At 50.3% G+C, this 57,671-nt stretch carries 51 protein-coding genes (1 of these 51 running past the window's edge); 23 read left to right on the top strand and 28 right to left on the bottom strand.

From position 1 onward, the window contains the following. A protein-coding gene (locus tag IQ268_RS10310; RefSeq protein ID WP_193878164.1) for a TetR/AcrR family transcriptional regulator crosses the window boundary here: on the top strand, positions 1-500 show its 3' portion. It extends 124 nt beyond the left edge of the window; the window shows 500 of its 624 coding nt (coding positions 125-624); its start codon lies off the left edge, out of view; the stop codon is at positions 498-500. Here IQ268_RS10310 and IQ268_RS10305 read toward each other — a convergent pair. Both IQ268_RS10305 and IQ268_RS10300 read right to left on the bottom strand, forming a co-directional pair. Then, positions 460-1,401 carry an RluA family pseudouridine synthase gene (locus IQ268_RS10305; protein WP_193878162.1) on the bottom strand — a complete coding sequence of 314 codons (942 nt, stop codon included), beginning with the start codon at positions 1,399-1,401 and terminating at the stop codon, positions 460-462. The two genes, IQ268_RS10310 and IQ268_RS10305, sit on opposite strands and share 41 nt — an antisense overlap. 327 nt (positions 1,402-1,728) lie before the next feature. Then, positions 1,729-2,553, bottom strand: coding sequence for an alpha/beta fold hydrolase (locus tag IQ268_RS10300; RefSeq protein WP_193878160.1), 825 nt, complete (start codon positions 2,551-2,553; stop codon positions 1,729-1,731). A 468-nt stretch (positions 2,554-3,021) separates the two neighbouring features. Here IQ268_RS10300 and IQ268_RS10295 point away from each other — a divergent pair, with 468 nt between their 5' ends. After that, positions 3,022-4,374: a C1 family peptidase gene (locus tag IQ268_RS10295; RefSeq protein WP_193878158.1), complete on the top strand. Its 1,353-nt coding sequence runs from the start codon at positions 3,022-3,024 to the stop codon at positions 4,372-4,374. Between the two features lie 849 nt (positions 4,375-5,223). Continuing rightward, positions 5,224-6,063 carry an acyltransferase gene (locus tag IQ268_RS32830; protein ID WP_305082371.1) on the top strand — a complete coding sequence of 280 codons (840 nt, stop codon included), beginning with the start codon at positions 5,224-5,226 and terminating at the stop codon, positions 6,061-6,063. Between the two features lie 112 nt (positions 6,064-6,175). Here the strand turns inward: IQ268_RS32830 and IQ268_RS10285 are convergent, their stop codons facing one another. The 6 genes from IQ268_RS10285 to IQ268_RS10260 form a co-directional block, all read right to left on the bottom strand. Continuing rightward, on the bottom strand, positions 6,176-6,862 hold the full coding sequence (locus tag IQ268_RS10285) for an urea amidolyase associated protein UAAP1 (protein WP_193878156.1): 687 nt from the start codon (positions 6,860-6,862) through the stop codon (positions 6,176-6,178). 27 nt (positions 6,863-6,889) lie between these two features. After that, entirely contained in the window at positions 6,890-7,678 is a 789-nt protein-coding gene (locus tag IQ268_RS10280) for an amino acid ABC transporter ATP-binding protein (protein WP_193878154.1), read from the bottom strand. After that, positions 7,665-8,327, bottom strand: coding sequence for an amino acid ABC transporter permease (locus IQ268_RS10275; protein WP_193878152.1), 663 nt, complete (start codon positions 8,325-8,327; stop codon positions 7,665-7,667). The genes IQ268_RS10280 and IQ268_RS10275 overlap by 14 nt, the downstream gene beginning before the upstream one ends. A gap of 6 nt (positions 8,328-8,333) precedes the next feature. After that, the gene (locus IQ268_RS10270) at positions 8,334-8,975 is read right to left on the bottom strand and encodes an amino acid ABC transporter permease (protein ID WP_228035245.1); all 642 of its coding nucleotides are present in this window, start codon (positions 8,973-8,975) and stop codon (positions 8,334-8,336) included. A 36-nt stretch (positions 8,976-9,011) separates the two neighbouring features. Continuing rightward, complete coding sequence (locus IQ268_RS10265) at positions 9,012-9,893, bottom strand: transporter substrate-binding domain-containing protein (RefSeq protein WP_193878148.1); 882 nt, start codon at positions 9,891-9,893, stop codon at positions 9,012-9,014. A gap of 100 nt (positions 9,894-9,993) precedes the next feature. Next, entirely contained in the window at positions 9,994-11,136 is a 1,143-nt protein-coding gene (locus IQ268_RS10260; RefSeq protein ID WP_193878146.1) for an aromatic ring-hydroxylating dioxygenase subunit alpha, read from the bottom strand. 457 nt (positions 11,137-11,593) lie between these two features. Here IQ268_RS10260 and IQ268_RS10255 point away from each other — a divergent pair, with 457 nt between their 5' ends. From IQ268_RS10255 to IQ268_RS10235, 5 genes are all read left to right on the top strand, one after another. Beyond that, positions 11,594-12,262, top strand: a complete 669-nt coding sequence (locus tag IQ268_RS10255) for a GntR family transcriptional regulator (RefSeq protein WP_193878144.1) — start codon at positions 11,594-11,596, stop codon at positions 12,260-12,262. Positions 12,263-12,584: 322 nt separating this feature from the next. Next, on the top strand, positions 12,585-13,364 hold the full coding sequence (locus tag IQ268_RS10250) for a class II aldolase/adducin family protein (RefSeq protein WP_193878142.1): 780 nt from the start codon (positions 12,585-12,587) through the stop codon (positions 13,362-13,364). Positions 13,365-13,395: 31 nt separating this feature from the next. After that, on the top strand, positions 13,396-13,992 hold the full coding sequence (locus IQ268_RS10245; RefSeq protein WP_193878140.1) for an HD domain-containing protein: 597 nt from the start codon (positions 13,396-13,398) through the stop codon (positions 13,990-13,992). Positions 13,993-14,284: 292 nt separating this feature from the next. Then, entirely contained in the window at positions 14,285-15,154 is an 870-nt protein-coding gene (locus IQ268_RS10240; RefSeq protein WP_193878138.1) for a DMT family transporter, read from the top strand. A gap of 54 nt (positions 15,155-15,208) precedes the next feature. Then, positions 15,209-15,733, top strand: coding sequence for a peptidoglycan-binding protein (locus tag IQ268_RS10235; protein WP_228035244.1), 525 nt, complete (start codon positions 15,209-15,211; stop codon positions 15,731-15,733). Positions 15,734-15,790: 57 nt separating this feature from the next. On the opposite strand, the gene IQ268_RS10230 is transcribed toward IQ268_RS10235, so the two are convergent. Further along, the gene (locus IQ268_RS10230) at positions 15,791-16,522 is read right to left on the bottom strand and encodes a histidine phosphatase family protein (RefSeq protein WP_228035243.1); all 732 of its coding nucleotides are present in this window, start codon (positions 16,520-16,522) and stop codon (positions 15,791-15,793) included. Positions 16,523-16,569: 47 nt separating this feature from the next. After that, entirely contained in the window at positions 16,570-17,520 is a 951-nt protein-coding gene (locus IQ268_RS10225) for an EamA family transporter (protein WP_339383246.1), read from the bottom strand. A gap of 263 nt (positions 17,521-17,783) precedes the next feature. Between IQ268_RS10225 and IQ268_RS10220 the strand changes: the two genes are divergently transcribed. Further along, entirely contained in the window at positions 17,784-18,857 is a 1,074-nt protein-coding gene (locus IQ268_RS10220; RefSeq protein WP_193878136.1) for a sulfate ABC transporter substrate-binding protein, read from the top strand. On the opposite strand, the gene IQ268_RS10215 is transcribed toward IQ268_RS10220, so the two are convergent. Then, positions 18,858-19,034: a hypothetical protein gene (locus IQ268_RS10215; RefSeq protein WP_228035261.1), complete on the bottom strand. Its 177-nt coding sequence runs from the start codon at positions 19,032-19,034 to the stop codon at positions 18,858-18,860. Between the two features lie 44 nt (positions 19,035-19,078). Here IQ268_RS10215 and cysT point away from each other — a divergent pair, with 44 nt between their 5' ends. The 3 genes from cysT (at position 19,079) to IQ268_RS10200 (ending at position 21,061) form a co-directional block, all read left to right on the top strand. Next, positions 19,079-19,828 (top strand): sulfate ABC transporter permease subunit CysT, encoded by a 750-nt coding sequence (gene cysT, locus IQ268_RS10210; protein ID WP_255527168.1) that lies wholly within the window; start codon positions 19,079-19,081, stop codon positions 19,826-19,828. Next, a complete protein-coding gene (gene cysW / locus IQ268_RS10205; RefSeq protein ID WP_193878132.1) occupies positions 19,818-20,702 on the top strand; it encodes a sulfate ABC transporter permease subunit CysW in 885 nt (294 codons plus the stop codon). The genes cysT and cysW overlap by 11 nt, the downstream gene beginning before the upstream one ends. A 77-nt stretch (positions 20,703-20,779) precedes the next feature. Next, positions 20,780-21,061, top strand: coding sequence for an NIL domain-containing protein (locus IQ268_RS10200; protein WP_193878130.1), 282 nt, complete (start codon positions 20,780-20,782; stop codon positions 21,059-21,061). On the opposite strand, the gene IQ268_RS10195 is transcribed toward IQ268_RS10200, so the two are convergent. Then, positions 21,043-21,195, bottom strand: coding sequence for a hypothetical protein (locus IQ268_RS10195; protein WP_193878128.1), 153 nt, complete (start codon positions 21,193-21,195; stop codon positions 21,043-21,045). The two genes, IQ268_RS10200 and IQ268_RS10195, sit on opposite strands and share 19 nt — an antisense overlap. Positions 21,196-21,214: 19 nt before the next feature. Between IQ268_RS10195 and IQ268_RS10190 the strand changes: the two genes are divergently transcribed. Beyond that, positions 21,215-21,808, top strand: coding sequence for a Crp/Fnr family transcriptional regulator (locus IQ268_RS10190; protein ID WP_193878126.1), 594 nt, complete (start codon positions 21,215-21,217; stop codon positions 21,806-21,808). A gap of 183 nt (positions 21,809-21,991) precedes the next feature. Here the strand turns inward: IQ268_RS10190 and leuA are convergent, their stop codons facing one another. Further along, entirely contained in the window at positions 21,992-23,725 is a 1,734-nt protein-coding gene (leuA, locus tag IQ268_RS10185; protein WP_193878124.1) for a 2-isopropylmalate synthase, read from the bottom strand. A 1,022-nt stretch (positions 23,726-24,747) separates the two neighbouring features. Between leuA and IQ268_RS10180 the strand changes: the two genes are divergently transcribed. Together IQ268_RS10180 and IQ268_RS10175 are read left to right on the top strand one after the other, a co-directional pair. Then, positions 24,748-25,350 carry a superoxide dismutase gene (locus IQ268_RS10180; RefSeq protein WP_193878122.1) on the top strand — a complete coding sequence of 201 codons (603 nt, stop codon included), beginning with the start codon at positions 24,748-24,750 and terminating at the stop codon, positions 25,348-25,350. A 583-nt stretch (positions 25,351-25,933) separates the two neighbouring features. Then, positions 25,934-27,847: a transketolase C-terminal domain-containing protein gene (locus tag IQ268_RS10175; RefSeq protein ID WP_193878120.1), complete on the top strand. Its 1,914-nt coding sequence runs from the start codon at positions 25,934-25,936 to the stop codon at positions 27,845-27,847. Between the two features lie 162 nt (positions 27,848-28,009). Here the strand turns inward: IQ268_RS10175 and IQ268_RS10170 are convergent, their stop codons facing one another. Next, complete coding sequence (locus tag IQ268_RS10170) at positions 28,010-28,786, bottom strand: anti-sigma factor domain-containing protein (RefSeq protein WP_193878118.1); 777 nt, start codon at positions 28,784-28,786, stop codon at positions 28,010-28,012. Between the two features lie 1,318 nt (positions 28,787-30,104). On the opposite strand from IQ268_RS10170, the gene IQ268_RS32210 reads away from it, so the two are divergent. The 3 genes from IQ268_RS32210 (at position 30,105) to IQ268_RS10155 (ending at position 32,710) form a co-directional block, all read left to right on the top strand. Next, the gene (locus IQ268_RS32210) at positions 30,105-30,389 is read left to right on the top strand and encodes a hypothetical protein (RefSeq protein WP_228035242.1); all 285 of its coding nucleotides are present in this window, start codon (positions 30,105-30,107) and stop codon (positions 30,387-30,389) included. A gap of 413 nt (positions 30,390-30,802) precedes the next feature. Continuing rightward, positions 30,803-31,930: a polysaccharide pyruvyl transferase family protein gene (locus IQ268_RS10160; RefSeq protein WP_228035241.1), complete on the top strand. Its 1,128-nt coding sequence runs from the start codon at positions 30,803-30,805 to the stop codon at positions 31,928-31,930. Between the two features lie 267 nt (positions 31,931-32,197). Continuing rightward, positions 32,198-32,710, top strand: coding sequence for a hypothetical protein (locus IQ268_RS10155; protein WP_193878112.1), 513 nt, complete (start codon positions 32,198-32,200; stop codon positions 32,708-32,710). Positions 32,711-32,982: 272 nt separating this feature from the next. Here the strand turns inward: IQ268_RS10155 and IQ268_RS10150 are convergent, their stop codons facing one another. Next, positions 32,983-34,557, bottom strand: a complete 1,575-nt coding sequence (locus IQ268_RS10150) for a metallophosphoesterase (RefSeq protein ID WP_193878110.1) — start codon at positions 34,555-34,557, stop codon at positions 32,983-32,985. 804 nt (positions 34,558-35,361) lie between these two features. Next, complete coding sequence (locus tag IQ268_RS10145) at positions 35,362-35,694, bottom strand: hypothetical protein (RefSeq protein WP_193878107.1); 333 nt, start codon at positions 35,692-35,694, stop codon at positions 35,362-35,364. Positions 35,695-36,175: 481 nt separating this feature from the next. Here IQ268_RS10145 and IQ268_RS10140 point away from each other — a divergent pair, with 481 nt between their 5' ends. Continuing rightward, positions 36,176-37,567, top strand: a complete 1,392-nt coding sequence (locus IQ268_RS10140; RefSeq protein ID WP_228035240.1) for a hypothetical protein — start codon at positions 36,176-36,178, stop codon at positions 37,565-37,567. 113 nt (positions 37,568-37,680) lie between these two features. Here the strand turns inward: IQ268_RS10140 and IQ268_RS10135 are convergent, their stop codons facing one another. Next, positions 37,681-38,715 (bottom strand): aromatic ring-hydroxylating dioxygenase subunit alpha, encoded by a 1,035-nt coding sequence (locus IQ268_RS10135; protein ID WP_193878105.1) that lies wholly within the window; start codon positions 38,713-38,715, stop codon positions 37,681-37,683. 253 nt (positions 38,716-38,968) lie between these two features. On the opposite strand from IQ268_RS10135, the gene IQ268_RS10130 reads away from it, so the two are divergent. Next, the gene (locus IQ268_RS10130; protein ID WP_193878103.1) at positions 38,969-39,973 is read left to right on the top strand and encodes an ABC transporter substrate-binding protein; all 1,005 of its coding nucleotides are present in this window, start codon (positions 38,969-38,971) and stop codon (positions 39,971-39,973) included. Here the strand turns inward: IQ268_RS10130 and IQ268_RS10125 are convergent. The 3 genes from IQ268_RS10125 to IQ268_RS10115 all read right to left on the bottom strand — a co-directional run bounded on the left by IQ268_RS10125 (position 39,960) and on the right by IQ268_RS10115 (position 42,218). After that, positions 39,960-40,928 (bottom strand): HEAT repeat domain-containing protein, encoded by a 969-nt coding sequence (locus IQ268_RS10125; RefSeq protein WP_193878101.1) that lies wholly within the window; start codon positions 40,926-40,928, stop codon positions 39,960-39,962. The genes IQ268_RS10130 and IQ268_RS10125 overlap by 14 nt on opposite strands. Before the next feature lie 209 nt (positions 40,929-41,137). After that, the gene (locus IQ268_RS10120) at positions 41,138-41,335 is read right to left on the bottom strand and encodes a hypothetical protein (RefSeq protein WP_193878099.1); all 198 of its coding nucleotides are present in this window, start codon (positions 41,333-41,335) and stop codon (positions 41,138-41,140) included. Positions 41,336-41,612: 277 nt separating this feature from the next. Beyond that, entirely contained in the window at positions 41,613-42,218 is a 606-nt protein-coding gene (locus IQ268_RS10115) for a molybdenum cofactor guanylyltransferase (RefSeq protein WP_193878321.1), read from the bottom strand. A gap of 186 nt (positions 42,219-42,404) precedes the next feature. On the opposite strand from IQ268_RS10115, the gene IQ268_RS10110 reads away from it, so the two are divergent. Both IQ268_RS10110 and IQ268_RS10105 read left to right on the top strand, forming a co-directional pair. Continuing rightward, on the top strand, positions 42,405-42,638 hold the full coding sequence (locus IQ268_RS10110; protein ID WP_193878097.1) for a hypothetical protein: 234 nt from the start codon (positions 42,405-42,407) through the stop codon (positions 42,636-42,638). Positions 42,639-42,863: 225 nt separating this feature from the next. Further along, the gene (locus IQ268_RS10105; RefSeq protein WP_193878095.1) at positions 42,864-43,871 is read left to right on the top strand and encodes a TauD/TfdA family dioxygenase; all 1,008 of its coding nucleotides are present in this window, start codon (positions 42,864-42,866) and stop codon (positions 43,869-43,871) included. On the opposite strand, the gene IQ268_RS10100 is transcribed toward IQ268_RS10105, so the two are convergent. From IQ268_RS10100 to IQ268_RS33240, 8 genes are all read right to left on the bottom strand, one after another. Continuing rightward, positions 43,812-46,124 carry a hypothetical protein gene (locus tag IQ268_RS10100; protein WP_193878085.1) on the bottom strand — a complete coding sequence of 771 codons (2,313 nt, stop codon included), beginning with the start codon at positions 46,122-46,124 and terminating at the stop codon, positions 43,812-43,814. The two genes, IQ268_RS10105 and IQ268_RS10100, sit on opposite strands and share 60 nt — an antisense overlap. A gap of 55 nt (positions 46,125-46,179) precedes the next feature. After that, positions 46,180-47,211 carry a glycosyltransferase family 2 protein gene (locus IQ268_RS10095; RefSeq protein ID WP_193878083.1) on the bottom strand — a complete coding sequence of 344 codons (1,032 nt, stop codon included), beginning with the start codon at positions 47,209-47,211 and terminating at the stop codon, positions 46,180-46,182. Between the two features lie 44 nt (positions 47,212-47,255). Continuing rightward, positions 47,256-48,281 (bottom strand): glycosyltransferase family 2 protein, encoded by a 1,026-nt coding sequence (locus IQ268_RS10090; protein ID WP_193878081.1) that lies wholly within the window; start codon positions 48,279-48,281, stop codon positions 47,256-47,258. Positions 48,282-49,327: 1,046 nt separating this feature from the next. Then, on the bottom strand, positions 49,328-50,326 hold the full coding sequence (locus IQ268_RS10085; RefSeq protein ID WP_193878079.1) for a glycosyltransferase family A protein: 999 nt from the start codon (positions 50,324-50,326) through the stop codon (positions 49,328-49,330). Between the two features lie 190 nt (positions 50,327-50,516). Next, a complete protein-coding gene (locus tag IQ268_RS10080) occupies positions 50,517-51,536 on the bottom strand; it encodes a glycosyltransferase family 2 protein (protein WP_193878077.1) in 1,020 nt (339 codons plus the stop codon). A gap of 210 nt (positions 51,537-51,746) precedes the next feature. Then, a complete protein-coding gene (locus tag IQ268_RS10075; protein ID WP_193878075.1) occupies positions 51,747-53,876 on the bottom strand; it encodes an oligosaccharide flippase family protein in 2,130 nt (709 codons plus the stop codon). A gap of 75 nt (positions 53,877-53,951) precedes the next feature. Continuing rightward, positions 53,952-55,223: an O-antigen ligase gene (locus tag IQ268_RS10070; protein ID WP_193878073.1), complete on the bottom strand. Its 1,272-nt coding sequence runs from the start codon at positions 55,221-55,223 to the stop codon at positions 53,952-53,954. A 40-nt stretch (positions 55,224-55,263) separates the two neighbouring features. Then, positions 55,264-55,947 carry an acyltransferase gene (locus IQ268_RS33240; protein WP_193878071.1) on the bottom strand — a complete coding sequence of 228 codons (684 nt, stop codon included), beginning with the start codon at positions 55,945-55,947 and terminating at the stop codon, positions 55,264-55,266. Positions 55,948-57,124: 1,177 nt separating this feature from the next. Between IQ268_RS33240 and IQ268_RS10060 the strand changes: the two genes are divergently transcribed. Continuing rightward, positions 57,125-57,671: glycosyltransferase family 39 protein (locus IQ268_RS10060; RefSeq protein ID WP_193878069.1), on the top strand; the 547-nt coding region annotated here is incomplete at its 3' end.

Raw genomic sequence — 57,671 nt, 5'->3', positions numbered from 1 at the left:
CACAGGCTGGCGTGTCTAAGCACACGATCTATAACCACTTTCAAGGGAAAGAAGGTTTGTTTGTTGCTCTAATTGAACGGCTGGTGATGCGTCACTTTCAGGTTGAGTTTGGCTGTGCGTTGCCCGAAGCCGAAATGCCTGAACGGGTGTTGCGTCGGTTGGCCGAAATCTTGCTGGCTCGGATGGATGATGCGGAATACATTGCCTTTGTGCGGCTGATGATTGCTGAGTCCGATCGCTTCCCCGAATTGGCTCAGCTTTATGTGCGTCAAGTGATTCAGTGTGGTACAGCAGTCCTCAGTGCGTATTTCAAAGCCTGTCCGGTTCTAACCGTGCCCGACCCAGAGATAACCTGCCATGTTTTTTTTGGCTCTTTAATTTCCTTCATCTTGAGCCAGGAGGTTTTACATGGCAAACACATCATGCCGCTTGAGAAAGAAAGGTTGATTCACTATCTGGTTAATCTGGTTCTGGTTCATCACCATCGGAACGACACCTGAGTAGAGGTGGTGGCGGACAGGTCAGGCTCATCCGTTGTCCCGTACTGGGATGGCGAAAGGATAACTGATAGGCATGAAGATGATAACCACAGTCTCCGGGCACCGGTAACGGTTCGGTTGGGCGAGCCGGATGGAGTCGAGGAATGCCGCCAATTTGATACAGCGGATCGCCCACCAAGGGATATCCAGCCGTCGCGAGATGGATGCGGATTTGGTGAGGTCGTCCGGTCAGGATGGTGACTTCCAGAAGCGTGGTTTCTGCATCGCGTTGCAGCACACGACAGTCGCTATGGGCAGCCAGTCCGTCGGGCGTTGCACCGTACACATAGCCCAAGTCGGGATGGGGAATTTTGCCAATGGGATGAGTGATGGTGAAGCGATCGCTCATCTCCCCACGATGCACCAGGGCGCGATAGGTTTTGTGGATTTGGCGATCGCGCATTTGCTGGCTGAGTCGAGATCGAGCCAGGGGCGATCGCGCCATCAGCATGAGACCGGAGGTACCCCGACCTAACCGATGGATGGGTAAAGGAGTATCGTGCGGATACTGCCGTTGCAGTTGCCGCAATAGCGTATGGTCTAAAAAACCGCCTCCCGGCAACACGGGCAAGCCAGCGGGCTTGGCAATGACAAATAAATCTGGGTCTTCATAACGCACCTGAAACGATAATGGTACGTCTGGTTCATTCCAGGGCGGACGGTGGTAAGTGAGCCATTGCCCTACTTGCAGGAACGTTTCAGCCGTTGTTTGCTCTCCATTAAGCCAGACCTGTCCTGCTACAATTCGCTGGTTCCATGCATCACGGCCGGAGTGACGATATCGTTGGGTGTAATATTCCAGGACACTCAGCCCTGCACCTGCCCGATCGACTTGTTCTCGATACTGCCAGCCTTGATTCATTGAGACGGTTAGAGAGTATTAACGTCTGCATCGCCCCTGGGTTTGATGTCCCCAGAGCCGACAGTCCGATCATACTTGAGACGATGCTTCAAAGGATGGCTGATATAACTGTACCAACAAGAATGAACTCGTTCAGAGCTTTAAGGCGTTGCTAAATCACGGTATGAATTGGCTCCGAATCCTCAACTTTAGGTAAACGTCCTAACCGGCAAAGTCCTCCAAGGCAGGGAAATTTAGGGAGCGATTAGAGCGATGATTGCCCAACGATTCATGCGTCCATTCAGCAACGCCAGCTTTAACAGGGATGTCTCACCTCAAGGCACCCGGTCAGGATTTGACGAAGTCCAGCAAATCTGCGTTGAGCTGCTCTTTGCTGGTGTCGCCGAGGCTATGCGACCCGCCGGGATAGATCTTCAAGGTTGAATCCTTGACCAGCTTCGCAGACAGGAGAGCAGAAGCAGCAATTGGCACAATTTGATCGTCATCACCATGAATAATCAGCGTTGGCACATCGAACTTTTTCAAATCCTCGGTGAAATCTGTTTCCGAGAACGCTTTAATGCAGTCGTAGGCATTTTTATGTCCAGCCATCATGCCCTGCATCCACCAGGAATAGATTAACCCCTGGGAGACTTTGGCACCCGGTCGGTTAAAGCCAAAGAATGGGCCGCTAGCGACATCCAGGAAGAACTGCGATCGGTCAGCCAAAAACGACTCACGAAAGCCATCAAAGACCTCAATGGGTAGCCCACCTGGATTTGCCTCTGTTTTGAGCATGATCGGCGGCACCGCACCCATTAACACTGCCTTGGACACGCGTTCAGTGCCGTGTCGTCCGATGAAGCGTGCCACTTCGCCCCCTCCGGTAGAGTGTCCAATCACAACTGCATCCTTGAGATCTAGCGCCTCGAAAAGTTCTGCTAGATCGTCAGCATAGGTGTCCATATCATTGCCGTGCCACGGTTGGCTCGATCGCCCATGACCGCGACGATCGTGAGCAATGCAGCGATAGCCGTGGGAGGCGAGAAAAAACATCTGCGACTCCCAGGCATCTGCGCTTAACGGCCAGCCGTGGCTGAAGACAATGGGCTTTCCTGTACCCCAGTCTTTGTAGTAGATTTGCGTACCATCCTTAGTCGTGATTGTGCTCATAGGACTCCTATATAAATTGGGCTGAGAGTGTCCTGATCTGTATCGAGTTCGGATCGGTAAAGACGACTGTAGCCGCGATCGATCGCTGACGATCAATGCTTGCTGGAGCAATGATACATCACTAAATTTCAGCAATCCTGGCTCAAGCGTGTGAATGACCTGATTGCTCGCGAAGGGGGTTGAGCGGTCTTTCCGTCCGGTGTCTTCATTCTGCGATTTCAATTCAGTTTAGACCACTCAAGTTCTTTGAGTTAAGCTGCCAGTTAATGTAGAGATTGTTTTAAGACATTTTTATGTCGCTCTCCATTGGTGCAATGGTTGTGATGGTCAAAACGATTGAAGACAAGTTCGCAACCCCAATTCTGTCGGGGGCGATCGCCCCTCTGCTCCTACCTTTGACCTGAGATAACCATTTCCAACCTGGGAACGCTAATCCCATACGCATAGGTTGCAAACAAGGGAAGACACGTGCAGAACCGCAAGCATCGGATTGGTGGCTATCAGGCAGGTCGGCGACCGGAACATACAAAAAAACATCACGTTGGGCGTTTCCATAAAGCGGAATTACCCCCCAGAGTGGATTTACGACACTACATGACCGATGTTGAGGAACAGGTTGGAAATAGCTGTGTTGCCAATGCGTTTGTTGGGGCGTATGAGTACCTGGCAAAGCGAGATTTGGGCTACTCTGGCGATGTCAGCCGTTTGTTTGTTTACTACAACGCTCGGGCACTGGCAGAGTGCCAAAACGAAGACAACGGAACGCAGATGTATTGTGCGATCGAGAGCCTCATTGAACACGGCGCATGTTCTGAGGAACTCTGGCCCAATGATGAAGAGTTGCTCTGTGCAGAACCCGATGCCAATTCCTACGAACACGCTGCAAACTTCAAAATCACGGAATCTGAGTTCATTGAAACAGACTTAGATTTGTGGCGGCATACCCTGGCAGAGGGCTACCCGATCGCCTTTGCCCTCAACACCTTTGAGTCATTTGATAGTGCCACCAGCAATCGGGGTCGGGTGCCGTTACCCAAAAGGTCAGATAACGTGCGCGAAACCCACGGATGGCATGCCATGCTTTGCGTTGGCTACTCAGATAAAGACCGTATGTTCATTGTCCGCAATTCATGGGGGGCGGCTTGGGGCGATCGAGGCTATTGTTATGTTCCCTATGATTATGTGATGCACCAGGACTACAACGGGCACGACTCCTGGATCATCAAAGCTGTGAATGATTTAGACTTTAGCACTGAGGTGTGGGAAGACGAAGAGTCTTTCTTTGCAGATGATGAATCGTTATTACTCTACGACTTTTACATCTGTACTGAGGACTCAGAAGGCTTCGTTGAAGCGTTAGAAGCGTTGTGTTTGGAGTATGTTGAGAGTGAGGAAGAGTATTACTTCGACTATGAAGAAGAGGAAGAAGAGGGCAGCTTCACAGTCACTATCCAAAACTTTGATTTGACCATTGAAGACCCTGATGATTTTCTGGAAGCGCTAGATGCGCTCTGTCAGGAGTACGCAATGGATGAAGATTATTCCTTTAGCCTCGATAGTGCTGAAGAGGAAGAGGAGGAAGAAGAGGAAGAGGAGGAAGAGGAGGAAGAAGAGGAAGAAGAGGAAGAAGAGGAAGAAGAGGAAGAAGAGGAAGAGGAAGAGGAGGAAGAGGAAGAGGAGGAAGAGGAGGAGGAGGAAGAAGAGGAAGAAGAGGAAGAAGAGGAAGAAGAGGAAGAAGAGGAAGAAGAGGAAGAAGAGGAAGAAGAGGAGGAAGAGGAGGAAGAGGAGGAAGAGGAGGAAGAGGAGGAAGAGGAAGAATAAATTGACTGAAGATTATTTGAAAGGTGCCAAAGGGCAGATCTAATGGTTGGGGAAGTCTCTAAATGTGATGGAGAGAGTAGAAGAGCCGGAGAGTGAGCAAGGGTAATCGTCTTAGCCCACCTCCCCTCCCCTTACCATCCCCCTCGCCACTGCATCGTCTCTTACAGCAGTTCTCAATTGAGTAAGCCACAGTCTCGCCAAGATGGGGTGGGGTGTAGGGTTTGGTGTGTGGTGTGTGGTGAATGCAAATAAAAATGGCTGTAAGATGCTTTGAACGTCTATGTGTAGCCTAATATCTGTAAAGGCATACCCTGCGACCATCTACCAGTCTCTTACATTACTTAAGTTTGGGAAAGTCTATCTCCCCTCTCAAATTTGGGGGTGAGGCAAATTTAAACTGTGGTTCAGGAACGTGTGGCCTGCAAGATAGTACGGCGAGTAGTACAAAGACCTGTCTGCTCGTCTTGTTGAATTAAGCCACAAATGCTATTAATGAAGAAAGTTCTAAATGCCTAAGTATCTGTACACATAGAAACTGCATTATTGTGGATTTTACCTGCAACATAAAGGCGCGTTATCTTCCGTTGATGCTCAACCATCATTGTCCGCCATAACGCTTGCTCTCTGTTCGTGTCAGCAGCTTTACCTGGCAAGCCATGCTACGCTCCGTGTGGTTCGTCTGCCTGAGTAAAATAAACCCTTCAACCATTGCTGCTGTGAAATCGTAGAGCAACCTAAGGATTTACTATGTTTGCTGCGTGGCTAATTGATTTAGAGCGTACCTGGGTGCGATCGAATGATTGCTCAGCACCGAGTACCGCGATCGCCGTGACAACTGCATTGCTGTAGTTGCATGGTTTGTCTTGGGCGATCGCCCATGCTGTGCTGACAGTGTGGTTGCACCAATGGAGACGAACACCATTAGCAGGCCAGGTTCAGATGATTAAACGTTCCGATCGCAACTCGCCTCCCGTTCCTGCCGATCGACTCAACGCCTCCCGCTCGAATTGGAAAGAAGCGCTTCTACTGGCATTGTGCAAAAATTTGCCCCTCTCAATTGGGAGAAAAATTCGAGCAATCACGTATCGTGCCATTCTGGCTGAGATGGGTCAATCCGTTCAAATTGAGAATGATGTTGACTTGATCCATGCGAGTGGAATCAGGTTTGGTAGCCAAATTAAAATAGGGCAGAATGCTCGTATTCAGTGCTGTGGTGACAACAGTACCATTCACATTCAGAACAATGCCAGCCTCGATCGCAGTGTTGAAATCACAACTCATGGCAGCGGCAAAATTACCATTGGTGAACAGACGTATATTGGCCCTTACACCTGTTTGTCGGGTGACTTTATCCAAATTGGTCATTCCTGTTTAATTGCGTCCCATTCCAGCCTGTATACCGAGCATTACACCGCTGGCGATCGCTCCTATTCCAGCCAAGACCAGGCAAGCCGCTACAAAGGAATCGTGATTGAAGACGATTGCTGGTTGGGCAGTGGCGTTAGAGTAGTGGATGGTGTCACGATTGGCAAAGGTAGTGTAATTGGAGCAGGAGCCATTGTCACAACAGATATTCCACCCTACTCGATTGCCGTTGGCGTTCCAGCGAAGGTGGTGTCGCAACGAACGGCTAAAGCAGCCAAACCATCAACGGATGAGCCAGGACAGGAGCCAACTTCTAATCGGTAAGTAATTATCAAGGAACCACCCCCCCGATGAAAAGTTCGGGGATCTGACATTTCGGAAACCAGTGCCATTCAACTTACAGCCATTTTCATTTGCGTTCACCACACCTCAAACCCTACACCCCACACCCATCTTGGCGAGACTGTGGCTTACCCGATTGAGAACTGCTGTAAGGCTGTATCACCAGGACGCGAATGGGGGTTGGGTTATAGGCATTGGCCGGATTGTAGATTTGAGGGCAGTTCGAAATCGTTGCCAACACGTCCATCTCCGCCTGCAAATCAACATAGTCGCCCGGTTTAGAAACGCCATCCGATACCGCCATTGCCCCATCTGGATGAACGGGTACACTCATGAAAAAATTGACGTTAGAAACAATGTCTTTTTTGCCAAGACCAAACTCGCCCAAGATCTGCAAGAAGTTGTCACGACAATTGGGCGTATTCGTTTTTCCATAGCGGACGACATTGCTCTCGGCACTACAGCATCCGGCGATCGTGTCATGGTTGCCACAGGTATCTTCAATGACCGTAAACAGAACCCGCCCCAGACCCGAATAAAGCTTTGTTCCTTTTGCTAAAAAGATGTTGCCCTGAATCTTCATCGTGTCGGCTGCATTATACCGTTCAGATGGATCGGCGGCGTTGTAGCACAGAAAATCAACCGCCTGACACCCCTCCAAGTCAATGATCCTGAGAATACTTCCCCTGGGAATCACCCGACCCCACGGTGCTCCGGGCGGCACAATTTCGTCAGATAGGATCTGACCATCGGTCTGCTGAGGAGACGCGTTTTGGCTCACTGGTTAATCCTCTAGCCTATTCAACTGTTATCGGACATATCGTTCTAAAAACTGGCGTGCCCGTTCCGTGGTGGGTCTGCGGAAAAAGGCTTTAGGTTCTCCGCTTTCCAGTACTCGTCCACCATCGAGGAAAACGACACGGCTGGCCACCTCACGAGCAAAATCCATTTCGTGGGTGGCAATGATCATGGTCATGCCGTCTTCAGCCAATTGCTTGATGACGGATAGCACCTCACCCACCAGTTCTGGATCAAGGGAACTGGTGGGTTCATCAAACAAAATCACGTCCGATTTCATAGCCAGCGCTCGGGCGATCGCCACCCGCTGTTTCTGCCCACCCGACAGCCGCGACGGATACACATCTCGCTTGTCGAGCAGCCCCACCTTTAAGAGCAGTGCTTCTGCTTCGGCAATAACCTGGGCACGGGGACGTTTCTGCACATGAATTGGCGCTTCAACGATGTTGCCTAGCACCGTCATGTGCGGCCAAAGGTTAAAGTGCTGAAACACCATACTAACGCGAGTTCGCAGCTTTGCCAGTTCTGCTTCGGTGAGTCCTTTTTTCCCAGCCGAGCGACCGTAAGCCACGCGAGTGCCGTGCAGGAAAATTTCGCCAAAGTCGGATGTTTCTAGAAAGTTAATGCAGCGCAGCAGCGTCGATTTGCCAGAGCCGCTAGGCCCCAACAAACAAACCGTTTCACCCGGCACCACTTTCAAATTAATATCGGTCAGCACCTCGTGCCTGCCAAATTTTTTACATAAGTACAGCAAGTGAACAGCCGGAATAGTATCTGTGTCGATCTCAGTATTTAGCATAGACGGCTCTCACTTGTTCAACCTGTTTAATTCCAGCTTCAATCAGTAGACACAACCCCCAATACATCAATGCAGCAAAGATAAATGATTCAAACGGAACAAAATGGTTAGCCTGAACCGTTCTGGCAGCATGGGTGAGTTCGGGCACGGTAATGATTGCCAAAAAGGCAGAGTCTTTAATGATTTGAATCAATTGGTTGCCTAATACAGGTGCCGCTGCAATCATAATTTGCGGCAGTGTAATTCGCCGCAGCAAACCCATTCCCGTAAAGCCAAAAGCTCGACCTGCTTCCAGTTGACCCCGAGGAATGTTAGCCCACGCCGACCGGAGAATCTCAGCAATGTAGGCAGTGTTGTAAAGCACTAGGCAAACGATCGCCGTTGTCCATCGATCTAAAACCAGCCCAAACGACGGTAGCCCATAAAAAACCAGATAGACCAGCATCAAAAAGGGTATAGCGCGACCAACATCAACAAATAGTTCAGCCGGTAATTGCAGCGATCGCCGCCTGGAAATCAACGGCAGTACCAGAATGATTCCAGCCATTAGCGATAGCAACATCCCCACAACACAGATCCAAACGGTATTCCACAGACCGTTTGCAAACATGGGTAACTGATTCCAGATCACCTCAAAGCGAAGATTCATAGCACTTTACACCAGTTCATACTGACGTTGACTGCGCCGATCGACCATACGACCAATTTGCGTGATCGCCAAAATGATAATTACATAGAAAAGGGTGGCAATGGTGAGCATTCGCACTGGTTCGTAGTTGCTGGCAGCAAGGGTACTGGCTCGACGGGTTAAATCGTCAATGCCAATGATGCCGATCGCCGGACTCGCTTTTACCAGCAGCGTAATTTCGCTGGTAATAGGAGGAATACTGGCTCGCCATATTTGCGGCAGTGTAATGCGCCAGAAGGTTTGCTGCTCGGTCATGCCGTAGGCTTTTGCCGCTTCAATTTGATCGAGTGCAAAATTGGCGATCGCCCCTCGCCAAATTTCGCTAGCAAAAGCGGCATTATTCAAAGCCAGCGCCAGAATACCAGCAACATAGGGATTGAGATCAATGCCTAAGGTCGGTAAACCGAAGTAGAACAGCATGATGAACAACAACAATGGCAAACTGCGAATGAAGCTGACATACACAGCTAACACAGAAGTAATAACAGGAAGCCGCTTGAGTCGGGTAACTGCGACTAGCAATCCCAGGGGAATCCCTAACGAAAACCCTGCCAGAGAAACGAAACAGGTAATCAACGCGCTCTCAAGTAAAAGCCGGAGTTCAATCAACTTAACCGTCTCCTATACAAATCAACGAAACTAACGTCATGATTCGGACAAAGACGTGCCATCGGGTAATAGTGGTTCATCGGGCAAATTGTCAAACGAGACATTAAGCCACTTGGACTGCAATGCCTGAATTTCGCCACTGGCCTTGTATTTGGCAAGTTGGGTGTTAAAGAAATCCAGCAGTGGCTTATTGTTCTTGTTCACCCCCAGAGCCGCGTAGAGCGTTGGCCCAACCTGCTCTCCCAACTCATAGAGGTCGGGCTTGGCCTGCACCACCTGCGACAGTGCCACAATATTGTTGATTACAATATCGACTCGCTTGTTCGTTAAATCAGTGTAGGCATCGGCAAACGACCCATACTCTGCCACGTTTCCCAGGGTTGCGCCACTTTTCTCTAACTCTGGCTTAACCACATCCTCCAGAAGTTGAGCCGTTGCACCACCTTGCTGCACTGCAATGTTCTTATTGGCAAAGTCTTGAACAGTATTGATTGCACTATCTCCTTTGCGCTTGAGAAAGAAGTTAGTCAATTCAGTGGTGGGCATGGTGAAGTCAACGGCACTGGCTCGTTCTTCCAAAATGGTGACCGATGCACTGGTGGCATCGTATTTACCAGATGCCACCCCAGCCAGAATACCCTGCCAGGGCAACACTTCTTGCTTCACCTGGAAGGGCGCATCTCTGGTGAGCAATTCCAACAAGTCCTGGTTATATCCCACATGCTTGCCCTCTTGCTGAAAGTCAAAGGGCGGATAGTCATCTTCGGTGGCGACCGTGATTTCGCTGGGTAGGTCTCCCGCACCTGTGCTGCCTGTATTGCTGCTACACGCGATCGCCACCGAACAGGTGAGAACCATCAAAATCAATAAACGAATGACCCTATTCAATCCCCAACCGTTGCGGAAGCGACGTTCCATTGTTCATGACTCCTTAATCAGAATTAACAGCGTTGGGGGCGAGGATATAATCCAATCTGCCATCCCCATCCATGCGTAACGTTGTAATTAAACGTTTCAGTTAGCGAAGATATTCCATGATGATCTCCTGAAACCGATGGGTTCCCACTTCTAACAGGGGAGAGAGCCGCCCCGGTAAATAGCTGAGCGATCGCATTCCCTGTTGAACTGTGGCAAGCATCTGCAAATCTTCATTAACCACCTTGTCGTACAGCCCAACCACCGAGGTTAAGTTGGCTGGAGATCTAGCAGCATCGGTATCGGGAACCAGCCAGTCAAACCGAATATGCGTCTTGCTTAGCCCCTGAGGATCAATCATGCGAGCCAGCACGAAATTAGGACAAACCACCAGCACGAAATTTGGATAAACCAGAGCGACAGACGATCCATTCAGTTCGCGATCGTTCAACCCCGTAATGAACAGCCCCGGTGTGAGGTAATGAGACTCGTTGTTGGGCAAAAACGGAAAATACTCAAGATAAGAATGGTGCTGAGTCTCTAGCTCAATGTGATGAATGTTGCGGAACAGATCCAGAGACGGATGAACCATTGCAACGTGGTAGCTTTCCGAACTGTTTTCAACATATAGCTTCCAATTCACATCGACATAATAATCTTCACTGTGAACTTTCGCCAGTTTAGAGAAGTTGTAGCGTTGAAACAGGTCAGGTAGCTTGCCCAACTGAGCCGCTAACGGTTCACCGTTGGGATCAAGATTGACAAAGATAAACGGCCCCCATGTGTCTACCTGGATGGGCTTCAGCGCATAATGTGACCAATTAAAGTTCTGAGCAGATTCCATATGCGGAACCGCTTTCAATTCGCCGTGAAGGTCAAACGTCCAGGCATGATATTGACAGGTTAAGCGAGTACAGGTGCCCTGTGCGATCGCCACTGGCCCGGCTCGATGCGGGCAAACATTGAAAAACCCTCGCAACTGCCCTTCTGCATCCATCACAATGACTAGAGGCTGCTCTGCAAGGGTAAGGGTGAAATAGGAGCCAGGTTGCTCTAGCTGACTGATGTGCCCCGCATAGAGCCACGCTTTATTGAAGATGCGTTCCTGCTCCAGCCGATACACGGTTTCAGAGGTGTACATCTGTGCCGGAAACGATTGCGCCTGTTCGATTGGTTGTGGTTTCCAGGTGGCGAGATAGGTTTCAATATCGGTGACAGAAGACGGGGGTGGCGATGGGCTAATCATTGCTTGGTATCCTCTGGCATAATCCACAATGTGAGCGGCCTCTTGTCAGCAAGGGCTGCCCGGGAGCATTGAGAGATTCAATTCGTTGACTTCTACAGGCCGCAGAACGTCCTACACGTCTGTTTGAAGCAGATCTTTAACTTCAAGAAGGCCGCAAACGGCATTGATAGCAACCGCTCTGGATGGCTGGAGTTCGATATACGAGTGCTTGATGTCCCCTAACGGAAACATCGCTCACCAGCTCTAACTCAGTGCCATTCTGGTGAACTCTCATTGTTGAAGATAAATTTCATCAATGGACAAACCGTAGTAATTCAGATTTAAAGGAAAGTGATAGTGGCGACTGTGTTTAGAAGCACAAAACCATAAACTGTTGACAGTTGATTGTTAGACCGTATGCTGAAGAAGAACGCTTGTGGTGATACTAACCAGGGTAATGAAACACAAGGTGACAGATATGAATGACAAGTTTGTACTGGAGATCGTGCCGCGTAGCCTTGACGATCAAGCTGCTGATGCACTTAGAATGCAAATTCTGAGCGGGCATTTCCCTCCAGGATTCCGCCTGATAGAAACACGCTTAGCAGAGCAGCTTAACCTGAGTCGGGGCACTATTCGAGCTGCATTACACCAACTGACGCACGAAGGATTAGTTACCCAGGTATTGCACAAGGGTTGGACGGTAACTACACTGACCCTGCACGACACATGGGAGCTGTACACGTTGAGAAATGTTTTAGAAGGGTTTGCAGCTCGACTCGTGGCTGAATCAATCTCGCCAGAGCAGATCACCATTCTCAACCAGGCACTTCAGCATTTATCTGATGCTGTTGTAGAAGGAGATTTAAAGCAAATTACTGATGCCGATTTCTCCTTACACAAAGCGATCGTGCAATGTTCTGGTCATCAGCGGTTACAAGATCAATACAAGCTAATCGAACAACAAATTCACCTGTATATTGCCTACTGCGATACTCTTTTTCCCGATTTAACGGTGTTAACGGTAGAGCATGAGCAACTGGTAGCCGCCATTTGTTCAGGGGATGGCTCGCTGGCAGAGCAGACCGCTAGAAATCACAATGCTGACGGCAAAATATTTACACGACACGCACAAACCCTGGAGTAATAGCCAGCCAGAATAATGCGATCTGAACGTTGTGCGTGTGTTCCATTGATATGAATACTTAAATCAGGCGATGTCAAAACCATAGTCCAATCTTCAATGGTTTATCGCAGCAATCCTGCCTTTTACGGAACAGGTTTAACATGAATTCCACTCAAAGAACTGCGTTTATTGAGTACAGAATTTTATACTGTGAACCGTTAACTGTTAAGCAACGATCGATCGCCCATTTCCCAGGCTGTTAACTCAATCTCAGTGTGTCAATGGTTGCTATTGCTTCTATCCTTATATCAACATCAACTATCAACATCAACGCTGATCAATCATGGTGCAAAAAATCGATCTCGCTCTGCAATCCTATTCTCCTGAGGTTGAGCTGAGCCTGAGTGAGCGGGAGTTACGTATTCAGCTAGCCGCCGCTTATCGGCTAATTGATAAGTTTCAAATGTCTGATTTGATTTATACGCATATTTCAGTGCGGTTGCCGGGGCCAGAGAACCATTTCTTAATTAATCCCTATGGACTGCTGTTTCGTGAAGTAACGGCTTCCAGCCTGGTGAAAGTGGATCTGGACGGAAATATTGTGGGCGAAAGCGAGTGGCCTGTGAACCCTGCCGGGTTTGTAATCCACAGCGCCATTCATAGCGCACGCGAGGACTTATTCTGCGTGGTGCATACCCACACCCGATACGGTATGGCTGTCTCGGCGTTGGAGTGCGGTTTGCTGCCGATTTCACAATTTGCCCTACAGTTTTATAACCGTGTGGCCTATCACGACTATGAAGGGGTTTCTCTGGATTTAGACGAGCGATCGCGCTTGGTCAATGACCTGGGTGACAAAAAGGTAATGATCATGAGGAATCACGGACTATTAACGGCTGGACGTACGATCCCGGAAGCCTTTAGCCTCATGTTCTATCTCAATCGTTCGTGTGAGGTGCAAATTACGGCTCAGTCTTCCGGTGCGCCACTCATCATTCCATCCCCCGATGTCTGTGAGCATTCTGCGGCTCAGCAAAACATTGATGATGTCAACTTTGGTCAGCTAGAGTGGTCAGCCCTGATCCGAATGCTCGACCGGGAAGATTCGTCTTACCGTCATTGAAATGTAAATGAATATTCCCTGGAGTTCGATCATGATCAAGCCAACAGTCGGCTTTACACGTATGGATCAGGGAACTGCCGCCGACTGGCAGCTTCTTGATCAAGAGGATGAAGCGCTGAAACCAATGGTGGTTGAAAATGTGCTGAAACTCTTACGAGATTTAGCGGGAATAGGCGGTGCGTTCCCAATCGATCGCTATCAGCATTCTCTGCAAAGCGCTACCCGTGCCTACCGCGACGGTGCAGAGGAAGAGATGGTGGTGGTCGCTCTGTTACATGACATCGGCGATACGCTGGCGTTAGAAAATCATTCTGAACTGGCTGCTGCTATCTTGCGTCCTTACGTTTCTGAAAATCATTACTGGCTGGTGAAACACCACGGGTTGTTTCAGGGCTATTACTACTTCCACTTCTACGGACGCGATCGCAACGAACGCGATCGGTATCGCGATCACCCGGCCTATCAGATCACCGTTGATTTTTGCGAACAGTGGGATCAGCGAGCGTTTGACCCCGATTATGATACATTGCCGCTTTCCTTTTTTGAACCAATGGTCAGGCGCTTGTTTGCCCGTGGCTACAAGACAGCCACCCCCGTAGCAGATAGCGGCTCACCCATCACACTATAATCACCGAGGGGTTCATTAACCGCTGTAATACCCTTACCTATGCCCCAGCGTGCCAAACCATCCTGGTCGCGTTCTAGAACTATCATTCTGTTTGCTTCTCCAGGCAGAGTTTAATCCGGTTACCTTCTATCATCAGCCTACTATCATTAGCAACGATCGGACAGTGAGAATGGCTCAATGGATGTAGAGGTATCAGCAGTTTAGACTCGAGTACATCATTAATAATTACTTGCTAATGCCTGCATAAGCCGATAGGCTGACAGGGCATTGCTAAAACTGATGGCCTGGGTGCATGACCACCGCAAAATCTGCCTCATACTATTGGAGCCTGCTACTTCTCATTGGCGCAACGCTAATTTGGGGATCGACCTTTCCACTGTTAAAAGATACCGTTGGCACACTATCGCCCATTACGCTGGTTAGCACTCGCTTCTTTATTGCTGCCCTAGCATTTATCCCATTTTGCCGCCGGGTAAACCGCCGTTTGCTGCGGGAGGGCGCAACCTTGGGCATTGTGTCATTTGCCGCTTACATGACTCAAGTGATTGCGCTGGAAACCACCTCTTCGAATCGAGCCGCGTTCATTACCAGCCTTAATGTCATTTTGGTGCCGCTATTGGGTTCGGTATTGGGACGATCGATCGCCAGCAAAATTATTATGGCGGCTGGGTTAGCGTTAGTCGGCGTTGGCATTATGTCCTGGGAAGGAGGCACCCTGGTCATTGGCGACCTGTGGAGTTTGGGGTGTGCGGTAACCTATGCCGTCTACATCTTGCTGTTAGAAGCGATCGCCCCCCGGCATCATTCGCTTGAAATTACAGCCGTGCAGATCATGACGATTGCACTTTTAGGCATGGGTTGGGCCGTGCCTGATCTGATCGAGCAACGCCATGCCATCACTGCCAACGTTGGAGCCATCCTTTATCTGGGGCTATTTGCAACGGCAGCCACAACCTGGAGTCAGGCCATTGCCCAACGGCGCATCTCTGCCACTGAAACAGCAGTGGTTTATACCCTTGAACCCGTATTCGCCTCATTTTTTTCGCTATGGTGGCTGGGAGAGAGATTAGGACTTCGGGGGCTGCTGGGGGCTGGGATGATCCTCGTTGCTACGTTGTTGAGTCAGGTCACTGTTAGAGGATGGCTGAAAAGGGCTGAGTGACACCCAAAACTTAGATATTATGTAAAGAAGCGATCGCTCGCAGCAGATATGGCAATGAATCCCACTCCGAAGCCTGAGACTTTTCTTAGCGATATGGTTGTAGCCGGACAAGAACTGTGCCCCTGGGACACCGGTGCCGCTGTAATTGAGCTACAAGAATTACTCAACGCGCATGGGTTTACGCTGCGATTGGATGGAGACTTTGGCAGCAGAACTGAAACCGCCGTAAGGCTCTATCAACGTCAACACCACATTAAAGTGGATGGCATTGTAGGCGCGAAAACTTGGGCAGCGCTCAGAACCACCGTTCAAGCGGGTACTCGAACCCTGAGGCAGGGGTATACCGGGGCAGATGTGTACGAGTTGCAGGGATTGTTAAAGGTACATGGATACAATGTGCAACGCAACGGCATCTTTAATGAAGAGACCCATCAAGCGATCGCAACCTTTCAGCACAAGTATCACCTCACCCCAACTGGAATTGTGAATCCAACGACCTGGACGGCATTACGAGAGCGATCGCTGCCCACTCCTCCTAAGCAGAGTTTCTGGTACTTCAACCTGGGGCGTTGGTGGTAAGGGGCAATGAACACTATTGAACATTGAACTCAGAGTTGAGCCGCATCATCAGCCACATCATATAGCTGGCAACCGTCCAATCACTTCAACCTGGTCTGGGTCGCTAGCATGTAGCACGATCATCTCTCCCGATTGTGGAAAGATGTCGCTAATGGCGGTTACATTGACCTGATGCGTCACCATAATTGTGACACCGGGGCTTAACCGATTCTCTATAATCGCCTGCCGCACCTGCGCCGTTTGCTCGGCCTCTGTGGTGGGGTCACGGAAAAATGAATTGAGTGGGGCAAACGGCTCCACTGCCCCCAACTGCATCAGCTCTGCCGTTTCCAAACAGCGACACCACTGGCTCGACAGCACCTTCACCACGGGAATTTGTCGCTGGCGGAACGCATTTCCCGTTTCTCTGGCCTGAGCCTGCCCTTCGCTGGATAAATTGCGCTGGGTAGAACAATCTTGCAACTGAAAGTTAGACGGATCGCCCGTTCCCGGTGCTAGGGCGTGCCGCATCAGCACCACATACCCCCGATCGGCTTGCTGAAGCAACCTCCAGAGATCCGCTTCAGATTGGGGTAATGGAATTGGCGCAAGCGCATCTGGTACGGATGCGCTTGTGTCACCTTCAGACGGCAACACAACAGGACTCTCGGCTGGAGCGATCGCCGCTGACGGAGACGGCTGGGGTGCAGCGCTCTCCGGCACTCCCGCACAGCCTGCAAAGAGGCAGGTCAACACAGCCATCATCCAATAACAAGGAACCCCTGGCGGTTGATTTGTTCGATGATTCATTCAGGAAACCTTTATTTTAAGGAATGGCGCAGTTTGCCAATCACGGCTTAACTCTTTATTTTTGCTCCGTTCCACGCCTGCTGAAGCTGTAGAGATACGACCGCCGCTAATACTAACCCGCCACCCACCATCTGCAACACGCTCAGGGTTTGCCCCAGCCAGATCCAGGCCAACACGGCTGCAAACACTGGCTCTAACGTTGCGGCGATCGCCCCCCGTTCTGCCCGAACCTGTTGAATACCCCAACACAGCAAACTAAACGGAACCAGCGTCCCGCCAATGCCAACAAAAACAATCCCTGGCAGGTTTGCGGGCAGGAAAACCGCCGTTGGAAACCCCTGCGTCACTTGAAACGCCAGCCAAAATAAACTAGACACGATAAAGCCACGAAACATAACTCCCGTAGCACCATAGGTATCCACCACCGCTTCGCTAAACAAGGTATAGCTTGTAAAAAATATAGCGCTTAACCCAGCCGCAATCAGCCCCAGTCCGTCTAGCTGCAACTGACTGGTTCCTAATCCAGACACAAATGCCACGCCCGATAAGGCTGCAACCACAGCAATGACTGTCATTGGGGCAGGAAGTTGCCGGGTGTTCAAGGCTTTGATGACAACTACGATCGCCGGAGCCGTGTACTGAATGACAATGGCTACCGCCACAGAGAGCCGATCGATCGCCACATAATAACTGGCTGTAACCAGTGCCAGCGATAAGCCCAACAGCAAAATGCGGCCATCCAATAACCGATGAGGCGATCGCCAAACCTGCCCCACCACCGCTAACCCCACCGCCGCAATCATGGCGCGCGATAGTGCCAGCTCGAACGGGCCAACACCCGCCTGAAACAGGCCGCTTGCCACAATCGCGGCGATCGCCCACAGTGTCGCCGCGATTGCGATCGCCAGAAACCCTAACTTGCTAGATGGTTGCCCCAGATTGCGGAACGTCAGCCGTTTTAACCTGCCCAATTGCAAAAGAGAAATAAAGTGGTTCACAACGCAACGAAATGGTCCGCTCAGCAGGGTGCTACCCTATCTATAACTTTATGCCAGCTATGCCAGGTAAAACCAGATAGCTTGATGAGCAACGCCCAAAAGGAAAAAGCAGCGGCTCACAGCTCGGCAATATTATAAACCACAGCAAACCACAGCTTGTTTATCGGAATACTGTACTTTTTCCGATAGATACAGTATTGTCTATTTTTAGATATTAATCTCCTATGTTGATCGGTTTACCGTAGTTTTTCTGGAAGGCTGGTATGCTCTCTTTTTTCAAGCGCTCACTTGGCTGGAAACGCTGGGTTGCTTTGTTTATTCTGGGTCTAGGGCTGAGTGCCGCAGCGACGGCTTGCACCGACAATTCAACGACATCCTCTGCAACACAAGCTGGAAACACGTCTGATCCAATCGAAATGACGTTGGTTTCCTACGCCGTCACCCAGGCCGCTTACGAGCAGATCATTCCTAAGTTTGTTGAGCAATGGAAGCAAGACCACAACGGGCAGGAAGTGATCTTTGACCAGAGTTATGGCGGTTCTGGCTCTCAAACCCGTGCGGTAATTGATGGCCTCGAAGCAGACGTGGTGGCACTTGCCCTGGCGCTTGATACCCAGAAAATTGAAGAAGCTGGATTAATTGAATCCGGTTGGGAAGAAGAAGCACCCAACGGCTCAATTGTACATTCCTCTGTGGCGGCTCTGGTGACGCGCGATGGCAACCCTAAGGGCATCCAGGGATGGGAAGACTTAACGAAGGACGATGTCAGCGTGATCACGGCCAACCCCAAAACCTCCGGTGGGGCACGGTGGAACTTTATGGTGCTGTGGGGCGCAATTACAGAGAAAGGTGGCAACGAAACCGCCGCTCAGGACTATGTCAACAAGGTCTACAGTAATGTGCCCATCCTGCCCAAGGATGCGCGAGAAGCAACGGATGTCTTCTTTAAACAGGGGCAGGGAGATGTGCTAATTAACTATGAGAACGAAGTCATTTTGGCCAGGTTAAATGGGCAAGAGTTGCCATACGTCATCCCAACCGATGTGAATATCTCGATCGATAACCCAATTACTGTGGTGGATACCAACGTCGATAAGCATGGGACGCGAGAAGCCGCAGAGGCGTTTGTCCAGTTTTTGTTTACCCCAGAAGCGCAGGAAGAATTTGCCAAGGTTGGGTTCCGTCCATCTGATGAGGCAGTGGCACAACAATATGCCGACCAGTTCCCGGTGATCGACGATTTATTTACGGTGCAAGACCTGGGTGGCTGGGATACTGTGCAGCAAAAGTTCTTTGATGATGGGGCGATCTTTGACAAGATTCAAGCCAGCAAGTAGTTAGCGTAAGGGCGATCGCCCTGGAACCTGCACCCGTCTAGCCGCCAGGTTCGTGGGGCGATCGCCCACCTTCTCAGCATTCACTTTAGTTCCCAGCATTGCGGGAGACATGAATGACCAACCCAACCCTGACGCGATCGCCGTCAACCTGGCATAACGGTTTAGATCGAGTGACACACGTATCATGGCCGTGGCGCATCACCTGGGCTTACCTGATTGTGATGCTGTTTCTACCAACGGCTGCCATGATTTTGAAGGCCAGCACCTTAGCTCCGGCAGATATTTGGCGGATTGCCACCGATCCGGTGGCGCTCTCAACGTACAACGTTACATTTGTCACGGCTCTCATTGCCTCGGGCATCAATGGGGTTGCAGGGCTAGTTGTTGCCTGGGTCCTGGTGCGATATACCTTTCCCTTTAAGCGCATTATTGATGCTGCCGTTGATCTACCCTTTGCTTTACCGACAGCGGTCGCTGGCCTAACGATAGCCAGTGTATATAGCAGCAATGGTTGGATTGGTTCATTGCTGGCACCGTTGGGCATCACCGTTTCGTTTTCGCGGTTGGGAGTTGGGGTTGCCATGATTTTCATCTCGTTACCCTTTGTGGTTCGCACAGTGCAGCCTGTGCTGCAAGACCTGGAGCCAGAGCTAGAAGAAGCCGCCTGGTGTTTGGGGGCAAGCCGCTGGCAAACGTTTTGGCGAGTCGTGTTGCCGCCGCTGTTGCCTGCCGTGTTAACGGGAATTGCCCTCGGCTTTGCGCGAGCGGTGGGCGAGTATGGCTCAGTGGTTATTGTGGCCTCTAATATTCCGTTTAAAGATTTAATTGCACCCGTATTGGTCTTTCAACGGCTGGAACAGTACGACTATGCAGGCGCAACGGTGATTGGTACCGTTTTGCTAGTAGCTTCATTGGTGGTGCTGTTGATTATTAATATTCTGCAAGCATGGGGGCGGCGTTATGACGTTTAGAACGTCTCAATTGACTGAATCGGTGCAAGCCTCTCCACCCAATCCCAGTACGGCACCCACCACGCGATCGCAAGCGTGGGTTAAACCTGTTCTCATCATTGGAGTGGTGCTATACCTCGCGCTGGTGCTGTTTATTCCTGCTGCCAATGTGTTTGTCCAGGCGTTTGATGGCGGCATTGATGGCTTTTTGACTACTTTGACGCGACGACCGTTTTTAAACGCGATCAAACTAACCCTTCTAATGGCTGCGATCACCGTCCCGCTGAACACGGTGTTTGGTCTTTGTGCCGCCTGGGCGATCGCCCGTAACCGCTTTCCCGGACGCACCCTGCTGCTGAGCATCATTGATCTGCCGTTTTCGGTTTCTCCGGTGGTGGCTGGCCTCATGATCGTGTTGCTGTATGGCCGCAACGGCTGGTTTGGCCCCCTGCTGGAAGCCAATAACATTAGAGTCATTTTTGCGATTCCTGGAATGGTGCTAGCCACTGCATTTGTGACTCTGCCGTTTGTGGCTCGCGAAGTCATTCCAGTATTAGAGGAAATGGGGCGCGATCAGGAAGAGGCCGCAAAGACGCTGGGGGCAAACGAATGGCAAACCTTTTGGCGGGTTACCCTGCCCTCGATTCGGTGGGGATTACTTTACGGCATCATCCTCACTAACGCCAGAGCGATGGGCGAATTTGGCGCGATCGCCGTTGTCTCTGGCAATATTGCTGGCCGCACCCAAACGCTTCCCCTATATGTAGAAGATGCCTACAAACAGTATCAAACTCAGTCGGCTTACTCGGCGGCGGTGCTGTTGGCAGGTCTGGCGGTAGTAACCCTCATCCTCAAAGAAATTCTAGAGCGTAAAACTCGAATCAAAGATAGCTAACGTTTAGGGTTTTCCAGCACATTGAAACGCAATTGACTATCACGACCCCATCTAGATCGGTTACTTTGGAGGCAAACATGGCTACCACAATCGATGACAGCCGACACACCCAGACTCGAATCCGAATTCGCATCCCCAAAGAATATCATCGAGAGCCGATTATTTCTAACCTAATTACCCACCATGAGCTAACGGTTAATATTACAGCGGCTCTACTCAGTGCCAATGCCATAGATGACGGTTGGTTTGATTTAGAACTAAAGGGAACAGGTGAACAAATTCGCGGTGCCTTGCTGTATCTCAATGATTTAGATCTGGAAGTTTGGCATGATTCCGATGCTCAAGACGAAGGATGGTAGCTCAGTTTGCCGTTGTCAAACAGCAACAGATTCAGTGATGACTGACGCGATCGCCAATCGTCGGTAATTTCTGCTCCAACGCATCGCTTACGACCGTTGATCTGCTTTAACGCTAGATAACTTTGTTGTTTCATGACTTAGGCTCTCCTGCATATGGCTCTTCCATTGCTCAACGTACTTCGATCGACCGAGCCAACGTATCGAACGTTTAGCCGCCGGACTCAGCTTCCGTTACAAGCTGAACAGATGTGGCGCATTGAATCTGGAATCGTCCGAACCTTTACCTGGCTGGAAGACGGTTGCCTGGTAACGTTGGGGTTTTGGGGAGCAGGCGATGTGTTGGGTAAAGCTCTCTCCAGAGTTACAACGCCCTACCATGCGGAATGCCTCACCGATGTAAAAGCGATCCCCTTATCTCCCGATCAGTGGCATCAAGAAACAAATGCCCTGATCGAACACATCCGGCAATCAGGGGAACTGCTCGAAATTTTGCATTGCTCTCAAACCGAAGTATCCCTGCTGCGGGCGCTAAACTGGTTAGCCAAGCGGTTTGGGCAGGATAGCCACACCGGACGACGGATTGATTTTCGCTTGACGCATCAAGAACTGGCCGAACTCATTGGTGCCACTCGTGTAACGGTGACACGAATGCTCAATGACTTTGAGAAACGAGGCTTAATTCATCGCCAGCGACGCTCTATTACAGTTGTTCCTGAGCAAAGTCCCTTCTGGCACTACGAGATTTGAAGGTACCCGATGCTTTTAACCCGTTCTATTTCACACGCATTCTAATAGAGATATGCAACATCCGGCGTTGCTGAAGAGGGATAAATGGGTTGTTTCAACGCCTGCTGGGGGAGCAATGCCATGCCCCTACGCCATTCACCCATCAAATTAGCAACGCCGAAATCACGGTAACAATTTGGCTGGTTAGCTCACGCCAAGCAGCGGCACAGTAGTCTGTGCTTCAATCGTTTGCACCATGCTGGACTGCGTTGAAGCATCAACACGGCTCAATCCCTGGTTAACAGCGCTGAGAACAGCTAACAATGAAGCCGTGGTTAGATCAGCATGAATGCCAACCCCATGAGTCGAGCCTTCCAGCCTCGACTCGGTTAGTTCCACGAAGACGATCGCTTCATTTCCGTGGGTTGAATCACGCGATCGCTCTTCATGATGAACGACCTGCCATTCGCAACCCAATCCATTGAGCAACGCCGCGATCGCCGTTCTTCCTTCTCCACGAACGGTCACTGTTGTTTCATGCATCTGCATCATTGCCACAATACATTGCTTTTGCCTATCCTGCCGCTCGGTAATGACATGATGCGCCAGGTATTGACAGGGAGCGCAGGCTTGCAAATATTCCTGCTCGAATAGTTGCCATAAATCGGCAGACGACATCTCCTGCCCCTGCCGATCCATTGCGTGTTGCACGACCTGACTAAACTCAATCTGCAACCGACGAGGCAACACCAAACCATAATCCCGTTCGAGCAGGAAGGCAATTCCACCTTTGCCAGACTGGCTATTAACCCGCACCACCGACTCATAGGTACGCCCTACATCTGCCGGGTCTATGGGCAAATAGGGAACATCCCAAATGGCATCGGGCTGTTGTGCTGCAAATCCTTTTTTAATAGCGTCCTGATGCGACCCCGAAAAAGCGGTAAACACCAAATCACCAACGTAGGGATGGCGTGGATGAATGGGTAGTTGAGTACAGGCTTCAATGACGCGAGCAATATCATTGATATTAGAGAAATCCAACCCTGGATCAATCCCCTGGGTATACAAATTAAGCGCTAACGTCACCAGATCTACATTGCCCGTGCGCTCACCATTGCCAAATAAACAGCCCTCAACTCGGTCGGCTCCGGCCATCTGAGCTAGCTCTGCCGCTGCGATCGCACAGCCGCGATCGTTGTGGGGATGCACGCTCAAAATGATGCTGTCCCGTCGTGCCAACTGTCGATGCATCCATTCCACCTGATCGGCAAACACGTTAGGAGTTGCCACTTCTACCGTCGCAGGAAGATTGATAATTGCTTTACGTTCAGGAGTCGGTTGCCACACATCCAGCACCGCATCGCAAATGTCTTTGGCAAACTCCAGTTCAGTTGCCGTGAAGGTTTCCGGGGAATATTGAAACCGCCAGTCTGCATCGGGTTGGTTTGCTGCCAGTTCATTGAACAACCGTGCATTGGAAGTAGCAAGGCAGATGGTTTCTGCCTGCGTTAGGCCAAACACGGTGCGGCGAAAAACAGGAGACGTGGCGTTGTATAGATGGACGATCGCCCGTTTTACTCCGTGCAATGCTGCAAATGTGCGCCGAATCAGCGGTTCTCTGGCGGGTGTCAATACCTGAATCGTGACATCATCGGGAATCAAATCTTGTTCAATCAGGTATCGTACAAAATCAAAATCAGTTTGCGATGCGGAAGGAAATGCAACTTCAATCTCCTTAAACCCAATCTCGACTAACCGCTTAAACATTTGCAGCTTGCGTTGACTGTTCATGGGTTCAATCAGAGCTTGATTCCCATCTCGCAAGTCTGTACTTAACCAAATTGGCGGCTGTTTAATGATTTGATTCGGCCAGGTGCGATCGAACAATTGAACTGGGGCAAATGCACGATATTTCTGAGCGGGATGCTTCAACACGATCGTTTACTCCTTTGTATTCGGTAAAAACGAGGCACAGTAATCAATGAGCAGTCAATCAATATGGGGTTATCAGGCGACTGTAAACACCAAGCCTGACAACCCGTCATTAGTCGTAGCAATGCCTCAAATGCGGTAGGTAGTCGCATAGGAATCTCCAAAAACAATAGTGAACTGATATTTTGAACGGTTGGAACCGTAACTATCTGCCGATCTGCCATCAAAGGCTAAAAAAATACTTGAAACCTCAACCCACTTCTGTCTCAAAACCTCCCGGCATTGGGGGCTTTAAGGGGACAAGGCAGCACATTTATACTGTTCAGACATCCTCTCAGTCTGAATCGCCCTACTCAAAATTCATCCGAGTGAGACACAGTATTCAAAGCTTAAAAATAGGTTGGGTTCGTAATCAAGTTAGTTGCGCCCAAGGCGCAGGAGCAGCCCCAGACCTGGTAATAGGCTGGAATGAAAATGAAGAGATGGCTGCGGTGTGAACATGATTGACATACAAACACTTGCTTGCATCATAACTTCGGAACCGTTGCGGGTCAAGCTATCAATTGAGGGTCGCGTCATATCACGGTTGCAGGTCTCAGCAGTTGTCCTCGCTCAACATTCAAAACTCAAAACCATCCCATCAAAACCCATCAAAATTGCCTCATTCGCTCTCACACCTCATCGGGCTTAACAGTCTTCTCACAGCCCCCATCTTTTCTATACAAAATTCTGTCAAAAGTTGTGATAAATTTGTCTATCGTAACCCTTCCCCGAGCTTAACTCCAAGCTCAAATTGAGGGAATACATTGCTGGCGGCTGACATTGCACTGTGCCTGGTACGCTCAGGCGGGAGCAAACATACTATTTTGATCCGTCCCGATCCATCATTGGTCATTCGTTCTGTATGCGATTCACCAATGGTATGTGGATGGCCGCCTGAGCCTACCAGTAAGCAGGTTGCAAAATCGATGGCTTGCCGCACATTCTCTGCTGAATTTAACTGATCCATTAAGAGGACGAACACCATGACCTATGAACTTCCAAGCTTGCCCTACGACTACGACGCACTAGCACCTTACATTTCGGCAGATACCCTCAAGTTTCACCACGATAAGCACCATGCGGCTTATGTCAACAAATTCAACGAGCTAGTTCAGGGTACTGACCTGGCCGATCTCTCCATTGAAGAGGTGATCAAAGCGACCTATAACGACTCCGCAAAGAGCGGTATCTTCAACAACGCAGCCCAAGCCTGGAATCACACCTTTTACTGGAATTCCATGAAACCGTCTGGCGGCGGTACCCCAACTGGCGCACTGGCCGACAAAATGAACGCTGACTTTGGCAGTTTTGATAAATTCAAAGAAGAATTTAAGACTGCCGGGACAACCCAATTTGGCAGCGGTTGGGCGTGGTTAGTTCTAGACAACGGTACGTTGAAAGTGACCAAAACGCCCAATGCTGTGAACCCACTGGCTCAGGGTCAAACCCCTCTGCTCACGATGGATGTTTGGGAACATGCTTACTATCTCGACTACCAGAATCGCCGTCCCGACTACGAGCAAGCCTTTCTAGATAGCGTCGTCAACTGGGATTTTGTATCTCAACAACTGGCTCACGCTAGCTAACTCAACGTTTCTTCTAGCCTGGTAAAACAGCCAAAGCATTCAAGCTCTGGCTGTTTCCATATCAACCCACTTTGGCGAAGCACCTGTAAGATAGTTAATGGTCAACAGATGCCGCCACTCCTCCCCTAGTCTTCCTATTTACCACTTGGCAACAAAGCCAATAAGCATTTATACTCAGTTTATTGAAATCTTTAATCGACGCTGAAGCTGTTTACGTTCTATTTTGTTCGCAACGCTAACGATGGTGACGATCGAACGGTAGGATCAGACTGCAACACCAGACTGAGACTCCTCAGATGTGAGCAGATTAAGCAGCTTTAAGCGAACTCAGCAAACTGTTATGCGGTTTCACCAAACGATTGCACTACCCGCTCAGTATCAGCTTCAACGGCTCCTTGCTTTAACCCTCCCGTTTAAGTCAACATCAGTCCCGACGCTATATTCAAATGCATCGCTCTAGGTGTAAGGTGGGGTTAAAGATTTGTTGCACCTTCTTATTAATCATCCCCTTATTGTTTAGAAGTAGACCGCCCCGTATGACGGTCTTGTTTATGTCGGCTCATCGTTCTCAGGAAACATAACCATGACTATTGCCACACAAACCTTCCCCATTGATCTTGGCGCTTATAAGCCGTTAGCACTGGACCCCAATAAGCCAACGCTAACGGCGGAAGAACGGGATGCACTCAAAGCAAATATTCAGCTTTGTCGGGATGCGATCGTGTTCTTCACCGCGACAGGAGCAGCTAGAGGTGTAGGTGGGCACACTGGCGGTCCATATGACACTGTGCCAGAGGTCGTTATCTTAGACGCTTTCTTCCGTGCAGCACCCGATAAGTTTGTGCCAATCTTTTTTGATGAAGCCGGACATCGTGTCGCCACTCAGTACTTGATGGCAGCACTGCGGGGCGAACTGCCTGTCGAGCGGTTGGCTCGCTACCGTGAAGCCCATTCCGAATTACCAGGACATCCTGAGTTGGGTTTAACTCCCGGAATCAAATTTAGCTCTGGTCGCCTGGGTCACATGTGGCCCTATGTTAACGGGGTGGCAATGGCGAATCCAGATAAGGTGGTGTTCTGTCTCGGTTCGGATGGATCGCAGCAGGAAGGGAACGATGCAGAGGCCGCTCGTCTGGCGGTTGCCCAAAACCTGAATGTCAAGCTGTTGATTGACGATAACGATGTCACGATCGCGGGTCACCCTTCTGACTATCTGCCTGGGTTTAGCGTGAGCAAAACGCTGACGGGTCATGGAGTCAACGTCAATGAAGGCGATCCTGAGGACATCGACGATCTGTACCGTCGCCTGTGTGAAGCCGTCACAACTGATGGGCCTGTGGCATTGATCAACAAGCGCAAGATGTGTGTTGGCATTGAAGGGTTGGAAGGGTCAACCCACGGCCATGACGTAATTTCTGTGGAGGTGGCGATCGCCTATCTTCAGTCCCGTGGGCAAACGGCAGCGGTGGATTACCTCAAGAGCATCAAAAAGCCCAAGCCCGACTATGCCTACATCGGCTCTGGCGACAAACTGGGTTCAAACCGCAACGTCTTTGGTGAGGCGGTTGTCTCGGTGCTAAGCAGCATGAGCGAAGCCGAGCGCAAAGAAAAGGTCATGTGCATTGACAGCGACCTGGAAGGCTCCTGTGGACTAAAAACGATTCGAGAAGCGTATCCAGACATTTTCGTTAACTCTGGCATCATGGAGCGGGGGAACATCTCTGCTGCGGCTGGTTTTGGCATGGATAAGGGCAAGCAGGGTATCTTTGGCACCTTTAGCGCCTTCCTGGAGATGTGCATCTCGGAAATTACAATGGCACGGTTGAACTATTCCAATCTGCTCTGCCATTTCTCCCATTCTGGGGTGGATGACATGGCAGACAACACCTGCCACTTTGGCATCAACAACTTCTTTGCCGACAACGGCTTAGACGACGGCTACGAGACGCGGCTGTATTATCCGGCTGATGCCGCTCAGATGACGGCCTGTGTTAAAGCTGTGTTCTTCGATCCGGGTTTGCGGTTTATCTTCTCGACCCGTTCTAAGGTTCCTAACATTCTTGATGCCAACGGCAACAGTTTCTTTGGCGAAGGGTATACCTTTGTTCCAGGAAAAGATGAGGTGGTGCGTGAAGGTTCGGCTGGGTACGTCGTTAGCTTTGGAGATACGCTGTATCGCGCGGTTGATGCGGTCGATCGCCTCAGACAAGACGGTCTGGATGTGGGTTTAATCAACAAGCCCACCCTCAATGTTATCGATGAAGAGATGATGGCTAAGATTGGAGCCGCACCCTTTGTCCTGGTGGCAGAATCGCTCAACCGTCGCACGGGTCTGGGTAGCCGCTTCGGTAGCTGGTTGCTGGAGCGAGGCTTCACGCCAAAGTACGCTTACCTTGGGGTTCACAAAGAAGGCTGCGGCGGTCTGTGGGAACAGTTCCCTCACCAGGGTCTTGATCCAGTTGGCATCATGAATAAGGTGAAGCAACTGGCTGGTTAAGGATGCGATCGCACCCGTAATCGTCTCAAGTTAATCCTGTGAGAAAGAGGGGGAAGGAGCAACAGTCCTTCCCCTCTTTTTTGGGAGCAAGTTTTTGGGAGCCAGTTTTGGGGAGCGAGGCAGCGATCGCTGTAGTGCAACACCCCTACCCACTCGCTGCCATCACAAGTCAGTAACCATAATTGGCGAGCCAGCATGTCTTTGAGGTGCGTTGGCATCTTCTATTGTCACCGCAACCCTGCTAACCACTCCGCCTACTCGATAAACCGGAGGAACGGCGATCGTTTTAGAGGCGCTTCCCTGGCTATCGACTTGAAACACGCCCGTTAAGATAGCCGCTTTCTCATCCACGGTAAAAGGGGCATCTTGTTGTAAGACCGTCCACAACACATACACCTGACCCGGCGGCAATGGCGGCAAGTTCTCGGCTGTTAATGTGGCTTCCAGGTTATTTGGATCAACCGTGACCACAGCAGACGCGACACTGTCGCCCTGAGTTGCATCCAGGACATAGGTGGTCGTAGCGTATTGCGGCATCGTTTGAGACTGCGCGGTTTGTAGCGCTTGCGACAAGCGGTAATTGTTGACTCCTAGCGCGACGACTAATCCGGCGGCAGCAACTTCCACCAGGCTACGCCATGAAAACGACCGTCTATGGAATGGTCGAGTTGATGCAGGGCGACGCGCCGTTTCGGCTGCCATCGAGCTAATTTGATTGAGAATGTCAGCCCGTAAGTGGGCAGGGGGAATGACTTCAGGTGAAGCATAGGACACCTCTAATGCATTCTGCATTTGGGCAACGTCCTCAGCGATCGCCGGATTGGCGGCCAAGAGTTGTTCAAACGCGGCTGCCTCCTCTGGGTCAAGATCGCTGAGGACATAACCTGCGATTAATAGCTGCAATTCTTCTGGAGACATTGACGGCATGGGCATAGACATCGGTGTCACTATTCAATGAGGTGCAGAGTTGAATCGGTTTGAAGAGCGCTCCCCTGGCGATCGCCTTAGCAGAATCTACTGGTCTATTTCGCGGTTTAGCAATGGCTAACTTGAACGTGACCTAAAACGTAGCGAATGGGCTGAATTTGCCCCTACCCCCAAGATTAAAGGAGGTTTGAGATCTAGCAAATGGGCTACGTTCGCCCCCTCCCCCCTAAGAGGATGTCTTAAAAGTGCTAAGCTCCAACTCGAACCGCCCCCTAATCCCCCAAGATTGGGAGACTTCCGAATCAATTCTGTTTCAAAGTCCCCCAATCTTGGGGGATTTAGGGGGCTAATTTAGAATGTTGAGCTATTCTCAGACACCCTCTAAGGTTAAAGGACGTTTAAAACGTAGCAAATGGGCTGCATTGCCCCCCACATCCCCCAATTCTGGCTTCGACGTGAGCGCTCAGCCGAACGGGGACTTTGAAACAGAAGTGGCTCAGAAGTTCCCCAATATGGGGGGCTTAGCACCTGCGGAAAGCCAGAAAAGGGGGCGGTTCGATGCGATACTCAGCACCGCTAAAACATCCTCTAGCTCCGTAATCAGCCTGCTGCAAACGAATCTGCCCGCTATTTAACAATCGAGCTGGTGCAGCCTGATCTTGATACGCTCGCTTTGAAGTACGTGCTTCGCTGGGGATTGGATGCATGTTTACGGTTGGGCGATCGCACTCGAGCGATCGCTCCTGCCTGAGCCATGCCCGAACCATTCTCAGCGAACCTGTGCTTCAATTTCGCCGTTTCTTTGGCATTTGAGGAAACTTCAGCATCTTTAGAGCCAAACGGTAACCCAGGACGGTATGGCGATCGTACAGAAAGCCCGTCGCCTCTGTCTACCCTGCGCTTGATGCCAGCGACCAATCTGCGTTGAGTGACGTAAAGGGATGTTTAAGCCTCTCAGTCGCTCAAACGGCATGAGATCGCTTTACAGAACCATGCCATAACGCCTGAAACGGTTGGACGTTGTGTAATCGCAACAGTAATCGCTCACCTGACTTGAAACAGTGAAGCACAACGTTTGAAAAGGCGAATTACAGCAGTTCTCAATCGAGTCAGCCACAGTCTCGCCAAGATGGGTGTGGGGCTTGGGGCGTGTGAATGCAAATGAAAATGGCTGTAAGTGAACAGGCGAATCAAGCGATCGCCCTTCTCTCCATGACGAACGTACCAAATTGAATCTGGCTGAATGCAGGCATGAATGTTGCAAGGGCATTGCAGTGCCGTTGCCCCACAGCAGGTGGTTCAATAACCCGTTTATTCCTTCTAGTTAGCAATGCACCTGTTCGCAATCCGCTTGTTCGCCCACCTGATGGCATCGGCTCGGCGATCGCAGAATTGGTTCCGGCTGTTTTTGTATCCTGTCTCCACGTTAGAGGTGTCGTTCAACAAAGGCACGCCCTACCAGCATGGCATCATGACTGGTTTCATACCGTCTGCCATCATTGAGAGCCACACAGTCAGAACCAACGACCCAGCAGGAATAGCCATCTGTTCTGGTGCCACTGACCCCTACAATCCAACCAGGATATACAGAGACTTGCACAATCGGATCATCTAGCATTTCACTAGCACAAGCATCCCAAGCTACAGTAGCGCAATCAGAAGCAAAAATCCAAGTAGCCCAAAGGTGGATTGGATAAAGAGAATGACTTCAAAACCAGGTTGTGTTGGGCGCATAAGAACTCTCCTGAGTTGTCAGAATGTGTCATCCGAGCCTTTCGAAGCCTGAGAGAAGTGACTACATCTACAATCTTTGAGTTTCCAGGGTGCCAGTTCAATGTGATCTGATGACTGAGTAAACGCAAGACGATTAAGCACACATCCTGTGCGTCAGTTCTATTGATTTTTCTGATAGCCTGTGGGAGCATTTTTAAACTACGGTATGTTGGTCGATTTACCGATGTATAGTAGTACGATCGCGTTCGTCATCAGCCTTACCTGCTTGCGGTGAGGAGCTATCCTGCAAATTGAATGAACCTAACTTCATTACTCACTCATCGTCATCCCTGGAGCAGTCGTCCTTGCCTGAATCGCTTAGTCAGACTTGGAACAGGTTTAAAAGACCGCCTTGTGACCCGCCACACAAATGTATTTATCCAGCAACGACGAGAACAAACTAGCCAGGTGCATGGTGAACGTCCTGCCCTTGTTGTGCCTCTATCCTGGGCTGCAACGACGGCAACAGTTCCCTTTGCCAATTTAGGAGATGCGCTCAGTCCGGTCATTGTCAGTGCTTTATCGGGGTTGCCCGTCATGCATCATCACTTTGATGCCCGAACAGAAAGATTAACCTGCGTTGGTTCCATTGGGCATCAAGTGAAACATGGCACAATTCACCTGTGGGGAACCGGAGCAAGAGCCAGACCGTTGCTCAAGCCACCCTCTCAACATTGGAATCGTCTGGTTCAGACTCATTACTGTGTACACGCATTACGGGGACCTTTAAGCGCTCAACTGTTTCAGCAACAAGGGCTGGATATCCCCGATGTTTATGGCGATCCGGTTTGGTTCTTACCTGCCATTGTTCCACCTGCCCCAGAAAAAAAGTATGAACTTGGCATCATTGTTCATCTGTCGGAATTGAATGGAGGCACCGATCGCTCAACGGTAAACGAGAGGTTTTTGAGATATCACATTCCAGATGCATTAGCATCACAAGTGCGTATTATTACAACTATTACTCGACCTTCGTTTGATGCGCTTGAAGAGAAGTTGCATGAAATAACAGCCTGCAAGCGAATCGCCAGCACCAGTTTACATGGGTTAGTGTTAGCAGAAACCTACCGCATTCCCTGTGTTTATTTTCGAACCCAGGGTCGAGGAGTTGCCTTTCCTCATTTAAAGGATGAAACAGAACGTATTGATTTGCGGATGCGAGATTTCTATCGGGGGATTGGGTCGGAAACACTGTTTGTGTATGGACAGCCTCGCCCAAGACCAACGAACTGGGAACACCTGATTCAGGCGATCGATACTCATTGGATTCCAATTCATTGGTCGGCAGAGTCATTTTTGGAGCGGTTTCCATTGCCGTTAGCATTTAACCCACTCATAGAGCAGTTGGGCGATCGCACTCGGTTTCAATCCCTCCAGCTATGAAGTGAAACAACCAGGAAATTTGCGCTCCTAGCTCCTCAATGAATTCGGGCATCTGAGAACTGGAGAGTCGCTTAAGCCAGTACCATCCAGCTACAGGCCAGTAGCGATCAAGAAGACTACCACAGGCTTGCGTGAGAACAGCAATCATCACCTAACTAAATAGTCGCAGCGTTACCGACAACCATTGCTGATGCAAATCTGTCCTGGGGCGACCGGATAGGCTCGAAATCGGCTGAAAAAGAATGATAAACGGTTCGGTATCGCTAAATGCTTAAAACAGTTGGTTCTCTTGCGCTATTAACTCCCGCATTATTGGGTGCAGAAGGATTTGGTTTGGCTGATAAAGGGTTTGCTGCCACTATTCCTGACCTTGATCCGGCTATTAAAGAACCCGTTTGTCGCAACGACTGGAATGCGTCCATCAAGGCGATCGGCCCATTAATTGGCAGTTCCGATATCACACCCGAATATCGAGAAGAACTGGTGTGGTTTCATCATCAGCTTCAAGATTGGCGTGCCGTGAGAGCAAAAGTGGATGACATTCCGGGGTGCGAGGGCATTGCCATGACGGTTGATGCACCGACGATTGAATATTCACGCTCTGCTCCGCTCGACTTTGAAGGGGCACTGGAATCAGTGGTTGCAATGCGATCGCTGCCCAGTGGTTACATCTACATTCAACATGAACGACCCCAAACCGTAGAGTCAATCGATCGCAGTTGCCGTGTGGTTGATTCCAGCGGTCGGCGCATTGATTTAAGTACGCTATGTATGCAGTAAAGCACCTCCTCCCCGGCAGGCGGGAAAGGGCGGAAATTTAAAGCCCTGACACTGTAGCTCTCCCTAATCAATAGCCCCATTGCAAGCTACTGTGCCCATTCCCTGTTCAATAAGGTGCTGCAATTTGCCCCTTAATCCCCCAAAAGAAGACTTCAAATCATTCAAAGTCCTCATTCGGCTGAGCGCTCAGGTCGAAACCCAGCACTGGGAGATTGGGGGGTTAAGAGAATTTGAGCGTCACCAGAAAAGGCCGACTGGGATACCGTGGCCGTTTAGATCACAAACGGTTTGGGCTGATCGAAGTTCCACGCGTGCTGCGATCGCTCTACCACAAACGGCTGAACAACAAACTTGGGTGGGGTTCCTGGTTGTACGTCAATCCGGATAAAGGAATAAGGCCGACGTTTCGTAGAACCATGACCGCTGCGGCCAATGTAAAGCTGCGACCGCGCTACAGGACGTTCATACTCGCCCGTTTTGTCTGTGAACCGTTCTGTTAGTTCAGGCCCTTCTTGCCGCTGCCGCCGCAAACTGTAGCCGCTACCGCCACAAACAATCCAATCCATATGGGAATCCGCATGACCCGTATCCAGAGTGCGGAGGTGTTCTAAACAGTGGGCATGGCCGTTTAGCACCAGATCCACGATGGAGCGATCGTCTGCCAATGAACCCACGGCTGCCGCGACCTGATCAAACACCTGGCGCAGATGATGACGCACCATAATGGTTTGTGCCTGGTGCCATTTCGTTGATTCCGTCACATAGGGCGGATGATGAAAATAAATCACCCGTCCGCGCACCTCAGAGTTATGCCAGGAGTCAGTTAGCCGTTGCTTCAACCAATCTAACTGTTCCAGGTCAATGACAGGCGGTTCGTGGGTATCAAGCTGTTTCTGGATGTCGATCGCCACTTCATCAAGCTGTTCTATCTTGGTGTTGATGTCATACAGATGCTCGGCATCCTCTGGTTCATCAGGGTTTAAGGTAGCAGAGCGTTCTAGTAGTTGCAGTTTCTCTTGTTCCAACTGGTCGCGCTGCTGCTCCAAGGCACGACGACGGCGATTTCCCTCCCGCGTTTTTGGGAGCGGTTGAGGTGCGTTAAACGTGTTGGAATCGAGCGCAAAAAAGTCAATGCCACCATAACGAAAGCTGTAGTACCGATTCGGCAACCGTGTGAACACACCTGGCTCATAGCGCAAGCATCGACCTGTATCGCTGATGGCTGTGTAATGTTGGTCGAGATGGCGGGTGAATTCGTCCGGGTTTCGGAGGTGATAGAGGCAGTCCAGGAACGCCTGAGCGTAAGCTTTCCCCTGAAACGAGCCGTGCCAACCCATGTCAAAATCCAACTGAAACTTGAGTAAGCGCCGCACTGGAAGCGTAATTCCGGTCAAAAAGCCTTGCAGTAGCGGTAAATCGTAGTAGTCGTGGTTGCCGGGTACCGGGAGCGTTGGGAGCTTAAACAGCATTTGGTCGTAGCGAATCTGTTTGGGGCGATCGCCACCTACCAGGAATTCTCTGTAAGGCTTAATAAAGTTCTCAGCATAATATTCGCTTGACCCCACCAGATAGATGACATCTCCGGTGTGTAATACAAATCGGCAGGTGTCCAAATGAGGCAGCATTTGCTCAGCCACTCGCCGTTGCGGATTTTGGTGCTGAGATGATCCTGACCCTGTATCGCCAATCACCAGAAACGAAAATTCTGGAGAATCATCTGAACCATCGTCTAGTTTGAGCTGCGTCTGGTCAATGTCCCGTTGAACAATTAGAGGATCGCGCCACTTTACCCGCTGTTTCATTTTGCGGATTTTAACGGAGATGGATGGGTCAGACACAAAGCGCACGATGTACTGCTCCTAAGAGATTGGCAATATAATTTTTTGGTTAAACAATTTTAGGTTGCACAACGACCGCCTTTGTTATTGTAATAGGCTGACTCATGTGCGTTCGTCGGTAATTGAATATTGCCCGTGTTAAACGACGGAGTCCATTTCAAGCCGCCTCTTCCCATCAACCTGATTGGCTATCAACCTGATTGGCCATGAACCTGATTGGGCGATCGCCACTCCCCCCTCAACAGCGTTAGTCACTCAGTTTCCTTGAGGGGCGAATAGTATGGCTCATTGATAGCTGCAAATGGATAGCTGCAAATAGGGCATTGCCCAACCACGATATGAATTTGCTCAACGCCCCTCAATTTCACGTTTACGGTTTCAGCTCTACCGTTAGCGGGATGTTCTACAGGAATGAGACTATCGTTAGACACACCCAGGCATTCCTACAGAAGGTGGGTAAAACTACAAGGTCTTACCCGCTATTTCTTGTTGCGTCCGGTCGGAAGCATAGCTGCCAGCGCTGTTGGGTCGTAGTGATTCCAACATTGAACTATCAGCTTTGCTCTGGATGATAGCTCCAGGAATCGCTAATTCTCCAACACCGCTTTAGATGTTGCGCTTGATACAGGCGTCTGACGTTGGGTAGCAAAGGTAGATGATTCAATGTCCAAAGTTTGAGCCGAAAACGCAACGTATACATGACATTTTAATAACGGTTCTACTTTTAACTTACTCAGGTCACTTTTACCCCTACTCACCCTTAGGTAGGAAAAATGTATGTCGTTAGATTAATCTCGATATATTTTAAGTTTGCTAAAACCAACTGCTAAGCAGAGCCAGAATACACCCCAAATAGACCAGCTTCAGGCATAGCTCAACTTGAGCATCGTGCAAAACCAGTGGTTGATGGATGTAACGTAGCCACACGTGCCATTGCCGTTTGACCCGCCATCTCAGGCGGCGGTGCTGTTTGTTGTATCGCTGGTACTTCTGTCTGCGGACTGTGGAAGGCTCGATGGACTGACGATCGCCTCCAGGCACCGTTGCGTTTGGGTCAGCCAATGGTGACGAGCAGGTGCGATCGCGGTTGGTAGCGGTTTTAGTCCGAGGGCAGGAGGGAGAATGAGAGCGGGTGGCAAGTGCCATAGTCTAAAAATCCAGGGTCACTGGTGTACGGCGCGGCGATCGGGTCAGCAATCCACTCAAACCGCATAGAGCAATATCAACTCGCGAACGTGGCTGAAGCAGACCAGACATGGGAGCAGCTTTTCGCTGGTTCTCCTACAACCCAACTCGCCAACGGCAGTAACACCCTAAACCTTGCATCGAATTAGAGACGGAACGCATCCAGGCTGAGATGCGTTCCGATGGTATGTGAAGAATCCCTTCATCTACATGTATCTATTGTGAGGATTCCGTAGCTCGATCGCAGTACCCTCGCAGGGGATTTACATCGAGAGGAGGTATGCAAACGTCGAAATTTACCCACTCTTAGCCCTTGGGTCACAGAAATAGCTAAGGCTCAGGGGGTAAGAAACGGCGCTCAACCGCACTGCAACCGCTGTAGTTTTCGTTGCAATTGGCTGTTATTCTAAGGTCTAACTCTTTTTAGTCAGTCTACGAAACCATGCGTCTTGACGCTTCAACTCTACGCGTTGATCGGCTCAATCGGCTTGTGTTGCCCGCCCTGTTAGCGATAAGCAGTTGGGCGGCGGCTCCTGCGATCGCCCAAACAACCGTTGCCCAAGCAACGGCAGCATCCAGAGAAGAGCAGCGGCAACAGCAGGTTCGTCAAGTTCGTCCTGAAAATTATGACGTGGCTCGCTTTCCGGTAAGCGAGGCTAACGTGAGCCACTGGCGCAATATTCTGTGGACAACAGCGATCGTTGAACCCCAGGCAGATTATGTAGCCGAGGCGATCGCTCACATTGTGTCATTAACAGGTCAACCTGGCTTATCGAACGGACAGCGGCAAACCGTAGATATGGCCATGCAGATTGGCACTCAGCTTTATTTCAGTAATCCCAGTCAGTATGCGGCGGTGGGTCAACAATTTCTGCAAACGGCAGAACGTAGCCCCAATCCAGAATGGGTTGCGATGGCGCTTTCGGCTCTGGTAAAAACAGGAATGCCCCCAGAGCAGCGGCAGCAGATCAGCGATCGCATTCGTCAGCGCTTCGCCAACTGGCAGGAAAACGTTTATCTGTATTCCACCTTGCGCGAGATAGCAGAACTCGATCGCCCATCTGTCATGCCACCCTTGCAAGACTTGCTGGAGTGGACGATTGCCCCCGGCCAATTGCAGATGTATGTGTTGTGCCGTTCCAATCGAGGCGTGCTATGTCAAACCGTTTTGAAGGACGGAAACGGCGAGTTTGTGCGCCAGGGAGGGCAATTGTGGTCAGTGCCGCTGTTGTTGCGATCGCTGCACGAACTCTCGTGGAACTTTACGCGCGGCCAAACGCCGCAGGGCATCTATCGTATTGAGGGCACTCGTCCGGCTGACCCTGCTACATTCAGAGCGTATGGTGCCTTTTCGCTGGTTAAGCTTTTTTTGCCCTATGAAGCGGGGGTGCAAGAGTTTTTGCCCGGACAGCCAGGATGGACTGGAGGCGTTGCCGCGTATCAATCTTTGTTGCCCCCATCCTGGCGGAATTACGCTCCGGTGCAGCAAAGCTATTGGGCAGGGCGAGCGGGTCGCAGCTTGTTCCGCATTCATGGCAGTGGCGAAGATCCGGGCTTCTTTACCAACAACAGCCGTTATCCCACCGCCGGGGAGTGGAATCCAACCATTGGCTGTCTCTCTGCCCTTGAGCGGTATGACGCGGCAGGACGGTTACAACAGGCCGACATGCCAACTATTCTCAACACGCTGTCCACACTCAGTGGAGAACGCCTACAGGGATATTTAGTAGTGGTAGATGTGCCAGGGGATGCTAACACGCCAGTTCAGTTGAATGAAATTGAAGCGGCGTTAGCTGGACGATCGCAGATGGCCTCTGGTCAACCAGGACGTTAGCAGCTAGCAGGCTCAAGCAGAATCCACGTACCACTGGTTCATTTGAACAACGAACCAATGACCAATACATAATCAATACATGACCAATGAATGACAGAGCAGGAACGGCCTAGCTAGATCAGAACGCCTTCCTTGCTCTTGGCTTGAGTGTGTTCTACCTCATCATGGGCTTTCAACAGCGACAGCAACTTGCGCCGCATCATGATTCCAGGCTTATCGGTTAGCATGTGCTGTTCGTGGCTTACCCCCAGCGGAACATCCCATTCTGTGGTTTCTAAAATGGCCTTATCTTCTAAAGTGACCTGGCGATCGAACGCAACCACATCGATCGCTTTTGTCTCTGCTTCGGTATCGTTCCGCAAGCAGAATTGCACAATTTGAGAGGAGGAGTCGTTGATCGGCGTTGCTGTGTTCACAATGATATGCACCAATCCATTGGGATAGGCAATGCGTAATTTGCAGGTAAACGGCATAAACCAATCCATATCCATTGTGCGAACCGTGCCCGTTTGCGCCATTTTAAGATTTTGCTGTTGCAACGGCGGGTTGACGACTCCCAACACGGCACGCAGATGAATACCGCGAGCGGTTTCTACAATCTCCATGACCTCTGGTGTGGGATGGTCGGGACTGCCAAAGCTTTTGGGATGCACAAAGGTGGGATGAGCCGTATCAAACTCATTCTCCATCACTCGCAGTCCGGCGCAGTTCCACGGTTCATAAAATTCGGGAATCAGGCGAAAGTGAGGATCGTCTGCTTCCGGTAATAGCGGAATCTCGGCCAGCGGTTCACCTAAACAGACCCACACATAGCCGTACCGCTGCGCGCAACGAAAACTCTTGACTCGGTAAGTCGCTGGAACAGAACTATCAGGAATTTGGGGGACGCGGACACAGGTTCCTGTCGCGTCAAACGTCCAGCCGTGATAGGGGCATTTAATGTTACCGTCTACCACCGTTCCCTTAGACAGTTGCGCGGTTCGGTGGCAGCAGCGGTCTTCTACGGCGGCGGGTTGACCCTGCTCATCGAGCCATATTGCAATGTGCTGACCCAACAGTTGAAAGGATTGAGGCTGCTCGGATAGCTGCTCTAACGGCAAAACAGGATACCAAAACCGCTTTAAGACAGGTTGCTTTGTCACCAACATAGGCCATACGTCTGCTCGGCATTTCGAGTTTAATCACCGCTGGGCGATCGCTTCTGCAACAAACGAGACGTTTCTTCAAGTCGCACTGGTTTAGTGTCGGGAGTGACTATTTTCCAGCGGCAAATCGGATTATGTAAATAATCGTCAACTCTATGCCGGGCGTTTAGCCCTTGCAACCTGGGCGCTTGCAGCGCTCTACTCTGACGATGCCTCTGTTGATGCCGTTAAGCTTGTTCATCCTTTAAAGAGAGTTATGCTGATTACCGCTCGCCGAATGATTCGGTTTTTGCTGCTGAGCACCATTACTATAGGAGTGCTGTTTGCCTGCAATCAGTCACCCTCCAACCAAACGCCCCAGGCCAGTTCCAGGCCATTAATTGTGGCATCATCCCCCTGGCCCGGATTTGCGGCTCACTATGTGGCGGTTGATAAAGATTGGTTTGCCGAAGAAGACATTACAGTTCAAGATAATTACTTTCAGGTTGCCACCGATGTGAATACGGCGTTGCTGGCGGGTCGGTTGGATTTAGCCTGGACAGGCGTTCCAGATATGATCACGATCGCCGGGCGCGATCCTTCCCTGCGGTTGATTATGCTGTCCGACTATTCCGATGGCGCAGATGGGATCTTGGCACGGAATATTACTCAACCCCAAGACCTGAAGGGAAAACAAATTGCCTGGGAAAACTTACCGCTTCAGATGTTGTTGTTGCACCGATATTTGCAGGATGGAGGTCTGAGCGAAAGCGATGTCACGCTGCTGAATATGACCGCTGCCGAAGCAGCTACTGCGTTTGCCAGTCGGCAAATTGATGTTGCCGTCACCTATGAGCCATATCTCAGTAGCGCCGCGCAGGAGGGACAGGGCGAGATTGTGTTTACGTCCCGCAACACCAACCTTATTCCGGTGGGGTTAGTGGCAAACGAAGCGACCATTCGAGACCGCCAGTCTGAAATTTTGGCCTACTTACGGGCGATCGACAAAGGGGTGCAGTTTGTCCGCGATAATCCAGACGAAGCCTCTGAAATTATTGGCAAAAAGTTAGGCGTTGCGGCGGCAGAAGTGCCGAGTTTATTGGAGACGGTTCGCATCTTCAATCTAGAAGAAAACAAAACCATTGTGTTCAATCCTGATGATTCACTCAATGTGATCGACAGCCTTGAGTTTGCGATTCAGACGAGCGAGGAAATGGAGTTAATTGACCAACCCATTGATCCAGCTATGCTCTATGACGATTCGCTGGTCAAGGCATTGTAGAAACGAGGGACATTAGCGACGCATCCTCGCGATGGGTCGCGGCAGCCCGTACCCGTTGCCACAGGCTATCATCCTGACGATACAGTTCCAGAGCCGCAACGCTAGCGCGCGCATCTAGCCCGGTTCCTGTCTCAATCAATGACAGCAGAAACGCCACGGCAGCATCCTGACGCAGCATGGCGATCGCCACTAACGCCGTTTGCCGCTGTTCGGGCTGGGGCGATCGCTGCCACCACTGATGCAACACCTCAAATGCAGCCTCCAGGCGGGATTCTCCCAGCGCCAGCGCAGCCAGTTCCGCGATGTGGCGATCGTCAGCCTCCAGAAATTCAGCCACGATCGCCACAGACGACTGGGGCGCAAGTTGCAACAGCGCCATAAAGCAATCGGAAAGCACCTGCGGGTCGCGATCGCCCGTTCGCACTTTCAGCCGCAACAGCGGCACTCCCTGGGTGTAACCGTTGTAGGCGATCGCTTTGGCAGCAGCGGCTCTAGCGAGCGGTATCGGGTCGGCAAGCAAATCAGCCAACTCATTCAACACATCTGGATAATTCATCCGAACCAGCCCCAGGGCACAAACCCCGCGCAGACTCACGGCAGTATCTTCCTTACCGCCCCACACGGGTTCCAGTTGAACATGGCGAATGCCGCGCAAAAATACAGACTCATCGCTGTACCCCATGCGGTAAAGGGCTTCGGCAATGCGGTGTTTGGCGGTGCAGCCTGCGTCTGTTTCAACCGGATTCACCATCAACCGCTGAAACGCGGCGGCCAGTGCAGGCGCGAGCAAGGACAATTCTGCATCGCCAATCATTTTGGCCGCCTGCGCCACCGCAACGGCATATCTGCTGTTAAGCACCTGTTTCAGGAGGGCGATCGCTTCTTCGGAGGTGGGGTGCGATCGCACCTGGCCTAGCGTAGCCAGTTCTTGCTCCAGTTTGCGCGACTTTGGCATCCAGCCTCCTTGCTCCTTCGCCGTCACAGCATGGGCAACAGGCAAATGAGACGGGCTGATAACCTTGCATGTCCTGAAGCCTTCTCTGTTTATACCAAAAAATCAGTACAGAGGTACCACTTCAGATAAATGGGTTGGAAGACACAGAAGATCAGCTTTAAAGCAACAAATTTTGGCGTAGCTTTACTGCTTTTTATCCTCCATTTGGGCTAGAGGATGTTCTGCTCCACGACTGTCAAGTTTTGCTTGGAGTGGGTTGCTGTTGCCACCGGGTCATGTAGCGCTAAGCCAGTCCGCCACACACTGGCTCTGTTCTGGCCGGACTTATCTGCTAGTTTTTGTAACAACCGATAAGCGTCTGCGGTTAGATCTAAATGCAACCGCCTTTTGCCCTTTGAGCCTGTCATATGATTCTGTCCTTTTTGAGAGCCAACATCGTGGGGGTACTAGTTTGAGTGGGGTTAACTTAATAACCCATTGCTAAATTAAACGCCTGAAGATGATGCAACAGATGCCAATAGCCTAATGTCTAACTGGTCATAGACCAGCTCAGCGCTACATATATAATCCTATTGAAATTGTAAGCTTGCTGCTATGAAAATGTCACTTAATTATTACACATTTCTTACACAAATAATACTCATCTGCTCTAACAGCCCGGTTGAGGCGAAGCGTGCCAACCTCCTAATCGATCGGCATGGCTTTCACCGTGGACAGATCGTCTGGTGTATTGCAGTTAAACAGCATGTCTGGATCGGGTAGCGGCAACGTCTGAACTGGATGCTTTGATAGCCAGCGTTGAAACGATCGCCCTCCTTCTTCAACAAACTCCCATAGCAGTGGCATACACCGTTTCCGATAAAAGCCACATAACGGTTCCCAACCCACCGATCGACTGGGCAAAAACGCGATCGCCTCATCGGGTACGGTTGATAGCTGCGTCATCCAGCTATGCAAAACGTCAACCTGTAATCGCGGCAAGTCGCAGGCGAGTAGCAGCACCCATTCTGTTTCCACCTGCATCAATCCCTGAGCAAAACCAACCAAGGGGCCATTCATTTCAATGCCATCGGGTAAGGGGGCTTCTTGCACAAACCGACAGTGGGACGGCAACAGCTCGCGATATCGGGCAATCCAGGGTGTGACCACATAAACCTGCACCGCACACTGGTCGGCAATCTGGTACACCCGTTGAATCATGGGTGTGCCCTGCACTGAAATGAGCGCTTTGTCTTGCCCCATGCGGGAACTGTGTCCCCCGGCCAGGATCATCGCCGTGATTTGATCGATTTGATTTGGTTTGGTCATAACCGTTCCGAAGGTGCCCCTAGTTAAACTGGTCGATCGCGTTTCTGCCGTAATCCTCTCTGTGACCGATCTCAACCGCATTTTGCCTACGCTTTCGGGCAGATGAATCGTTAGGGCACCTGAGCCAAGGTTGAAGAGTGACGTTTGAAATAAATGGAGAGCTAAACAATGGTTAGCACAGCTAATTCTAGAGCAATGAGCAACCTGGAGTATGACCTGTTAACAGCGTTGCAAAACAAAGCAGAAGCAGTTAAAGCTTACGATACTTATATCAAAGACGCTCAAGACATGGGGTCGGAACCCTGCGCCAACTTGTTTCAACAGTTGAAGCAATCTGATATGGAACAGGCTCAAGAACTTCGTCGGCATTTGCAAGAAGTGATGCAGAAAGGCAAGATGTAAGCGCCTGCGGTGTAAGTACCGTTAGAACAGTACTCCCTGCAAACTGGTGCGTTATGACAATGCTGCGGCGCACCAGTTTTCTGCATCTTTTCCTTCGTCTCGCTTCGAGCAACGTCCAAGCCTGTTCGCAATTGCTGCAATTCGTATCGTATTAACCACGCCAATTGTGTGCAAACGCTAGGATTGTGGGTGCTTAGATGTTGATCAAGCGTCGAGGAACCCATTATGCAACAGGCTACTGCGACGTCCACCCTGCCCGCCATTCAAATTGCTGATTGTAGCAACCTGGACGAGAATGCCACTACACTGTTTCTCGCCTCTGGCTCCAATCCCTACGAGAATACGGAAGAGTTCCTGTTTGACTGTGAGATGCGAGCTGATGAAATGCCGCGCTTCATTCGTCGGGCGTTGTTAGAGTTTCAGGTGCGATCGAATCAAGAAGGGGTTTTGCTGCTCCACGGATTGCCCATTGATCCAGAACTCGATCGCATCCACACCCCCCCGGATGCGCTACGCTCCACCGAGAAGACAACCTATGTCAGCGAACGCTGTCTGGCGATGATTGGTAGTCGGCTGGGGCATCTGGTGTCGTATATTCAAGAAAAAAATGGCGATCTGTTTCAGAACCTGGTGCCAATTAAAGGCAGCGAGCAGTTGCAGTCGTCTACCAGTTCACAAACCCGGTTACAGTTTCATCGCGAGACGGTCTTTCATCCCTATCCGCCTGAGTATTTACTGCTCTATTGTCTGCGTCCTGACCACGATCGCGTCGCTGAAACAACGTATGCAAGCGTGTCCCATGCGCTGCCGCTGCTGGCCGATGCCGAGCGAGACTTACTGTTTCAGCCACTCTATCGTACCGGGATTGATTATTCGTTTGGCAATGTGCAGACAATTAAGGGGAATGGTCCCGTGTTGCCCGTTCTGTACGGCAACCGCACCGATCCGTTCTTGAACTATGACGAAGATTTGATGATGGCGATTACCCCAGAGGCTGATGCTGCCCTGGTTGCATTAAAAGAGGCGATCGCCGCTGTCTATCGTCGGGTCAAGCTAACCACGGGAGATATTCTTTGCATTGACAATCGCCGCACAGTACACGGTCGCTCATCCTTTGTTCCCCATTATGATGGGTTCGATCGGTGGTTGCAGCGATCGTTTGTAGTACGCGATTTAGGACGCTCGGCCAGCGATCGCCATCCCGGTGAGCGCATCATTCGCACGTGCTTCTGACGTAGTATCGGTACCGTAATAAATGCCCCGGCCTCTCGTCCCCACAAACACCAACCCATAAACCTGCTGACTGGCTTCCATAATTTTGGGTTCATTGCCAATGGGTCGATCTGGGTCGCCAATTGCCTCCCAGGTTTCACCCCAATCCAGCGAACGGAAGATGCCGTCGTCCTGACCCGCAACGCGGCCATATAAATACAGTGCTGGGGTGCTGCTTCGAGCGGGCGCTTTGCCAAATGCAAACAGGTGAGCCTGTTCCACACTGTCCACTCGGAAGAAACTTTCACCCGCATTTTGGGAACGGTATAGACCCTCATCATCCAGGCTGAGCCACATCTCGCCTTCGCGTCCTGGAATGGTTTTAAGAGCAAACCAATCTGCTTGCGGCAGATTGCTTTCAACCACACGGAACGACTCACCGCCATCGTTGCTGCGATACAACTTTTTGCGGCTGTAGTAATAAAATGCATTGCCATCGACCGGATCGGCGGCAAGGGGCTGTGACCAGTTCCAGGGACCACCAAAGCCCTCAGGTAAGCCCTCAACTACAGTCCAGGAGGTGCCGCCATCGGCAGTCCACAATGCCTTTTCGCCGCTCATCGTGACGACGAAGCGATCGGGATCGGTGGCAGAAACCGCAACTCGCAAGGGCATCTCGGAACTGGGGAACGAGCCAAAGGCTTGCCAGGTTTTGCCGCCATCGGTTGACGTGCCGCCGCCATAGGTTGAATTCCAGCGATTGCCGCTAACTCGCACCATGCGCGACGGATCGGACTCACTGTAGGCGATGGCATAGGTGTCTTGAAAGACGACTCCTGTTTCATCAAACGATTTCGAGGGAAAAGTATCTAAGCCGTTATCGTGATTAAACCCGCCAATATCCGCTGCACCAGAAACCAGGAGTGAGCCGCTGCGAGGAGCCACCATGGTAAACACAACGATTTCTTCATGCCCTTGCTGATAATTTGTCCAGGACACCGGATTTGATTGGATATTGTCTGTACGCCAAATGCCGTACCAATCGGTTAGCCAGACTCGACCCGATACATTAGGGTCAAATTCGATCGCCGCAATCCACGGCTGCTTCAACATCAGACCCGCCCACCAGGAAACGGTGTTATTTAACCTCCGTTCTGTTTCAACCCAGGTTCTACCGCCATCTCTGGATTGATAAATTTGAGTTGAGTCGGTCTCGCCTGTGCTAACCAGGAGATGATTGGAGTTACCCGGATCGATGCTAATCGCGTTGAACGTATCAGGCTTGCCTTCAGGCGTTACATTGCTCCAGGTCTGGTTGCTGTATTTACTAACGCCCGCCTCGTGGGTTGCATACAGCACACCATCACCAGAAACAGCCATCCGTCTGACGCTGGCAGGGCTGTCTGCCACTTTGCTCCAGGTGGTGCCATTATCCGTAGACCGATAAATGCCATCGTCGTGAGCAGCGGCATAGACCAGTCCAACCGTTTGCCGATCGAACACAAGTGATGAGATACCAATTTCGTCGTCTAGCTGTGCCGGAAATGACACCTTGGCCCAACTCTGTCCGGCGTTGGTCGATTTCCACAGCCCGTCTAAACGAGAACCAAACAGCACCACGTTGGAGTTTGAAGGGCTAACCGCGAGCCGCTCGCCAGCCCAGCGCATCCCTTCATTGCCGCCCATCTTTAGCTCTAAGTTAAGCTTTGTCCAGGTTTCGCCACGATCGCTCGACTTAAAGACAGCGCCCTTTTTGTCCCACCAGTCGGCCGTGTAGGTTCCGGCAGCGATGTAAATGACGTTAGCATCGTTGGGGTCGAGGGCTAGCGCTTCCCCAGAATAGTAATTGCTTTGCTCCAGCGGAAAATGGTCGGTAATCGGAATCCAGCTCTGGTTGCGCGAATTCCAGCGATAGTAGCCACCAACATCCGTTTTGATGTAAACCAAATCGCGCTGTTTCGGATGGAGGTATACGCCGGTTACATAGCCCCCTCCCCCAATCGCCACCGTTTTTTGCCCCAGAACCACATCCGATTGATGCGATCGCGCTGCCAATAAATTGGCGTGGAGCGAAATACTATCACTGATCCCACATTGTTGCAGTGCAATGACTGTCGCCAATGTCATCACGGCAACGCCAAAGAAATGCCCAAAAGAACGATGATAGTGGAGCCGAGCCATTGCTGTGGAGGCTAACCTGGACACCACTAAGCCAATCACCACAATCACCAAGCCCGTCACAATGGGGGTTGCGATCGCCAACCAATCAATCATAAGTCCGCTCTAAGATCAACACATTGAAGCCGAGCCACTGCTCATGACGATGTAATTACGCAGATTGTTCAGCCTGATCTCGTAAAATCTGACGCTTTTGTCGGGCACCGACTCGCTTAGTAGCCAAACCTGAGAGGCTGCTGTAAACAGCGGAGGGCAAAAGCCGCAGCATACAAGCCGCTGCCCACGTCAGGATTGTGCGGCGTGGCTCTTCTAAAACAATGTGCCAATAGACAAACAACGCCCGGTGAATCAAGTCAAACGCGACTCGTCCATCTCCCATGCGAACCGCACTGCGAGCCAGGTAACGATATTGATACGCCATTGCCAGCGATTCATATTGCGCCACCTGTTCTGGAGCGTAGGAGCGCATCTTTTCTAGCACCTGTTCCCACGATGCGAGCTGTTTAAAGAAGCTGGCCGACAGCCCTCCAGAGTTGACCCGATACAGCGTTAACGCCTCCGGAATGCCTTCAATTTTCCAGGTGGTTTGAATGGCAATCCGCAACCAACACTCGATATCTTCCGATCGCCGAAACTGTTCATCGAAATAGAAGACTTCGGTTGTGCCGTGCAGGTTGGCTTCAAATTGAATGGCATCAAATACCTGGCGGCGAACCACCACAGCAGAACCGTTACTAATTGGACTACCGCGCAGCAAACAGGGAACATCAATGTTGGTGAGCTGGGGCATGGTGTAGGTGCCCAGGCGATCGCCCACCTCATTCATAAACTCGGAGCGGCAAAAACTCACGCCTACGTCTGGCGATCGCTCCAGGTGGGCAATTTGTTTCTCAAGCTGCTCAGGTAGCCACAGGTCATCCCCATCTAAAAAGGCGATGTATTGCCCCTGTGCATGACGAATTCCAGTATTTCTGGCACCAGCCAGGCCCCGGTTCTGTTGCTGAATTAGTTTAATTCGTGGGTCGTCGAACTGCTGGCAAATGTCAGAGCTGCGATCGGGTGAACCATCATCCACAATCAACAACTCAAAATCCGTATAGGTTTGGTTGAGTACAGACTGCACCGTGAGGGCAATATAGCGCTCAACGTTATATACCGGAATGACGACTGAAACATTGGTCATAGGTCAACACCCAAAGTTGCAACATTTACCGGGACTTGGACACGCTAGGCTTGCTTGACCTGCTCTTGGATGCGCCGCTTTTGAGCCGCTCCTGTCATCTTCAGGGCAACCATTTCCAACTGGCGATAGAAAGACTGAGGCAGCAGACAAAGCGAGTAGGCAGCCGCTAAGGTCAATAGAGTCCGACGAGGTTCATCAAACAATATTTTTGGGCAGGTTGCCAAGGCTTGATGGCACAACTTCATCGCTGCTTTACCATCACGTAGCGTCACGACTCGGCGTGATAGGAATCTCAATTCATACGCTCTGGCCAGGCTTCCCCAGCGGGTAACCAGTTTAGGCGCATAGGTGCTGGTCTTTGCCAACATGGTGTCCAGGGAAGCAAGCTGCTTCGCAACGTTGGTTGAAGCTCCCTTCAGGTTGACCCGGTACTGCGTCAGCGGTTCAGGAAGTCCTTCAGTTTGCCACGGTGTCTTCAGCGAGATCCGGAGCCAGCATTCTACATCCTCCATGTGATGCAGCTCTTCATCAAAATAGGCGCTCTCTAAGGAACCATAGCGTCGAGATTGATATTTAATTCCCTCAAGCGCGTCTCGCCGAATAACAGGGGCTGAACCGTTGCCAATGGGGTTGCGACACAGAATCTTGGCGGGTGTAATGCCTTTCAATTGAGGCATTTGATAGATATCCAGCGGCTTTCCGGCTTCATCAATGAAAGCCGACCGACAAAAGCTAACGCCAACGTTGGGGGATGATTCTAAATGCTGAACGTGCTTTTCTAACTTATCGGCTGTCCACAAATCGTCTCCATCCAGGAAGGCAATATAGCGACCTTTAGCTTCACGAATTCCAGCATTTCTAGCCGCAGAGACACCTCGATTCGGCTGATGAATGATTTTAATTCTAGGGTCAGCAAACTGCTGACAAAGTTCAATACTGCGATCGATCGCCCCATCGTCTACAATTAGCAGTTCAAAATCGGTGTAGGTTTGATTGAGAACTGACTGAACCGTTGCAGCAATATATTTCTCGGCATTGTAGACCGGAATCACAACAGATACGTTTGCCATCTTTGAAACCAATTTCCTGTTTGTAGAGAGAGTTAACAGAAAAAACAAGACCACTTGTATTGCCAGGGAGCGCAGCGTTGATTTGTCCCTGCTGTTCAGCCTTATTACCTTACCTTTGGGTTAAACCCTGGGGCAGTCGTATCGAAATAGACCCACTGTTGTAGACCCACTATTTTCGGATCTATGCAGCACGCTAGCAGACGAGGTGAATGTACAGTTCAACCAGTAACTAGTTGATGATGGAGTTAGCGGTTGAATGTTGATTAACACTACAGGCTACAAATGTGCCTACTTTCCTTTACACCTAAATGGCGATTAGTTAAGTCGAAAGACTGTCAATGAACCCCAAGATAGAATGGTTTTTTGCAGCGATCGTTGATACTAATCAAACAATAGGAATTAACATAAAATCACCTGACTTGCCGTTCATGTAACTGTTATTGCTAATGAACGATTCAGTTGATGGTTACATGCAGTCTCTACCGAGATAGCGACTGCTCTGTATGTACGGTATTGTAGGCTGTTCAAAAACAGCGTAGTTAAATTTACTACCAGCTTCATCAATACTTTGACGAATTCGGCTTCTAAGTTAAAGTTCTCGTCAAAAGCACTGGCTGATGGCGGGATTGGCCTATAAAGTTCATCAGTTTCTTCACCAATATCGAGCGGGCACCTACCTAAAAACACGGGACTGGTAAAAACCAGTCCCGTATCAGTAGATGTGGAAAACTGCTTTGAGTGCAATCGTTGCGATCGCAAGTAGCTAATCGTCTCTGCAGATGATTTGAAAGCCTGACTTGTAGCCCCCGCCGTGTAAGGGCTAGCTTCGGCCAAAACATCTGGCTCGGTTCCAGAAGCTATCTGCCGAATGCCACGCCCCTACAGAGACATTTGATACCGTTCAAACACCCTCTTACAGCCATTTTCAGTTGCATTCACCACGCCTTAAACCCTACATCCCACACCCATCTTGGCGAGACTGTGGCTGACTCGATTGAGAACTGCTGTAAGTTGCGGCCAAGGCTCAAGTCGAGAGAGGCAAGATATCAGGAGTCAGATGGAGTTTGACCAATCATCGCCAAACGCTTAACCGAGTTGGCTGGAAACACTCTGGCGAACAACGTTGACAGATGGCTGGCGGTCTGGAAGGGAAGCAAACCCATCAAAGCAATTTTCAGTGCAATGCGTTGGGTTTTCCGCTCTAGCAACGTCTTTGGATCAAACTGAATAGACTGAAACAGCTTCTCGGCGGCCTTTTTGGGTCCCTGGCGATCGGTGCTGTTGGCTAAACAAATTTGAGCTAAGAAACGGTAAGTGTTTGCCAGCGTGCGATTTCTCAGAGGTTTCAGCGCCTCTGGAGCCGCGTCAAAGGCACGATTGATCACAATTAGGTTGTATTTTTCCATCACATCGACCTTCGTAGTCATCGACTGTGACGTGCGGCGGTAAAGAATCTGATATTGAGGCACGACTACAAACGGGCACAGGGCAGCCAGACGAATGTAATAATCCCAATCTTCCACCGACTTTAAAGTTGGGTCAAATTCACCAGCAGCTTCAATATAGTGGCGTCGCGCCATAATATTTGAACCGCTAGAAATGAAGTTGTGGTACAGCAGATCGCGATAAACATTACCTTGGTAGTGCAGCGGTTCCCAGGCGTAGAGGTATTCGCTGTTTTCATTAATAAACGCCGTCCAACTGTAGGCAACACCCGCCTCCGGGTTGGCACGCAGTGCTTCCACTTGAGACGCGATCTTATCGGGTGTCCACAGGTCATCGGCATCAATAAAGGTAATAAATTCGCCAGTGGCTCGCTCAATACCGCGATTTCTAGCAACGGGCAACCCGCCGTTTTCATAGGAAAAAAGCTTGATGCGCGGATCTGGAATGGCTTCTACCACTTCAACGGTTTTGTCGGTGGAACCGTCGTTGATAATAATGAGTTCAAAATCTGAGAAGGTTTGCTGTTGCAACGATTCAATCGTTTCAACGATCGTGCGCTCAGCATTATAAGCCGGAACAATGATAGAAACCGCTGGCATTGTAGTACCCTCAATAAATTTGGACGTTCAAACGATTCGTGTGTATAGCTATCGTGGCTGCTCTCAGAGGGGTTAAAGCGCTAATCGTCACTCAAGCCACCTCCGTTTCTGGCGTGCCGCATTGGCTGAGAAGTCCCCAATCTGTCGGCTTAAAGCCTGCGGGTTAACCCGGCAATGGGGCAAACACAGCCTAGACCGAGTCTTGTTGAATCCGTCGTTTTTGGGTGGCTCCGGTGGCCTTTAACCCGGCTGTCTCCAGTTGCGAGTAAAACTGCCGGGGCAACAGCCGAAGCAGGTAGCTGGCTGCACCAGTAATGACCGTGCGACGAGGCTCCTCTAGCACCATGCGCCAATGGGTTCTCACCGCTTCATGAAAAAGCTGTGTAGCCACTGCTCCGTCGCGCAACGTCACTGCCCGACGCGCCAGGTAGCGCAAGTGATATGCCCTGGCCGGGTTCTCCCACTTGGCAACCACCTCTGGAGCATAAGCGCGAGTTTTTTCGATGACCTGCTCCCAGGATTCTTGTTTCTTGAGCAAGTTGGCCGAAATACCGCTTGAGTTCACCCGATAAAGCGTCAACGATTCGGGAATGCCCTCCATTTTCCAGTGAGTTTGCAGTGCAATGCGAAACCAGCAGTCTAAATCCTGTGAGCCTTGTAGCCGCTCATCCCAATAAAAATCTTGCGTCGTGCCGTACACATCATCTTGAAACTTAATGTCTTCAAACACCTGTCTGCGAATCACAGCACAAGAACCGTTGCTGATGGGATTGCGGCAGAGTAAGTGAGCAATGGTGATATCCGTTAGCCGGGGAAGCTGATAGATTCCCATCGGGCTGCCTTCCTCATCAATAAAGGCAGAGCGGCTGAAGCTAACTCCAACCTCAGGGGACTGCTTTAGATGCTCAACGTGCTGACGCAACTTATCAGCCAGCCATAAATCATCTCCATCCAAAAAGGCAATATAGGTTCCTTTTGATTGGCGGATGCCTTCGTTGCGAGCGGCGTTGGCACCGCGATTTTCCTGACGAATGATCTTAATGCGTGGATCGTCAAATTCCTGACAAATTTCAACGCTGCGATCGGGCGATCCGTCATCTACAATGATCAGCTCGAAGTTTTGGTACGTTTGTTGCAGAACCGAACGAATGGTGACTTCGATGTGCTTTTCGACCTTGTAGACTGGAACGATAACAGAAACGGTTTCCATAATTAAGACACATTCATCTGGCTAAACAACATAAGTGAAGATGCAGGCTTGCTGAAGTTTATGCGGCAACGTCTAAGGGATTTCGGCTATTCCAACTAACCAACTCATACTCCCCGAGATCTGGAGCAAAACCATGATGGAATACCGCAGAAAGTCAGCCATAAGCAACCGTTGCTAATAGTAAGCCGGGATGATTGTACAGAGGAAGCATTAGCGATCGCACGTTAAATTACCATCGGCAAGGATGCCGTTTTGCCAATTACCGCTCTTAGATGAGCCATCTGAGAAAATGAACGTGCCGATGCCGTCGCATTTGTTGTCCTTAAACTCACCGATATAGCGATTACCGCTTTCCAACCTCCACTCACCCCAGCCGTTGAACAGATCATTCTGGAACTGACCCGAATAGCGTCTGCCGTTGGTAAAGGTCAGCGTACCGCAGCCGTTTCGCCGACCGTCTTGCAGGTCGCCGTCATAGCGATTTCCGCTAGGAAACACCATTGTTACTTGCCCCGTAGAAGGCAATCCAGCCTCGATAGGGCCGTAATATTGCGTACCGTCTGGATAAACATAGTCTGGATCGGCAGACGACAATGGCGATAGGGTGGCTTCTGGGCATACCCGTGGAGCCGCAGACGGTACCGTAGTGGGTGTCAGCGGCGGGGTCAGTTCTGGCGTTGGGTCTGAGGTGTAGGACGGCAACGGCGCAGGAGAAGGCAACGGACTGAGCGCCAGCGGTGTGGGGCTGGCCGTTACCGAGGCAAGTGGACGGGGCGTTGCAGGAGCCGATGATGGGGCAGGGGATGAAACAACTGCCGACTGGGGCAGCATTCCCCCAATTCGGGGCAAGACCAGATCAATCGCTCTGGGCATCATTACAATCGTCACAATGCCTGCTGAAATAACACCCATCGCGATAAACGCTCGCCAAACGACCGAATCAAAGAACCCCCGCTGTGGACTGTAGTATCCTCCAGACCCCCAACGAGGACGATATCCACCGCTTCCGGCATTCTGAATCTGGATGGGATTAAATAGCGCTCTGGTGGTTGCCACCGGATCTTGAATTCTGGTTTCTTCTCCTTTGTTGGAGAACACAAACCGCGTCGTCCAGAGAACGTAGATCGGCATGTAGATTATATGGATAAGCAACACGGCGATCGCCACACCCAGTACACCCCATTGCACACCAAACAGGAGACCGAGGGCAAAGACAACGGTAAATATTAAGTCCCACCGCAGAACAATATCTGGACGACCGTTAGCAACGTGCAGTTGACCGGCTGCTTCAATAAACGGACGAGGAATTGCAGACAAGCAAATTAGAATGAGAACCGGAATTCCCTCGACCCATTTGGCTCCAAAAACGATGGGCACATAAAAGGGAGCCATCGTTGATTGCAGCAAGACGAATGGAATAATAATGAACGCGATCGTGCGGAGGCTAGAAAAATAACGCTTCCTGAAATTTTCGCGGTTGGGCAGCGCTTCGCACAGGTGCGGTAATAGAGCACTCGTAATTGCTTTCGTAATACTTAAACTAATTCCTAAGCCAGCATTAAAGGCAAAATAATAGATTCCTAGCTCTCTAATCCCGACGAACCGACCCACAATTAAATAGTCAAGATATTCTCTCATCGTATGGAGTAATTGAACTCCAAGGTAATTCTTAGTGAATCGAGAGATTTCTCCCCATCGTTTAGTTGTAAAGCCCCGCGTCGGTCGCCAGGGGTGATTAGTGTAATAGGTATAAACCCAAATTGGCGTAGAACAAACCCTGGGCAGCACCAGCGCCCACAAACCAAACCCCATGAATGCCAGCAAAGCCGACATCAAGTTACTGGCCGTAAGCTGAATCGAGTTGTTGAGGGCTGTTACCTTCAGCCGATTCTCTCGATGAATATAAGCCGCTTGAATCGTAGAAACAGGAACCATCAAGTAGATCAAGGCCGATGCACAGATCGGTAAGATCAAGCGACTGTCTTGATAGAACCAGGAGATTGGGAAAGATGCAGCCGACTGAAGTACAAAGAGACCAATAAAAACGATCCAGTTGAGGTAGTATGCCGAATTGCTGAGTTCTTCAAGGTCTTTCTCGTCTGCCTGAATCACTTGAGCGGCAATACCAAGGCGGGTAAAGGCGGACGTAAACTCATGGATGGTGAGAACGATCGCCCCTAAGCCATACTCGGTTTCGCTGAGATAGCGGGCAATGACAACCGTGGTTGCCAAACGAAAGACGCGGATGAAAATTTCGGCACTGCCTAACCATCCCAGATTGCGGAGGAACTTGCTTTGTAGCTTCTTTTCAATCCAACTAACTGGATTCGAGAACCCCATAATTGTTATGCAGAATGTTTAAGTAATAACAGCCATCAGCCTGAACCAATGCTGATTTAGCCAACGTCCCTAGCCTTAGCCCAATTTGGCAAAGTCAAACTTCACTCGCTCCTTTAGAGCCATGCCAAGCAAAACCAGGCCAGGCCAGGTGATATAAGCCAAGTTTTCAATGTTTTCCCCCATGGAAAAGGCAATAAACACCAGAAACACAGCTAGCGCCGTTTGAGCCAGCTTACTGGATTGAGACTTGATCAGCAGCACAACAAAGGTGACTGCCATTGGAATGGCTAAGCCTAAAAAGCCGACAATACCGTGGGTATATAGTGCGCCAAACCAGGTGTGGTGGCTACCAATTGGCATTTCCTGAACGACCTTCGGGCCTTTTTCGGCTTTAATGGCATGTCCCCAAATGGGTGCATCCGTTTTCCATTGGTAGTAGGCCATGCGTTGCAGCACATCTCTGACTCGAGAAGAACTGGCTCGCTGGCTGCGGAAGTAAATGATAAAGTTGTCGGCCAGCGTTAGTAGCTGATAGCTAAACACTCCAGCCACAAAACTGGCCGTTCCCAGGGCAATTTGCATACTGGGTCTGATCATGTTTGCTAAAACGATTTTGGCGATCGGCAGCACCACCAGACAGAGCAACCCTAAACGAGAGCCAGATCCCCAAATTGCGATCGCGTTAGCAAGCATCCCGATCCATTGCCACTTCTTATCGGTCTCCTGGGTTGCCAGAAAGAAGTGAACGCATCCCACAAAGGCCAATGCCGGTGCCCAGGGTGCAAACAGATATAAACGCGGGGCACCTTCACCAAGGGTATAAAGATTGATGGAGTAGTACGTCAAGCCTGTGCCACCAATTTTCGCCATGATAGTGGAAACATACAGCGGCATAGCCACACCTGCTGCACCCAGGGCATAGGCGATCGGAATGAGCACCAAGGTTTGAAGCGCCAGAATGCAAATAGCGCGGCAGAGCAGTTGCGGACGGATATTGAGACAGCCAATCAACGGGAAAATCGCCAGGAGCGCCCAACTTCTCATGAAAAAGTTGACGAAGGATTTGATCGTTCGAGTCGTGCCCATATCCAGGGTGTAGTGGCCTACCAGCAAAGCGATCGCCACCAGTGCCATTCCAAAAATCCATATCCAGACCGTGACTGGAACTCGGATTCTTTCTTCCACAGGCGTTTCGTCGGATTGCTGCCAGAGGCGTTTGCCGGTATAAGCTAACATTCCCCAGGCAAAGATGGGTGCAACCACATACTGTGCCCCCAGGAAATACAGCACGTATGTACCAATCAGGTAATACCAGACAACTTTTTCTTCAAAGTTTTGAGGCTTCATGGTCTTGGAGATAAACACCAGTTGAATCCGTTCACGACAGTCAATTCATTAAGTAGTTGGCAGAAAGTTCTGCAACCTCGTTGGGGGGTACCTCTCGCCGCGAGATCACTTTTGCCGGAACACCCACCGCGATTGAGTAAGGGGGAATGGATTTTGTCACCACAGCTCCTGCACCAACAACACTGCCTTTGCCAATCGTGACACCATCCAGTACTCTAACGCCTGATCCTAACCAGCAGTCATCCTCAATGACGATTCCTTTGTAGGAGTTTCCTTGGTCTCGAATCGGAATGGTGACATCGGCAAAGTTGTGATTGTTGGCGTAAATGCTGGAGTGAGACGCAATCAAACAGTTATTCCCAATCTTGATGTAGTCGCCAGAAAGGCAGGTGTAGGGACCGATATAACTGTAGCTGCCAATCTCGATCGCTCCAGTCTGGTGGGTTTTAATATCGACTCCACGATCGAGCGTTGAATGATCCCGCAAGCAGATTTTGCTTCCTAGACCAAAACACCGAAGTCTAGCATCCCGCTCAATACGAACGTTGTTGCCCAGTTCAATTCCCAAACCGCAAGTAAAATCAACACCCAGGTCAATTTGCACCGAGCGACCCACCCGTCCCAGAATCATGCGATAGGCCAAACGGCGCACCTTTCTACCGAGCGATAGCGGGATGCTTCTACAAAGCGCTAAGACAGCCGCTTCTAGTTTGTTAAGTTGCATTGAACTAAGACCATGCACTCCAGTGCCCATAAAACTAACCCACTTTTGAATCAGCTAGAAGTTGTGGTGCAGTCAGTCGAATTAGCCACTAAGAGGCGTGTTTCAGCCGTCGTTTAGGCAAATTTTCTGTATTGTAAAACCACAACTACTGCATACGTTAAGTGGTTCTCTTAGCAATAGGGGTTAAGACTTGTCGAAGATGCCGAAAGCCTGTGTAAATTTTGGATAAAGCTTTCAAATATACCATCAAAGAACGACCGTAAAACCTACTGAATGAAGACAAGTTTTGAGCTAAAAATGTTACCGCTCAGCAAGCTTGCTTGCTGAAACAAAGTAGGGGCCAATCCCCTCGAATAGCCTCTTTGCAGCAGATGACACGTGTATTCTACTAACGCAAATTTTGCCAACGGTCTTCAGATAGATTTCATCCTAATTTGACGTGCCTCTTCAGGTCAGGCAAACAGCTTCACCGACTGCATTACTTCCGTTTAAAGCTGGGTTCATTTAACCAAAACAGCAATGGAGAAGTTCGAAGAATTCAAATCTTGTTGAGAATGTGAACGGCAAACTGAAGGTTTTAGCTTTTACTGTTTGCAATAAAGACAATAAACCGACGTACCTAACGGTATTTTTATCCAACCCGATAGGTTGATGACAGTTTTGTTCCCTCTCTCAAACCGCTAATGAATGTCGAATGTCAACCAATCTCAATAAACCTGCAATCGTTGATATTCAAGGGGTTCAACTCAGCCAACCCTGACCGTGGCTCGGTTTAAGCCGCTCTGTATACGAACGTCCTTACTATTAAGTTTTCAAGAAGCTTCCAGAAAACTACTGGCGTTCCCAGATTGCCTAAGGTACCTTCATCATCAGTACGCAAATATAGTATTGGTCGTACGTTCGTTTCCCTGATGAGTATCTTGATGAGTATCGAGCCTAAAAACGCAGGACATGGTTTGCCTTCGCTCAAAGTGTCTATGCCATCCAAAAATCTTCAGTAGGCAGATACTCAAACTCGTAGAAGCATTACAGGTAACAAACGGCCAATCCTTGAGGTTTTCCCTGTTCGTTGTGTAATGCCGCAAATAGTCTATTCGTTCGTGATCGTCCCTTCATCTGAAGTTGAAGGGACGCCACACGTTAATACGTTCATTTAGTTTGTCGTGCAGGCGACCACATGAATTACACCACAGACTCACTTAACCAGCCCGAAAGGCGATCGCTCCTTCAACATATTCTTAAAGCCTGCGAAGGCAAATTTTGGCTTATTTTCACTTGTTCGGTTGCCTGTATCATCACAGTCGCAGCAGTGTTTTGGATTCTCGATCATCCCTATGCCAGCAATTGGGATGAAGCCCGGTATGTGAACCAGTCTTACCAGGATGTTGCGGCATTTCGTCGGGGTGGTCTGGGTGAATTGCTTCGGGTGTTAGTGCAAGAAGATCGACCCAGACCACCTGCGTTTCGGCTGCTAGTGCTGCCATTCACGCTGCTGTTGGGGCCAAGTGCAACCATTTTTCGCCTGGTGTCGTGGGCAAGCTGGTGGGTAACGCTGGGCTTTGTCTATTTAGCAGCCAAACGAATTGCAGGTATGACCGGTGGCGCATTTGCAGCTCTCTTTTTGGCATTGTGCCCTATCATCATTCAGCCCAGTATGCGGTTCTATGTCGATTACCCGCTGTATGTTGCCGTTGCGGCAATGCTGTATTTCCTCTTTGTTAACC

The organism is Oculatella sp. LEGE 06141 (assembly GCF_015207605.1).
Lineage (GTDB): Bacteria > Cyanobacteriota > Cyanobacteriia > Elainellales > Elainellaceae > Oculatella.
This window is presented reverse-complemented; position numbering and strand designations above follow the sequence as displayed.

Excerpts from the sequence above, each read along its gene's own strand:
- IQ268_RS10305 (WP_193878162.1), bottom strand. The coding sequence starts at position 1,401 with ATGAATCAAGGCTGGCAGTATCGAGAACAAGTCGATCGGGCAGGTGCA.
- IQ268_RS10300 (WP_193878160.1), bottom strand. The coding sequence starts at position 2,553 with ATGAGCACAATCACGACTAAGGATGGTACGCAAATCTACTACAAAGAC.
- IQ268_RS10280 (WP_193878154.1), bottom strand. The coding sequence starts at position 7,678 with ATGCTAAATACTGAGATCGACACAGATACTATTCCGGCTGTTCACTTG.
- IQ268_RS10275 (WP_193878152.1), bottom strand. The coding sequence starts at position 8,327 with ATGAATCTTCGCTTTGAGGTGATCTGGAATCAGTTACCCATGTTTGCA.
- IQ268_RS10265 (WP_193878148.1), bottom strand. The coding sequence starts at position 9,893 with ATGGAACGTCGCTTCCGCAACGGTTGGGGATTGAATAGGGTCATTCGT.
- IQ268_RS10260 (WP_193878146.1), bottom strand. The coding sequence starts at position 11,136 with ATGATTAGCCCATCGCCACCCCCGTCTTCTGTCACCGATATTGAAACC.
- IQ268_RS10255 (WP_193878144.1), top strand. The coding sequence starts at position 11,594 with ATGAATGACAAGTTTGTACTGGAGATCGTGCCGCGTAGCCTTGACGAT.
- IQ268_RS10250 (WP_193878142.1), top strand. The coding sequence starts at position 12,585 with ATGGTGCAAAAAATCGATCTCGCTCTGCAATCCTATTCTCCTGAGGTT.
- IQ268_RS10245 (WP_193878140.1), top strand. The coding sequence starts at position 13,396 with ATGATCAAGCCAACAGTCGGCTTTACACGTATGGATCAGGGAACTGCC.
- IQ268_RS10240 (WP_193878138.1), top strand. The coding sequence starts at position 14,285 with ATGACCACCGCAAAATCTGCCTCATACTATTGGAGCCTGCTACTTCTC.
- IQ268_RS10235 (WP_228035244.1), top strand. The coding sequence starts at position 15,209 with ATGAATCCCACTCCGAAGCCTGAGACTTTTCTTAGCGATATGGTTGTA.
- IQ268_RS10230 (WP_228035243.1), bottom strand. The coding sequence starts at position 16,522 with ATGAATCATCGAACAAATCAACCGCCAGGGGTTCCTTGTTATTGGATG.
- IQ268_RS10220 (WP_193878136.1), top strand. The coding sequence starts at position 17,784 with ATGCTCTCTTTTTTCAAGCGCTCACTTGGCTGGAAACGCTGGGTTGCT.
- cysT (WP_255527168.1), top strand. The coding sequence starts at position 19,079 with ATGCTGTTTCTACCAACGGCTGCCATGATTTTGAAGGCCAGCACCTTA.
- cysW (WP_193878132.1), top strand. The coding sequence starts at position 19,818 with ATGACGTTTAGAACGTCTCAATTGACTGAATCGGTGCAAGCCTCTCCA.
- IQ268_RS10200 (WP_193878130.1), top strand. The coding sequence starts at position 20,780 with ATGGCTACCACAATCGATGACAGCCGACACACCCAGACTCGAATCCGA.
- IQ268_RS10195 (WP_193878128.1), bottom strand. The coding sequence starts at position 21,195 with ATGAAACAACAAAGTTATCTAGCGTTAAAGCAGATCAACGGTCGTAAG.
- IQ268_RS10190 (WP_193878126.1), top strand. The coding sequence starts at position 21,215 with ATGGCTCTTCCATTGCTCAACGTACTTCGATCGACCGAGCCAACGTAT.
- IQ268_RS10180 (WP_193878122.1), top strand. The coding sequence starts at position 24,748 with ATGACCTATGAACTTCCAAGCTTGCCCTACGACTACGACGCACTAGCA.
- IQ268_RS10175 (WP_193878120.1), top strand. The coding sequence starts at position 25,934 with ATGACTATTGCCACACAAACCTTCCCCATTGATCTTGGCGCTTATAAG.
- IQ268_RS10170 (WP_193878118.1), bottom strand. The coding sequence starts at position 28,786 with ATGTCTATGCCCATGCCGTCAATGTCTCCAGAAGAATTGCAGCTATTA.
- IQ268_RS32210 (WP_228035242.1), top strand. The coding sequence starts at position 30,105 with ATGCACCTGTTCGCAATCCGCTTGTTCGCCCACCTGATGGCATCGGCT.
- IQ268_RS10160 (WP_228035241.1), top strand. The coding sequence starts at position 30,803 with ATGAACCTAACTTCATTACTCACTCATCGTCATCCCTGGAGCAGTCGT.
- IQ268_RS10155 (WP_193878112.1), top strand. The coding sequence starts at position 32,198 with ATGCTTAAAACAGTTGGTTCTCTTGCGCTATTAACTCCCGCATTATTG.
- IQ268_RS10145 (WP_193878107.1), bottom strand. The coding sequence starts at position 35,694 with ATGGCACTTGCCACCCGCTCTCATTCTCCCTCCTGCCCTCGGACTAAA.
- IQ268_RS10140 (WP_228035240.1), top strand. The coding sequence starts at position 36,176 with ATGCGTCTTGACGCTTCAACTCTACGCGTTGATCGGCTCAATCGGCTT.
- IQ268_RS10135 (WP_193878105.1), bottom strand. The coding sequence starts at position 38,715 with ATGTTGGTGACAAAGCAACCTGTCTTAAAGCGGTTTTGGTATCCTGTT.
- IQ268_RS10130 (WP_193878103.1), top strand. The coding sequence starts at position 38,969 with ATGCTGATTACCGCTCGCCGAATGATTCGGTTTTTGCTGCTGAGCACC.
- IQ268_RS10125 (WP_193878101.1), bottom strand. The coding sequence starts at position 40,928 with ATGCCAAAGTCGCGCAAACTGGAGCAAGAACTGGCTACGCTAGGCCAG.
- IQ268_RS10120 (WP_193878099.1), bottom strand. The coding sequence starts at position 41,335 with ATGACAGGCTCAAAGGGCAAAAGGCGGTTGCATTTAGATCTAACCGCA.
- IQ268_RS10110 (WP_193878097.1), top strand. The coding sequence starts at position 42,405 with ATGGTTAGCACAGCTAATTCTAGAGCAATGAGCAACCTGGAGTATGAC.
- IQ268_RS10105 (WP_193878095.1), top strand. The coding sequence starts at position 42,864 with ATGCAACAGGCTACTGCGACGTCCACCCTGCCCGCCATTCAAATTGCT.
- IQ268_RS10100 (WP_193878085.1), bottom strand. The coding sequence starts at position 46,124 with ATGATTGATTGGTTGGCGATCGCAACCCCCATTGTGACGGGCTTGGTG.
- IQ268_RS10095 (WP_193878083.1), bottom strand. The coding sequence starts at position 47,211 with ATGACCAATGTTTCAGTCGTCATTCCGGTATATAACGTTGAGCGCTAT.
- IQ268_RS10090 (WP_193878081.1), bottom strand. The coding sequence starts at position 48,281 with ATGGCAAACGTATCTGTTGTGATTCCGGTCTACAATGCCGAGAAATAT.
- IQ268_RS10085 (WP_193878079.1), bottom strand. The coding sequence starts at position 50,326 with ATGCCAGCGGTTTCTATCATTGTTCCGGCTTATAATGCTGAGCGCACG.
- IQ268_RS10080 (WP_193878077.1), bottom strand. The coding sequence starts at position 51,536 with ATGGAAACCGTTTCTGTTATCGTTCCAGTCTACAAGGTCGAAAAGCAC.
- IQ268_RS10075 (WP_193878075.1), bottom strand. The coding sequence starts at position 53,876 with ATGGGGTTCTCGAATCCAGTTAGTTGGATTGAAAAGAAGCTACAAAGC.
- IQ268_RS10070 (WP_193878073.1), bottom strand. The coding sequence starts at position 55,223 with ATGAAGCCTCAAAACTTTGAAGAAAAAGTTGTCTGGTATTACCTGATT.
- IQ268_RS33240 (WP_193878071.1), bottom strand. The coding sequence starts at position 55,947 with ATGCAACTTAACAAACTAGAAGCGGCTGTCTTAGCGCTTTGTAGAAGC.